45 protein-coding genes, 2 tRNA genes and 1 riboswitch (1 of these 48 running past the window's edge) are annotated in these 57,671 nt (G+C 41.0%); of the genes, 27 read left to right on the top strand and 20 right to left on the bottom strand.

Features of this window, described 5'->3' with window-relative positions; translation table 11 throughout:
* The 14 genes from QZ735_RS16980 to QZ735_RS16915 all read right to left on the bottom strand — a co-directional run.
* On the bottom strand, nucleotides 1-463 hold the 5' portion of the coding sequence (locus QZ735_RS16980; RefSeq protein ID WP_294250954.1) for a glycosyltransferase. The gene continues 443 nt to the left of window position 1, outside the view; 463 of the gene's 906 nt are visible here — the first part of the coding sequence; its start codon is at nucleotides 461-463; the stop codon falls past the left edge of the window.
* A 231-nt stretch (nucleotides 464-694) separates the two neighbouring features.
* Nucleotides 695-1,891 carry a glycosyltransferase family 4 protein gene (locus QZ735_RS16975; protein ID WP_294250953.1) on the bottom strand — a complete coding sequence of 399 codons (1,197 nt, stop codon included), beginning with the start codon at nucleotides 1,889-1,891 and terminating at the stop codon, nucleotides 695-697.
* Nucleotides 1,884-2,483, bottom strand: coding sequence for an acyltransferase (locus QZ735_RS16970; protein ID WP_294250952.1), 600 nt, complete (start codon nucleotides 2,481-2,483; stop codon nucleotides 1,884-1,886). Before QZ735_RS16970 ends, QZ735_RS16975 begins: the two co-directional genes overlap by 8 nt.
* A gap of 15 nt (nucleotides 2,484-2,498) precedes the next feature.
* Nucleotides 2,499-3,431: a glycosyltransferase gene (locus QZ735_RS16965; protein ID WP_294250950.1), complete on the bottom strand. Its 933-nt coding sequence runs from the start codon at nucleotides 3,429-3,431 to the stop codon at nucleotides 2,499-2,501.
* A gap of 149 nt (nucleotides 3,432-3,580) precedes the next feature.
* Nucleotides 3,581-4,489: a glycosyltransferase gene (locus QZ735_RS16960; protein WP_294250948.1), complete on the bottom strand. Its 909-nt coding sequence runs from the start codon at nucleotides 4,487-4,489 to the stop codon at nucleotides 3,581-3,583.
* Nucleotides 4,480-5,406 (bottom strand): hypothetical protein, encoded by a 927-nt coding sequence (locus QZ735_RS16955; RefSeq protein ID WP_294250946.1) that lies wholly within the window; start codon nucleotides 5,404-5,406, stop codon nucleotides 4,480-4,482. The genes QZ735_RS16960 and QZ735_RS16955 overlap by 10 nt, the downstream gene beginning before the upstream one ends.
* A 2-nt stretch (nucleotides 5,407-5,408) precedes the next feature.
* Nucleotides 5,409-6,089 (bottom strand): acetyltransferase, encoded by a 681-nt coding sequence (locus tag QZ735_RS16950; protein WP_294250944.1) that lies wholly within the window; start codon nucleotides 6,087-6,089, stop codon nucleotides 5,409-5,411.
* A gap of 5 nt (nucleotides 6,090-6,094) precedes the next feature.
* A complete protein-coding gene (locus tag QZ735_RS16945; RefSeq protein WP_294250942.1) occupies nucleotides 6,095-6,802 on the bottom strand; it encodes a WbqC family protein in 708 nt (235 codons plus the stop codon).
* 3 nt (nucleotides 6,803-6,805) lie between these two features.
* Nucleotides 6,806-7,891 (bottom strand): DegT/DnrJ/EryC1/StrS aminotransferase family protein, encoded by a 1,086-nt coding sequence (locus QZ735_RS16940; protein ID WP_294250939.1) that lies wholly within the window; start codon nucleotides 7,889-7,891, stop codon nucleotides 6,806-6,808.
* Between the two features lie 6 nt (nucleotides 7,892-7,897).
* Nucleotides 7,898-9,097 (bottom strand): ABC transporter ATP-binding protein, encoded by a 1,200-nt coding sequence (locus tag QZ735_RS16935; RefSeq protein WP_294250937.1) that lies wholly within the window; start codon nucleotides 9,095-9,097, stop codon nucleotides 7,898-7,900.
* A 1-nt stretch (nucleotide 9,098) separates the two neighbouring features.
* Nucleotides 9,099-9,938, bottom strand: a complete 840-nt coding sequence (locus tag QZ735_RS16930; protein WP_294250933.1) for an ABC transporter permease — start codon at nucleotides 9,936-9,938, stop codon at nucleotides 9,099-9,101.
* Nucleotides 9,939-10,100: 162 nt separating this feature from the next.
* Nucleotides 10,101-10,961: a glucose-1-phosphate thymidylyltransferase RfbA gene (gene rfbA, locus QZ735_RS16925; protein ID WP_294250931.1), complete on the bottom strand. Its 861-nt coding sequence runs from the start codon at nucleotides 10,959-10,961 to the stop codon at nucleotides 10,101-10,103.
* 13 nt (nucleotides 10,962-10,974) lie between these two features.
* A complete protein-coding gene (rfbB, locus tag QZ735_RS16920) occupies nucleotides 10,975-12,054 on the bottom strand; it encodes a dTDP-glucose 4,6-dehydratase (RefSeq protein ID WP_294250930.1) in 1,080 nt (359 codons plus the stop codon).
* Nucleotides 12,055-12,059: 5 nt separating this feature from the next.
* Complete coding sequence (locus QZ735_RS16915) at nucleotides 12,060-13,373, bottom strand: UDP-glucose/GDP-mannose dehydrogenase family protein (RefSeq protein WP_294250927.1); 1,314 nt, start codon at nucleotides 13,371-13,373, stop codon at nucleotides 12,060-12,062.
* Between the two features lie 220 nt (nucleotides 13,374-13,593).
* Between QZ735_RS16915 and rimP the strand changes: the two genes are divergently transcribed.
* The 3 genes from rimP to infB all read left to right on the top strand — a co-directional run bounded on the left by rimP (nucleotide 13,594) and on the right by infB (nucleotide 18,388).
* Nucleotides 13,594-14,061 carry a ribosome assembly cofactor RimP gene (gene rimP, locus QZ735_RS16910; protein ID WP_294250924.1) on the top strand — a complete coding sequence of 156 codons (468 nt, stop codon included), beginning with the start codon at nucleotides 13,594-13,596 and terminating at the stop codon, nucleotides 14,059-14,061.
* 14 nt (nucleotides 14,062-14,075) lie between these two features.
* Entirely contained in the window at nucleotides 14,076-15,311 is a 1,236-nt protein-coding gene (gene nusA / locus QZ735_RS16905; protein WP_294250921.1) for a transcription termination factor NusA, read from the top strand.
* 80 nt (nucleotides 15,312-15,391) lie between these two features.
* Complete coding sequence (gene infB, locus QZ735_RS16900) at nucleotides 15,392-18,388, top strand: translation initiation factor IF-2 (protein ID WP_294250918.1); 2,997 nt, start codon at nucleotides 15,392-15,394, stop codon at nucleotides 18,386-18,388.
* A 116-nt stretch (nucleotides 18,389-18,504) separates the two neighbouring features.
* On the opposite strand, the gene QZ735_RS16895 is transcribed toward infB, so the two are convergent.
* Complete coding sequence (locus QZ735_RS16895) at nucleotides 18,505-19,188, bottom strand: hypothetical protein (RefSeq protein ID WP_294250916.1); 684 nt, start codon at nucleotides 19,186-19,188, stop codon at nucleotides 18,505-18,507.
* 1,211 nt (nucleotides 19,189-20,399) lie between these two features.
* Between QZ735_RS16895 and QZ735_RS16890 the strand changes: the two genes are divergently transcribed.
* The 8 genes from QZ735_RS16890 (at nucleotide 20,400) to pckA (ending at nucleotide 34,169) form a co-directional block, all read left to right on the top strand.
* Nucleotides 20,400-23,264 (top strand): SusC/RagA family TonB-linked outer membrane protein, encoded by a 2,865-nt coding sequence (locus QZ735_RS16890; RefSeq protein WP_294250913.1) that lies wholly within the window; start codon nucleotides 20,400-20,402, stop codon nucleotides 23,262-23,264.
* Nucleotides 23,265-23,274: 10 nt separating this feature from the next.
* A complete protein-coding gene (locus tag QZ735_RS16885) occupies nucleotides 23,275-24,897 on the top strand; it encodes a RagB/SusD family nutrient uptake outer membrane protein (protein WP_294250910.1) in 1,623 nt (540 codons plus the stop codon).
* Nucleotides 24,898-25,036: 139 nt separating this feature from the next.
* Nucleotides 25,037-26,965 carry a putative porin gene (locus QZ735_RS16880; RefSeq protein WP_294250907.1) on the top strand — a complete coding sequence of 643 codons (1,929 nt, stop codon included), beginning with the start codon at nucleotides 25,037-25,039 and terminating at the stop codon, nucleotides 26,963-26,965.
* 12 nt (nucleotides 26,966-26,977) lie between these two features.
* Nucleotides 26,978-28,564 (top strand): bacillithiol biosynthesis cysteine-adding enzyme BshC, encoded by a 1,587-nt coding sequence (gene bshC / locus QZ735_RS16875; RefSeq protein WP_294250905.1) that lies wholly within the window; start codon nucleotides 26,978-26,980, stop codon nucleotides 28,562-28,564.
* 37 nt (nucleotides 28,565-28,601) lie between these two features.
* Nucleotides 28,602-30,551: a LysM peptidoglycan-binding domain-containing protein gene (locus QZ735_RS16870; protein WP_294250902.1), complete on the top strand. Its 1,950-nt coding sequence runs from the start codon at nucleotides 28,602-28,604 to the stop codon at nucleotides 30,549-30,551.
* Between the two features lie 70 nt (nucleotides 30,552-30,621).
* The gene (gene fabD / locus QZ735_RS16865) at nucleotides 30,622-31,497 is read left to right on the top strand and encodes an ACP S-malonyltransferase (protein ID WP_294250900.1); all 876 of its coding nucleotides are present in this window, start codon (nucleotides 30,622-30,624) and stop codon (nucleotides 31,495-31,497) included.
* 19 nt (nucleotides 31,498-31,516) lie between these two features.
* Nucleotides 31,517-32,419 carry a GYDIA family GHMP kinase gene (locus QZ735_RS16860; protein WP_294250898.1) on the top strand — a complete coding sequence of 301 codons (903 nt, stop codon included), beginning with the start codon at nucleotides 31,517-31,519 and terminating at the stop codon, nucleotides 32,417-32,419.
* Between the two features lie 130 nt (nucleotides 32,420-32,549).
* A complete protein-coding gene (gene pckA, locus QZ735_RS16855; RefSeq protein ID WP_294250894.1) occupies nucleotides 32,550-34,169 on the top strand; it encodes a phosphoenolpyruvate carboxykinase (ATP) in 1,620 nt (539 codons plus the stop codon).
* Nucleotides 34,170-34,414: 245 nt separating this feature from the next.
* Here the strand turns inward: pckA and QZ735_RS16850 are convergent, their stop codons facing one another.
* The gene (locus tag QZ735_RS16850; protein WP_294250891.1) at nucleotides 34,415-34,822 is read right to left on the bottom strand and encodes a type II 3-dehydroquinate dehydratase; all 408 of its coding nucleotides are present in this window, start codon (nucleotides 34,820-34,822) and stop codon (nucleotides 34,415-34,417) included.
* Nucleotides 34,823-35,051: 229 nt separating this feature from the next.
* A riboswitch (SAM riboswitch) is annotated at nucleotides 35,052-35,150 on the top strand.
* An 82-nt stretch (nucleotides 35,151-35,232) separates the two neighbouring features.
* On the opposite strand from QZ735_RS16850, the gene QZ735_RS16845 reads away from it, so the two are divergent.
* The 6 genes from QZ735_RS16845 to QZ735_RS16820 all read left to right on the top strand — a co-directional run bounded on the left by QZ735_RS16845 (nucleotide 35,233) and on the right by QZ735_RS16820 (nucleotide 46,482).
* Nucleotides 35,233-38,142, top strand: a complete 2,910-nt coding sequence (locus QZ735_RS16845) for a TonB-dependent receptor (protein WP_294250888.1) — start codon at nucleotides 35,233-35,235, stop codon at nucleotides 38,140-38,142.
* Between the two features lie 17 nt (nucleotides 38,143-38,159).
* Nucleotides 38,160-39,653 (top strand): RagB/SusD family nutrient uptake outer membrane protein, encoded by a 1,494-nt coding sequence (locus QZ735_RS16840; protein ID WP_294250885.1) that lies wholly within the window; start codon nucleotides 38,160-38,162, stop codon nucleotides 39,651-39,653.
* Between the two features lie 247 nt (nucleotides 39,654-39,900).
* Entirely contained in the window at nucleotides 39,901-40,224 is a 324-nt protein-coding gene (locus QZ735_RS16835) for a DUF6660 family protein (protein WP_294250882.1), read from the top strand.
* Between the two features lie 226 nt (nucleotides 40,225-40,450).
* The gene (locus tag QZ735_RS16830; RefSeq protein ID WP_294250881.1) at nucleotides 40,451-44,809 is read left to right on the top strand and encodes a CusA/CzcA family heavy metal efflux RND transporter; all 4,359 of its coding nucleotides are present in this window, start codon (nucleotides 40,451-40,453) and stop codon (nucleotides 44,807-44,809) included.
* Between the two features lies 1 nt (nucleotide 44,810).
* On the top strand, nucleotides 44,811-46,052 hold the full coding sequence (locus QZ735_RS16825; RefSeq protein WP_294250879.1) for an efflux RND transporter periplasmic adaptor subunit: 1,242 nt from the start codon (nucleotides 44,811-44,813) through the stop codon (nucleotides 46,050-46,052).
* Between the two features lie 10 nt (nucleotides 46,053-46,062).
* Nucleotides 46,063-46,482, top strand: a complete 420-nt coding sequence (locus QZ735_RS16820) for a Fur family transcriptional regulator (RefSeq protein ID WP_294250876.1) — start codon at nucleotides 46,063-46,065, stop codon at nucleotides 46,480-46,482.
* 142 nt (nucleotides 46,483-46,624) lie between these two features.
* On the opposite strand, the gene QZ735_RS16815 is transcribed toward QZ735_RS16820, so the two are convergent.
* Nucleotides 46,625-47,017, bottom strand: a complete 393-nt coding sequence (locus QZ735_RS16815) for a hypothetical protein (protein ID WP_294250874.1) — start codon at nucleotides 47,015-47,017, stop codon at nucleotides 46,625-46,627.
* Nucleotides 47,018-47,206: 189 nt separating this feature from the next.
* Nucleotides 47,207-47,416: a hypothetical protein gene (locus tag QZ735_RS16810; RefSeq protein ID WP_294250873.1), complete on the bottom strand. Its 210-nt coding sequence runs from the start codon at nucleotides 47,414-47,416 to the stop codon at nucleotides 47,207-47,209.
* 144 nt (nucleotides 47,417-47,560) lie between these two features.
* Between QZ735_RS16810 and QZ735_RS16805 the strand changes: the two genes are divergently transcribed.
* The 10 genes from QZ735_RS16805 to QZ735_RS16760 all read left to right on the top strand — a co-directional run bounded on the left by QZ735_RS16805 (nucleotide 47,561) and on the right by QZ735_RS16760 (nucleotide 56,989).
* Nucleotides 47,561-47,806 carry a hypothetical protein gene (locus QZ735_RS16805; protein WP_294250869.1) on the top strand — a complete coding sequence of 82 codons (246 nt, stop codon included), beginning with the start codon at nucleotides 47,561-47,563 and terminating at the stop codon, nucleotides 47,804-47,806.
* Nucleotides 47,807-48,689: 883 nt separating this feature from the next.
* Nucleotides 48,690-50,651 (top strand): heavy metal translocating P-type ATPase, encoded by a 1,962-nt coding sequence (locus tag QZ735_RS16800; protein WP_294250867.1) that lies wholly within the window; start codon nucleotides 48,690-48,692, stop codon nucleotides 50,649-50,651.
* Nucleotides 50,652-51,270: 619 nt separating this feature from the next.
* Entirely contained in the window at nucleotides 51,271-51,633 is a 363-nt protein-coding gene (locus tag QZ735_RS16795) for a hypothetical protein (RefSeq protein ID WP_294250863.1), read from the top strand.
* A gap of 192 nt (nucleotides 51,634-51,825) precedes the next feature.
* Nucleotides 51,826-52,101, top strand: coding sequence for a YHS domain-containing protein (locus QZ735_RS16790; RefSeq protein ID WP_294250860.1), 276 nt, complete (start codon nucleotides 51,826-51,828; stop codon nucleotides 52,099-52,101).
* Nucleotides 52,088-52,765, top strand: a complete 678-nt coding sequence (locus QZ735_RS16785) for an SCO family protein (RefSeq protein ID WP_294250855.1) — start codon at nucleotides 52,088-52,090, stop codon at nucleotides 52,763-52,765. Before QZ735_RS16790 ends, QZ735_RS16785 begins: the two co-directional genes overlap by 14 nt.
* A 118-nt stretch (nucleotides 52,766-52,883) precedes the next feature.
* Nucleotides 52,884-53,558: a superoxide dismutase gene (locus tag QZ735_RS16780; RefSeq protein WP_294250851.1), complete on the top strand. Its 675-nt coding sequence runs from the start codon at nucleotides 52,884-52,886 to the stop codon at nucleotides 53,556-53,558.
* 6 nt (nucleotides 53,559-53,564) lie between these two features.
* A complete protein-coding gene (locus tag QZ735_RS16775) occupies nucleotides 53,565-53,933 on the top strand; it encodes a hypothetical protein (RefSeq protein ID WP_294250848.1) in 369 nt (122 codons plus the stop codon).
* A 240-nt stretch (nucleotides 53,934-54,173) separates the two neighbouring features.
* Nucleotides 54,174-55,001, top strand: a complete 828-nt coding sequence (locus QZ735_RS16770; RefSeq protein WP_294250845.1) for an MbnP family protein — start codon at nucleotides 54,174-54,176, stop codon at nucleotides 54,999-55,001.
* The gene (locus QZ735_RS16765) at nucleotides 54,994-56,037 is read left to right on the top strand and encodes a cytochrome c peroxidase (protein ID WP_294250840.1); all 1,044 of its coding nucleotides are present in this window, start codon (nucleotides 54,994-54,996) and stop codon (nucleotides 56,035-56,037) included. Before QZ735_RS16770 ends, QZ735_RS16765 begins: the two co-directional genes overlap by 8 nt.
* 10 nt (nucleotides 56,038-56,047) lie before the next feature.
* Nucleotides 56,048-56,989 (top strand): transporter, encoded by a 942-nt coding sequence (locus tag QZ735_RS16760; RefSeq protein WP_294250838.1) that lies wholly within the window; start codon nucleotides 56,048-56,050, stop codon nucleotides 56,987-56,989.
* Between the two features lie 393 nt (nucleotides 56,990-57,382).
* Here the strand turns inward: QZ735_RS16760 and QZ735_RS16755 are convergent.
* Both QZ735_RS16755 and QZ735_RS16750 read right to left on the bottom strand, forming a co-directional pair.
* Nucleotides 57,383-57,454, bottom strand: a tRNA-Glu gene (locus QZ735_RS16755).
* 95 nt (nucleotides 57,455-57,549) lie between these two features.
* Nucleotides 57,550-57,621: transfer RNA gene (locus QZ735_RS16750), tRNA-Glu, on the bottom strand.
* Nucleotides 57,622-57,671 lie beyond the last annotated feature (50 nt).

Here is a 57,671-nt window from a genome sequence, read left to right as displayed (position 1 = left end):
GCTCATAGTGCTCTTTTCTAACCGCCATAAAAACTCCATCTACCGCAAATACGGGTGTTTTGTTTTTTACAGTTGTCCTTATAGCAGTATAGTCTTTATTGTTTTTATTCCCCTGAAGGATATTTACCGCATTATATTTTTCTGAAACCGTCCAGCTCGATGGAGCACAAGGAACATAGGATGAGCCGGCCAAACCAATAATTCCCGTATCTTTTTCTTTCAGATGAGAAACAAGCAAATCTCCCCAGTTCGGGGTTTTGAAAAGAATGTCTTCATGAACAAAAAGGAGAAAAGGATAGTTTGCTTTCTTTGCTCCGGTATTATAAGCCTTTGCAACACCCATAATTCCAGGATTGCATACCTGTATCACTTCATAAGCGCAATTGCCGATACTTTCCTTGATATTGGCAACAAGCTGATCATAGTAATGATTTTGATAAGATGAAATTATAATAGAAATCATATATGGAATTGCATTTTTCTTTTCGGCTTTTAATAGAACAGCGTTGAATTTTTTATGTATCGGTCAGTGACCATCATCTTGTTTTTATTTTGAAAATAATCATTTGCCCGATTTGATTTTTTAAAACTTCTATTATCCTGATCTATAGCATATGGCTTAGATCAAGAGGGTATTTATAAATAGTATATTCCTTTTTATATGCCTAACGTATGTAATCAATTCTGTTTAAGCTTAATGTCTCGTTATTAGCAAATCGTCTATAACAGAAAAGATCTTCTGGGTAAGTTTTTTTTCAGAGTAATCATTCTCCAGCCTGGTATTGATCTTTCTGCCATATTCTTCCCTGATCTTTTGGTCTTCCATCAATGATATCACCTGTGTTGCCATAGTATCAAGATCCAGATAAGGGCTGAGAATTCCATGATCATTCTCAAGAAACTCCACAGCACCACCACTTTGATCAAAGGCAACAATGGGTTTTTTCAATTTAGCTGCCGTCAGCATGACTAAAGGGAACGGATCTTCCCTGGATAGCAGGAGAAATACGTCAAAAATATTAATATAGTCATTCGGGAATTTATTATGCTCCACGTACACTATCCTGTTTTGTACCCCTAGCTTTTCAGCATCGATTTTGGAACATTTTACCGGCCCTGTGTTTGCAGATCCTCCCAAATTGATAAACCTAAAATCAATATCCGTGTGATCAGCAATCTTTTTTACCAAAAGCGGAACGAGATCGGTTCCTTTTCTTAATTCCTGAGAACTTGCAATACCCAGAATAACAGCAGACTCGGGAATCTCCAATTCCTTTTTCAATACTGCGGAACTCTTTTCTATTTTCAGTTTTTCTTCTACAAATGAGTGGATGGCAGTCACTTTTTTCGGATCTGCCCCATACCGGTTAATAAGGTTTTCTGCTACTGCATTTGATCCTGCAATAATCATGGAAACATTAGATATATTTTCCAGGATGAATTCTTTCGGATACGTACTTTCCATACCAAAAGTAAGTTCATGGATTGCCACTATTGTAGGAATATTTTTCCGGTAAAAAGGAATTGTCCATATCAATGATTCCGCAGTATTGGCATAAATGAGGTCATAGCTATTCTTCAACAGCCTGTCAGTTATTTTTTTTATCTGTTCTTCCCGATTTTCTTTTTTAGGAAACAGGGTATCCTGAATTTTTCTAAAATTTCTTTTTACAAAGGGCAGAGATTGGTTGTAATAGTTGGCAACTATTATTTTATTCTCAGAATTTCTGGCGAAATCTTCATATAACTGGCCGGGTCTTAACAGAAAAACATCTATTTTAAAATTTTTCTTTTCCTGTTTTAGCTTTTTCAGCAGATTTAATACAAGTATAGGCGCTCCTGATAAAGAAGCTTCATGGGAAATGACCAATATTTTTCTTGTTTCATTCATTGTTTAGTGATTCAAATAATAAGTTTTGGCTATTTTTCACAATTGTATTATTAGGAATAGATTTATGGATAATACATCCTGCTCCAATAATACAGTTGTCACCAATTTCAACACCTTTTAAAATCACGGTGTTACTTCCGATCCAACAATTTTTTCCAATTATAATTTGATTTTTTTTAAATTTCGTTTTATCAACAAAAAAGTCAGGATCAAATCCATATTCATGATTATGATCATATAATTTCACTCCTTCTCCAAATATTGTGTTATCTCCAATTGTAATTTTGTCCAGACAATTAATAGAAGAGTAATTATTGAAGAAAACGTCCTTCCCAATTGTTAGTATACTACCAGGAAGAGAAGAAATACTACAGTAATCTCTCACAAAAAATCTTTCATCAATATTTATTACTCCAAACTCGCCTTCATTTCCTTTGAAAATTTTCACATCTTTAGGTGCGAAAGTATGATGGATATTAATGTTTGGCGCCGAAGTGAAAATCCTCCATAGTTTCTTTTTTTCCTGAACCTGAATATCGATTAGCCAGTGAGCCGTCTTTCTATTGAAATAGTTTTTTATTTTTCGGAGCATAAGCAACTGTCGTATTTAATTCTTTAACTTGAGCTTTCTGAAAATTTTTATTTTCAACATTTTTAAAAGATATGTTAAACTGATATTCTTTTCCAGATATACATAATCCTTTATTTTTGATTCCAGTTCTTTTTTCTCTTCAAAAGGGTTTATCAAAACCATTTTAAATCTATCATATTGGTTTTTCAGATTATCATGAACAGTTTTATTTGATTTGAAATCTTCAATTAAAAAATTTAAACAAAATACAGTTCCTAAAATCTGATCTACTATGCTTTTGGTGTTCCAGACGCCACTTCCTACTCGATATACAGCCATTTCTTCTGGAAAATATTTAATTAAGCCTGAGGATGCATTTATCAAATGAAGAGGATAGTCTCCGATTGGAGAATAAATAAACCAAGAAGGCAAAGGATAGCCATTATTTCTGAATACAACTGAAGGCGTATCGATGAAATTTTCCAAGGAGAGATTTTCAATAGTATATGTTTTTTCAATTTCACCAGAACTTGGATTATTTTTGCTGATTATTTTTCCGTCACGATCTACATTTTGAACATTATGGAAGCAGATATTAAACTCTTTATTATTCTCCAGAAAATCCACCTGTTTCTGAAGTTTCAGAGGGTCTGTCCAGTAATCATCGCCATCGCAAAGCGATATGTATTCCCCGGTACACATTTCCAGGGTGGAGACGAAATTTTCTTTACCCGGAATACCCGTTCCTCTTTTTTGTCTTAAATTCAGTCTGATCAGGTCCGGATATTCCGCTGCATACCGCTCTACGATTTCCCGGGTACCGTCAGTAGATACATCATCACCGATAATAATTTCAAAACTGAAATTGGTTTTCTGCATAAGAATTCCGTCAAGACATTTCGAAATGTAATTGATATGGTTATAAGTGATGACATGGCAACTGACTTTTTTTCTCATTTCTGCGCTCATACGGTATATTTAATTCCGGTTTTAAAATCCTGTTTGTTTTTATCAGGTGGACTTTTTTTAACGGCTGCCTTTACTTATTCAAGAATCGGAACTATGTTAATATGGTTACATCTATTATAAGGCCTTTAAAACGAACAGGAATTTTAGGATTAATTTTTCAGGGAATATTTTAATTTTTTAAAAAAGATAATAAAAAGATCTTGGAAAGAAATATTTTTTGCAATTTTTTTCGGAGAGGTTTCTATAATGATTTCCTTCTCATCAGATAATGCATTCATCAGATTATCATGTTGCTGACTCAGCGCATTAACAATCCTGTCTTTGCCTGAGAAATGCGAAATCAGAAACTTCAGGGTAAACATAGTATTCACAAACTGGTATGTTCTGCTTTGAGCGCTCCAAAGGCCGCTTCCTGTTCTGTAGGCCGCCATTTCGTCCGGGAAATATTTAATTAGTCCATACTGCGCATTAAGCATATGCAAAGGATAATCACCTATGGGAGAATATACGAACCACAATGGGAGCTCCTGAAAATGATTTCTGAATACAATGGATGGCGTGTGGATAAAATTACCGGTTGCCAGATCTTCCAGACTGTATGTTTCTTCGGTTTGAGGACTGCTAAGTACCGGACCGGCAGTTATTCCGGCTGAATTAATTTCCTTAACCTTGTGAAAAACTACACTGTACTCCTTGTTCTTCTCCAGAAAGTCTATCTGTTTTTGAAGTTTCAAGGGGTCTGTCCAGTAATCATCGCCATCACAAAGGGAAATATATTCTCCGGTACACATTTCCAGGGTGGAAACGAAATTTTCTTTTCCCGGGATACCTGTTCCCCTCTTTTTTCTTAAATTCAGTCTGATCAGATCAGGATGTTCTTTAGCATAACGTTCCACGATTTCCCGGGTACCGTCGGTAGAGACATCATCACCGATAATAATTTCAAAATCGAAATTGGTTTCCTGCATAAGAATTCCGTCAATACATTTCGAAATATAATTGACATGATTATAGGTGATGACGTGACAACTGACTTTTTTTCTTGTTTCTATTCCCATACCGCATATCCGATCCCGGTCTTTCCGAAGCCGTTACCATTATAGAATAAAATTTTCCTGCCGTTTACTTCGATCACTGAAGGGTAGGTCTGCATGGAAGAATCCCATCCGGATTCTGAGAATTCAATACCGCTTGCCTCATCATTACGGGTCCAGCGAATTCCGTCTTCTGATTCTGCATATCCGATGCGGTAACTATCCTTTCCGTCCCTGTAATCAAATGATCCCCTGTAAGTGAACCACATTTTGTATTTTCCGGCCTCTGAAATTACTGTAGGTCTGGCTGTACATTGATATTTTTCGGCTGGCGGTATGCATGTAATATTAGGACGGCTCCAGTTGATGCCATCATCAGAAAAGGCATATTTAATCTCATATAAAGGTTCGGGCTTACCTTCATTTACTACAAATCCGGTGCTGGAAGCGTACCACATCATCCATTTGTTCTCCTGTTTGATAACATAGGGTGATGCTGTGAAAAAAGGTTCATCCCGGTTCCTTTCAACAATGGCTCCGGGAAAAGCTTTCTGAAAGGTATTACCATTATCATGGCTGATGGCCAGTCCTATGGCATTCCTGTAAGGAACCAGCACGCTGGCATTCCAGCCGACATAGTACATATAAATACAGGTATCGGATAAACGGACTAAAGAGCAGGGCATAATTCCACCGTCATCAAATGTTCCTAATTCTCCAAGTTCCATGATAGGTTTATCATGGATATATAATATTTTTTCAGGGTTTTCTGCAGACACATCAATATACGTAGGTATACTCCTGCCTTCCGGATTTCTGGGTGCATAATACACTCGTATGGTATCTTTGTCAATCAGCAGTGCCGTTGGAACACAGGCATGGGATACCATCCAGTCATTATAATGGTCAATATGATGTATTCTTCCTTTTTTATGCCACATCTTTACCCTTTTGTTTTATGTGAAATACTGTCTATATCAATGCTTTTTTCATCTCTCATTGTAGATTTTGCCCCTAACCATATGCTGAACTCCGGAGTGTCTTTTGTGATAATTGCCCCCATTCCGATTAAAGAAGCCTTACCGATATTCGTTTCATCCCGTACGGTCGCATTCACTCCGAAAAATGAATTTTCACCGATTTCGCAGCATCCTGAAATAACTACCTGAGAAGTCAGGAAAACATGATCATGAATATTGGTATGGTGCCCAATGTGGTTCCCACTCCATAAAACACAGTTATCACCGATAGTTACAAAAGGCTGTATCGTATTGTCTTCAAAAATAAAGCAGTTTTCGCCGATGGTAAGATCCGGCCATGTAGTGGCTTTACTGGAAACATAACTTACACATGTATATCCTTTTTTCTTTGCTTCTTCAAATTTAGCTTTTCTGAAAAAACTCATCTGTTTAAAGCTGATCGGTAAAAAGAGCTTATACTCGGAAGGCGGATAATGCTTTTCTATTTCATCAAAAGATACCACAGGCAATCCTCGGAATTCATTATCTGTAATATAATCTTTATCTAAAGTAAAGGCGACAACTTCATGTGGAGTATCGTGAATAAAATAAAAATGAGCTAAGCTCGCCAATTGACTTGTTCCAAAAATTACGATTTTTTCCATAAATGTTAATTTATAAATTCATATTGAGTGAGTAAACCGTTGACTTCATCCCGGTTATTGAACATCAGCAGATCAATAATGGAAAGATGAGGAACAAACGGATCTGTAAATTGTTTATATTCCAAAGGTAAAGATTTAATAAAGTCCAGATGTATCCCCTGTACCAGAAAATCTTCTTTTTTATAGAGTTCCTGTCCTCCTGAAGCATTGATGTAGTGAAAGCTGTTTTCCTGTTTGCATATATCAAATAACCGCTCCTGTCTTTCTAAATGTCTGTTCTGATAAGATTGTGAAGATATGATAAACTGGGTTTTCAGATTCATATACTGCGAAACAGCCAGGATGCTTTCTATAGCCAGTTCACTGATGCTTTTAGACGGTCCGTTTAAAATTTCTGAAATCAAGTTGTAGACAGGCTTAAAATAAGGTGCCCGTTTATAGCTTTGTGAAAGGGTCTGTAGAAATTTCATTTTCCATGATTCATATAAATTTTCGCTGATCAGGGTATCTTTAATCAAAGAAAACGAATTGGCCTTGGACAGAGGAACGGTAAACAAATGGCCTTGTCCGGATACCAGAATTCTGTTTCTGTTGATCCATCCCTGCTTGATAAAATTCACATCATCATAAAATACAAATTTATCAACGGCACTGATCATTTGAAAATAGCCGATGTACGGGAAAATATAAGGCTGCATGATGGCGATTTTCATACATCAGTTATTTTGGATTCTTAATATGACTCTGGAAATATACTCTATCTCCTCTATTGTCAGATCATAATAGAGGGGGAGGCATAAAATTCTTTTAGAAATATTTTCTGTAATCGGCAGCTCTAGTTTTGGCAGGTAGGGCAGGGCCGAAGCCAGGCTCGGATAAAAGTAACGTCTTGTAAAAATTTGTTGTTTATCCAATTCTGTTTTAAGTTTCAACAGCAGCTCTTCACTTTCTACAATGATAGGATAATAGGCATGGTTTTCAGAGGATCCGGAATGCCAGGTAGGTCTTGTGGCTTTGAGGAAAGGCAACAGCCTTTTGCCATAAAGTTCTGCAAGAGATTTTCTTTTCTGATGAATATCATCTATATAAGAAAGATTTGCCAGTCCCATAGCAGCATGAAATTCAGAATTTTTTCCATTGATACCCAGATCAGAAAACGTATCAAAGCTGGCGATACCGAAATTTCTGATCGCTGCTATTTTCTTAAGAAGTTCCGGGTCTTTTGTGATGACCAATCCTCCTTCTATAGAATGATATAGTTTGGTAGCATGAAGGGAACAGGTAGAAATGTCTCCGTAGCTAAAAACCGATTTTCCATTAACTTCCACCCCGAAAGCATGTGCTGCATCATAGATTACTTTAAGATTATGCTTTTTGGCAATGCGGTCTATCGCTTCAACATCACATGGATTTCCATATACATGAGTAGCCAGAATAGCCTGCGTATGTTCAGTAATGGCATCTTCTATTTTAGCAGGATCAATATTCAGGGATTCAGGATCAATATCTACAAATACAGGTTTACAGCCTTCCCATACAATGGAGCTGGTCGTAGCAACAAATGAAAAGGGAGTTGTTATTACTTCCCCTGTAATCTCTAAAGCTTTCAATGCGATCTGGATGGCAATCGTACCATTAGTAACAAACAGCAGATGGCTTACTTTCAAATGATCTTTAAGTTCCATTTCCAGCTGGCTGGCTAAAGGTCCCATATTGGTGAGCCAGTTTCTCTTCCAGATGCCATCCAGATATTTTTGGTATTCTTCCTGTGGAGGAAGGAAAGGTTGTGTTACCGAAATCATGTGTTTTTAATTTAATGTTATTATATTTTCCGATTCCAGTTCAAATGGAACCCATTGCTCTTCCACACCGCTTACGATAAACTCAAAGATATTGTTCACCCTTAGGAATACAGTAGAGTCATCCGGGTCAGAAAAACTGATGTCTGTAATATATTTGCCCAATGTAAACAGAGGGTTTTTTATCTTTACATCATATACGATGCTGTCTTTTTCTGATGATATTCGGATATGATTTCTTACATAAAGACTGGCTATCGGTCTTTGTTCTTTATCTTTGAATTCCAGATACAATATAGGTGTTTTTGGAATGTCTTTTTTCATCTTTACCGTAAATGTTAACCTGAAATCTGTATTCCGGTGAATGGTATTGGATATAAGGTCTGTTTCTTTTGATATTATTTCAAGTGTATTATTATCAAAAACAATATTTTCCCCATTGTTGGCAAATTTACTGTAATACAATTGTACCCCTTTCCCGATATCACTTCCGCAGTATTCTGCTTGTCCATGATCCATCAGAATAATTTCGTTGCAGATCCTGGATACCATCGGCATGCTGTGTGAAACGAAAATGAGAGCCGTATGAGGAAGCAGTTCATCAATTTTCTTGAAGCACTTTAAAATAAATCCCAGGTCGCCCACGGCGAGAACTTCATCGATAATCAGAATGTCAGGTTCAAGGTGGGCGGCTATTGCAAATCCCAGCCTCACTTTCATGCCGGAGGAGTAATTCTGCACCGGCATATCGATAAATTGTTCGATTTCAGAAAACTCGATGATGGAGGCCATTTTATCTTCTACTTCTTTTTTTGTAAATCCTAAAATTGAAGCATTGTTATAGATGTTTTCACGGCCCGTTAAAATGGGGTTGAATCCGGCTCCTAATTCGATCAGTGCACCGATTTTGCCTCTCATGACGATCTGTCCCTTGTCCGGTGCATACAGGCCGTTCAGAACTTTCAGAAGTGTGCTTTTACCGGCTCCGTTATGGCCGATCAGGCCTATACATTCTCCTCTCCGCAACTCAAAGCTTATATTCTTTACTGCCCAGAATTCTTTTGGCCTGAGATCTTTATTAATCTTAATACCTAAGGTACTTTTAATGATGTCCAAAGCACCATATTTTAGTGAAGACTTCATATCCATTGAAAACTTCTTGGATACATTCTGTACCGATACCAGCAGCTCTTTTTCCTGATTTTTCATATTATCCTATTTTTTCAATGATGATCGGCATGGACTTCCTGAAAACAACCAGGCTTATCAGCATGACCAGAAAACTGATGATCCCCGCAATTGCTATAAACCCGGTATATTCCTGAGGAAGATTGATAAGGCTGTTTCTTCCATCGTTAAACATATAAGTCAACGGGTTAATTGCAAAAAGTTTCTTAAACAGTCCCTGTCTGGGTATTGCATACACTACAGGTGTAATATACATAATAAATGATACAGCAGTCGTTAACAGTTTACTGATGTCAGTGTAAATCAGACCGATGGGAGTGAGAAGAAGACCTATGCTGAAAGAAAATAAAGTAATGACAAGTAATATAAGTGGGAACAACAGGACTCCGCTTCCCGGATTGATTCCATAAATAACCAGGATACCGGCAATCAGAATCAGTTTCAGAATGAGATTAAAAAGCATTTTATACAATCCTGATATCAGGAGTGCCTCTTTGGGAAAGTTGATTTTGGAAAGTATTGACTTCGCTCCGTTTACAGAAGTAAGAGGAATGAGAAGAGCCTCAGTAAAAATGCTCCACAGCGTAGTTCCTATAATTACAAATACAACGTAGGGAACACTGCTTTCTGCATTTACATTTACCGTACCCGAGCTATTCAGAAATAGCCACACTGCAGAATTGGTGATGATAGGTGCAAATGCCCAGAAAAAACCCAGAAGCGATTGACGGTACTGAGATTGTAAGTCTCTTTTTGCCATTTGATACGCCAGAAAACTGGATGACCTTGTATCCCGGTAAATAGCTTTCAGTTCCTGAAAAAAGTGGGTCTTTTTATCAGACGTATATACAGTGGTTTTCAAAATAAATTTTTTAGCAAATTTAGAACAATGATTGATAAATTGATTACAGCAAAATAAAATGTTCTTTATATTTACGAAATATAAAGGTATGCATTTTACAGTGTGACAATAAAAATAAATTGCTGCCGGCTGCCGTTTCCAGACATAATATAGAAGCTGTGTTTATCTCACCAGCTGCTTCAGGTATTCTCCGTAACCGCTCTTGCCATATTTGGCAGCAGTTTCCAGCAGTTTTTCTTCGTTGATGAATTTATTATGGAAAGCAATCTCTTCGATACAGCCGATCTTAAAGCCTTGTCTCTTTTCGATCACTCGTACAAACTCCGAAGCATCGTTCAGGGAATCAAAGGTACCGGTATCCAGCCAGGCAGTTCCTCTGTCCAGGACACCCACTTCCAGTTTTCCTTTTTGCAGATACACGTTATTGACATCGGTAATTTCCAGCTCTCCGCGCGGTGACGGGCTGATGTTCTTTGCAATTTCCACTACTTCGTTATCGTAGAAATAGAGACCGGGAACCGCATAGTTCGATTTCGGTTTCAGTGGCTTCTCCTCAATGGAAACAGCCTTGAAATCATCGTCGAACTCCACAACGCCGTAGCGCTCAGGATCCGAAACGTGATAGGCAAAAACCACTCCGCCTTCCGGGTTTGTTTTGTTTTTAAGCAGTGTCCCCATTTCGGAACCGTAAAAAATGTTGTCACCTAAAACCAGGGCTGCCGCATCATTCCCGATGAACTGTTCTCCCAGGATAAAAGCCTGTGCCAGTCCGTCCGGACTCGGCTGGACCACATATTCGATATTACAGCCGATCTGCGAGCCGTCACCCAGCAGTTTGACAAACCCGGGCTGGTCATGGGGCGTGGTGATGATCAGTATATCTTTAATGCCTGCCAGCAATAAGGTAGACAGCGGGTAGTAGATCATCGGCTTATCGTAAACCGGCATCAGCTGCTTGCTTACGGCAATGGTGAGGGGATAAAGTCTTGTACCGGAACCTCCGGCTAATATAATTCCTTTCATATATTGTGTTATCTTAATTGTATTGTTTTTCGTAATAGTGCTGATAGTCACCGCTGGTTACATGCTCAAGCCATTCTTTGTTCTCAAGGTACCAGTCGATGGTTTTTCCCAGTCCTTCTTCAAAGGTAACGGAAGGTTTCCATCCCAGGTCTTTGTTCAGTTTGGTAGCGTCGATGGCATAACGCTTATCATGGCCCGGTCTGTCTTTTACGTAGGTGATCAGCTTTTCAGAATGGCCGGCCGGATTTCCGAGCTTTTCATCCATCTGTCTGATCAGTTCTTTTACAAGATCGATATTCTGCCATTCGTTGAAGCCTCCGATATTGTAGGTTTCTCCTGTCCGGGCTTCGTTAAAGATCTGGTGGATGGCCCTGGCATGGTCAATCACAAACAGCCAGTCCCGGGTATATTTTCCATCACCGTAGATTGGCAGAGATCTTTCATTGATGATATTGGAGATGCAAAGCGGAATCAGCTTTTCAGGAAAGTGGTTAGGACCATAGTTGTTTGAGCAGTTGGATACAATGAACGGCATTCCGTAGGTGTTTCCGTAAGCCCTTACCAGATGATCGGAAGCAGCTTTCGATGCGGAATACGGTGACTGCGGGTCATATGAGGTGGTTTCCAGGAAAAAACCTGTTTCACCAAGGCTTCCGTATACTTCGTCCGTAGAGACATGGTAGAAAAGACAGTTCCTTTTTTCATCCGGGAATCTCCCGTGCGTATGATCGGGATTCAGGGTCCAGAATTCTTTACAGAGATTCAGGAGGTTGGCTGTTCCGTTGACATTGGTGTTGATGAACGCCATCGGATCCGTAATGCTCCGGTCTACATGACTCTCAGCAGCCAGGTGTACAACGGCATCAGGATGGTATTTTTCAAATACCTTTCTTAATTCTTCCGGTTTTGTGATGTCTGCTTTTTCGAAAACATAATTGGGTTCGTTTTCGATATCCGTCAGGTTTTCAAGATTTCCTGCATAGGTAAGCGCATCCAGGTTGATAATGGTCTTGTCCGGGTTGTTTTTTACAAATTCTCTTACGACATGGGAGCCGATAAATCCGGCACCGCCGGTAATAATTATATTTTTCATCTTTCTTAATTAATAATAGTTTTACGTCCGATACTCTTATAATAAAATCCGTTTTGCTGGGGAAGTTCCAGCGGAAACATATTCCTGCCGTCAAAAATAGCTTTGTTATTCATGCGCTGTGCCATCAGTTCAAAATTCGGATTTTTGAATTCGGGCCATTCCGTGGCAATAAACAGGGCATCCGCATTTTCCAGGGCTTCATACATATTCTTGGAGTACCGGATTTTATCTCCCAGCACTTTGCGTACGTTTTCTTCCGCAATGGTATCGTATGCCGTAATATGGGCCCCTTTTTCAAGCAGCAGCCTGATGTTGTCCAGTGAAGATGCTTCACGGATATCATCTGTATTGGCCTTAAAGGCAAGGCCCCAAAGGGCAATGTTTTTTCCTTCAATATGGCCGCCGAAATATTTTTCTATTTCTGAAACCAGGATTACTTTCTGCTCAATATTCACTTCCTCGGTTGCTTCCAGAATCCGGAAGCTGAAATCTTCCTGTTTTCCTGACCGTATCAGCGCTTTGACATCTTTAGGGAAACAGCTGCCTCCATACCCGATACCCGGGAATAAAAACCGCTGGCCGATCCTGTCATCGCTTCCCATACCCAACCTTACCTTATCCACATCGGCCCCCACCTTTTCACAGTAGTTGGCAATTTCATTCATGAAAGTGATTTTTACGGCAAGGAATGAATTGGCCGCATACTTTGTCAGTTCAGAGGATTTCTCATCCATGAAGATGATAGGGATTCCGGTATTGGTAAAGGGCTGGTAGATTTTAGCCATAATATCCTGGGCCTTTTCAGAGCTGGCTCCTACCACCACCCTTGCCGGGTTCATGGAATCTTCTACGGCAAATCCCTCCCGCAGGAACTCGGGATTGGAAACCACATCAAAAGGAATATCGGTTTTTGAAGAAATCACTTCCCGTACCTTGTCGGCAGTACCTACCGGAACGGTACTTTTATTTACGATTACCTTGTATTCCGTCATCATTTCGCCGATATCGTTGGCTACTTTCAGGACATAGGAAAGATCGGCGGCTCCGTCTCCGCCCGGCGGTGTAGGAAGTGCCAGGTAGATCACTTCGCTTTTATCTAATGCTTCTTTTAAATCGGTGGTAAAAAACAGGCGTTCCGACTGTATGTTTCGCAGGAACATTTCTTCAAGATTCGGCTCATAGATGGGAACTACGCCGTTTTTCATGCCTTCAACTTTTTTTTCATCAATATCTACACAGTATACTGAATTGCCAAGCTCTGCCAGGGTGGTGCCTGTAACCAATCCGACATATCCTGTTCCTACAATAGTAATGTTCAAAATATATGTTTTTAAAAATTAAGACACAAAAGTAATAAAAATACCCTCATGTAGAACGCTTATTTCATGTAAATAAAATTTAACTACCGTCCTGATCCTAAGATATTTTGATTTTTTAATAAAAAACCGTATATTTGCAATGGATTTACGGAAAAACATGCGAAGGCCTTCGGAAGAAAGCCTTTTTTCGTACAGGTAAATCAGGATTTTTAAAAAACATATGGAGTTTAAAAAGAGAATTGAAGAACTATTACACGAATTCCTGGAAACCAGAAAAGATCTGTTTCTGATTGATCTGAAGATTTCTGCCGGGGATGATATCACGGTTATTCTGGACGGTGACCAGGGCGTTTCCTTACAGGATTGCCTGGACGCCAGCCGCGCCATAGAATTTAATATGGACCGTGAAGAGCATGACTTCAGCCTGCAGGTGATGTCTGCCGGACTAAGCGAGCCGTTGGTTACCCCAAGGCAGTTTGCCAAGAATATCGGAAGGGAAATTGAAATCCTTCTGAACGACAGCACCAAAACCGAGGGCGAACTGGCAAAAGTGGATGAAGACAAGGTGACCCTGATTCTGCGGTACCGCAAGCCGAAAGACATTGGCAAAGGAAAAGTGGATGTGGAGGAGGAAAAGGAAATTCCTTACTCTGAGATTAAAAAAGCATTAGTAACAATTAAATTTTAAAAGAAAAAAAGTAAATGGACAATATAGCGTTGATTGAATCCTTCGGTGATTTTAAAGACGAAAAAGGGATCAGCAAGATTGACCTTATGGCAATTATTGAAGATTCTCTGAAGACCCTCCTCAGAAAAAGATATGATTCCGATGATCATTTCGATGTCATTGTAAATCCTGATAAAGGAGATTTCCAGATCTTCCTGAACAAAACCATTGTTGAAGACGACATGTCTGAAGATGATGACCTGGAAATTGAGATCTCCGAGGCCAAAAAGATCGACCCGACTTTCGAAGTAGGTGAAGATTTTACCATGGAAATCCCTGTGGCTCAATTGGGCAGAAGAAATATCCTGACGCTGAAACAGATTTTGGCTACGAAATTGCAGGAACACAATAATGCCATGTTGTACGAGCAGTTCAAAGATAAAATCGGGGAAATTGTTGTAGGGGAAATCCATCACATCCGTCATAAGCATGTGATTCTTCTGGATGATGAAGAAAATGAATTTATCCTTCCGAAAGAAAACCAGATTCCTTCCGATTTCTTTAAAAAAGGTGAAAACATCAGAGCTATTGTTGAAACGGTAGATTTCAAAGGTTCAAAGCCGCAGATTATTATTTCCAGAACTGCACCTAAATTCTTAGAAAAATTATTAGAGCTGGAAATTCCTGAAATCCAGGATGGAACCATTATCCTGAAAAAGGCAGTGCGGATTCCCGGAGAAAAAGCGAAGATTGCAGTAGATGCTTACGACGACAGGATCGATCCTGTAGGAGCCTGTGTAGGGGTGAAAGGGTCAAGGATCCATGGCGTGGTAAGAGAGTTGAGAAATGAAAACATCGATGTGATCCAGTGGTCTAAAAACCCTGAGATCCTGGTGAAGAGAGCATTGGGAAATGTTACCATCAATAAAATTGATATCAACGAGGGAAGTACGTATGCATTGGTGTATACTCCGGTTGAAGAGATTTCCAAAGTAATCGGTAAACAGGGTCAGAATATCAGACTTGCTTCTTGGTTGACAGGTTATGAGATTGATGTGCACAGAGAGTCCAGCGAAGATGATGATGTTGAATTAAGAGAATTCAACGATGATATCGAACAGTGGATATTGGATGAGTTTAGAAAAGTAGGTCTTACCACTGCCAAGTCGGTACTGGATAAAGAAACCGAAAGCCTTCTGAATATGGTGGATCTTGAAGAAGAAACCATTGAGGATGTAAAACGTATTCTCAGAGAAGAATTTGAAGATTAAGATTTACAATAAATTTTAATAAACGGTAAAAAAGAAATACTTTAATTTTAAGAATTAAAAAAAAATAGTAAATAATATAGATGCCAAAAATTAGATTAAATAAAGCGGTTAAGGAATTCAATATTTCGATGTCCAGATTAGTAGAATTTTTACAGTCAAAAGGCATTGAGGTTGAAAGCAATCCTAACGCTCAATTAGAAGAAGCGGCATATTCTGCATTGGAGGCTGAGTTTGCCAAGGACGGCGAACAGCGTAAAGCATCCCATGAGGTGGTGATTACCAAAGTTCCGGAAGAAAAACTGGAAATTGAGGAAAAGAAAACCCCTGAAGTAATAAGAGCTAAAGCAAACAAACCGGAAACTAAAATTTTAGGTAAAATAGACCTCGAGCCTAAGAAACCTGAAGTGGAAGAAACCCCGGCTCCGAAGCCACAGCCTGTGGCGGAAGAAAAAAAGGAAGAGCCAGCCCCTGCTCCTGAAGTAAAGGCTGCTCCTGAAAAGCAGGAATTTAAAGTCCTGGACAAAATAGATTTATCTCAGATCGAATCCAGAAACAGGCCTGTGAGAAAAGATAAACCCAGAACAGAGGAAAAAAGAGAGGAGGTGAAACCTGCAGAGCCGGTAAAGGAAGCCCCTAAACCTGTGGCAGAACAACAACCGGAACCTGCTAAGCCTGCAGAGCCTGTGAAAGCAGAGGAAGAATCTCAGGAACCTCAGAAAATAGAAACCGTTTATCAAAAACTGGACGGACCTAAAATCGTCGGTGAAAAGATTGATTTGACTCAATTTGCCCCTAAGCAGGGTGCAGGAGCCAAAAAGAAAAGAAAAAGGATTGAAAAACCGGGAGGTCCCAACCAGCAAGGCGGGAACAACCAGCAAGGCGGTGCCAACCAGGGTGGGCAAAACCGTCCGCAGGGCCAGGGTGGACAAAACCGTCCGCAGGGTCAGGGCGGACAAGGCCAGGGCGGCAACCGTTTCGGAAACAACCAGGGCGGACAGAACCGTCCGCAGGGCCAGGGCGGACAAGGCCAGGGGGGCAACCGTTTCGGAAACAACCAGGGTGGACAGAACCGTCCTCAAGGACAGGGGAACCGTCCGCCGGGACAAGGCGGCCAGGGTGGAAACCGCTTTGGAAACAACAGACCCGGTCAAAGAACCATGCCTGTTGAACTGACGGATGAGCAGGTAAAAAACCAGATAAAGGAAACCCTTGAGAAATTAACAAATAAAGGAGGTAAGTCCAAATCTGCCAAACACAGAAAAGATAAAAGAAATTACCGTCGGGAGCAGGATTACCTTCAGCAGGAGGCAGATGCCAGAGATACGACACTGAAAGTTACTGAATTCATCACAGTAGGTGAATTGGCAAGTTTAATGGATGTAAGTGCAACTGAAGTTATTTCTGCATGTTTCTCTCTCGGTGTAATGGTTACAATGAACCAGAGATTGGAAGCCGATACCTTATTACTTGTTGCAGACGAATTCGGATATAAAATCGAATTCTCTGATGCGGATCTTGAAGAAGCCGATACGGAAGAGGATCTGGATACGGAAGACAGCCTGCTGTCAAGAGCGCCGATCGTAACGGTTATGGGTCACGTAGACCACGGTAAGACTTCCTTACTGGATTATGTACGTAAGACCAACGTTATCGCCGGGGAATCCGGAGGGATTACCCAGCATATCGGTGCGTATAACGTGAAACTGGAAAACGGCCAGAGGATTACCTTCCTGGATACACCGGGTCACGAAGCCTTTACGGCGATGAGGGCAAGAGGTGCTCAGGTTACGGATATCGCGATTATCGTAATTGCTGCCGATGACGATGTAATGCCTCAGACAAAAGAGGCGATCTCCCATGCTCAGGCGGCCGGAGTTCCGATGATCATCGCGATCAACAAAGTGGATAAGCCGAATGCGAACCCGGACAATATCCGTCAGCAGCTTTCCGGAATGAATATTCTGGTAGAAGAGTGGGGTGGAAATGTACAGGCTCAGGAAATCTCCGCAAAATTCGGTAATAATGTAGATGTCCTGCTGGAAAAAGTATTGCTTCAGGCAGAATTACTTGAACTGAAAGCCAATCCGGACCGTTCCGCGCAAGGGGTAGTTATCGAAGCTTCCCTGGATAAAGGAAGAGGATACGTGGCAACCATGCTGGTACAGACCGGAACTCTAAGAGTAGGGGATTATGTAGTAGCAGGGAAAAACCACGGTAAGGTAAAAGCATTGCTTGATGAAAGAGGGAAGAATCTTAAAGAAGCAGGCCCTTCTATTCCTGCAACGATCTTAGGTCTTGACGGGGCACCTACAGCAGGTGATAAATTCCGTGTGTATGCCGATGAAAGTGAAGGAAAAGCTATTGCCAATAAGAGGGAGCAGCTTCAGAGGGAACTTTCTATCAGAACCAAGAAACATACAACGCTTGAAGAACTTGGAAGACGTATCGCATTAGGTGAATTCAAAGAACTGAACATCATCCTTAAAGGTGACGTGGACGGTTCCGTTGAAGCGCTTTCCGATCAGCTGCAAAGATTATCGACAGAGGAAATCAGCGTAAACATTCTGCACTCAGGCGTAGGACAGATTACCGAGTCTGATATCAACCTGGCGGCTGCATCAGATGCCATCATCATTGGATTCAACGTAAGAGCAGGTGCCAATGCCAAAGATCTTGCCGACAGAGAAGAAATCGAGATCCGTACATACTCGGTGATCTATAAAGCGATCGACGAAGTGAAAGAAGCGATGGAGGGAATGCTTTCTCCGGAAATTCAGGAGCAGGTGATCGGTAACGTAGAGATCAGGGAAGTGTTCAAGATTTCCAAAGTCGGAACCATTGCCGGATGTATGGTGCTTTCAGGAAAAGTAACCAGAAATTCGAAAGTGCGTCTGCTACGCGATGGCATCGTGAAGTTCGACGGCGAACTGGAAAGCTTGAAACGTTTCAAAGATGACGTAAAAGAAGTCACCAAAGGCTATGAATGCGGTCTGAACCTGAAAGGCTACAACGACATTGAACAGAATGACATCCTTGAAGTATATGAGGAAGTTGCTGTGAAGAAGAAGTTGAAGTAGTTAAAAGACTTGACTTTATAAATAAAGAAGCCGTTTTACAATTTGTAAAACGGCTTCTTTATTTAACTTAAAAACATTCCAAATAAAAGCTTGATGATTTACATAAATTTATGTTATTAATCCTGATTCAGAAAATTCACAAGTTTGATCAGATCTTCTTCTTTGTCAAATTTTATCTTATTTGATTTGAAAAAAGAAGTTAGACTTTCTTTCTTATCCGGAAACTGTTCAATGATTTCCTTTTGGTTTTTAGGTTTTATAAATTTATTCTTTATGTTTATGTAATATTCCGGATCCATTGTTTTGAAAGATGCTGGCTTATCGCTAGTATAGCCATTTGAAGCAGGAACAAAATCTATAAATTTAGTTTTACTCTTTTTATATAATGAATTATTGCCTTTTACTAGTTCATAAAAATAGCCATTAGTTTCATCAGATATGTTCAATAGTACGATTATTTGTCTAGTGGATATTACTTCTATTCTTGAATATTCTGCTTTTTTTGGTAAGGAAAAAATCTCATCATTTTTTTTAAATTCAATTTCATCTTTATAGTTATTATATCTTACTGAGACATTTTCATTTGGACTACCAGAGATTTTTGCTGGTAAAAAACTTTTATTTTGGTATGGTGAACCCATTATGTCATCATAATTTAACGTTTTTCCAGAAGATGACTGTAAAGTGTAAAAGATGGGCTGAGCACCACCGACGTTATAGTTTTGCGATACTATTTGCTGCTGCGCTGAACAAATAGTAATATTTAATAATATTAATGATTGCAAAAGTATTTTTTTCATATATTTATTGTTATAGGTTTTTAAAAATTATTAGATTTTTGTAAATTCTTTTAGTAATAATATTATGATAACATAATTTAACCATACTCTCAGCGTATTCAATCAGCAATTCGTTATTTTTGAAAAATTCATATTATTATTTAGTCATAGAATGTTCGTATAATCAATCTACCGGAATAGGTTTAGATTTTTTCATATATTACTGTAAATAAATACTGTACAATATAATTGAGATTAGTTTTTTTTGTGTATAACATTCTTTCTATATCCATTATATGCAAAAATTATCTGTAGTGAAATAATTAAATGCTAAAGTGCCTAACTAAAGGAATAGCTGCTTCATCGTCATGTATATTTGCTACAATAAAATTATAATCATCAAAGCCACTTTTATCAATAAATACCTTTCTTTTGATAATGTTCGCTTTTTTATATGTATCCCATTTATTTAAAAACCCGGTTGTTTATTTTTATAAATACTATCCATCACTCCGATAGACACATATGTATTATATCACCTTTTATTCTGACATTCTGCTTTAGTTCAGCTAAGAGAAAATAGAATATTTTAAGATCAGATCACTTTTGAATAGTAGTAATAAATCGTCTGACACTTAATATACCAAAGGATAATGATTTTCATTAGCAGTCTACTTTTAAAGGTAACTTTAATTGTATTTTAGATGATAGTAGAATTATGTTCGCACGTCCAGCTTTTATATTGTTATGTGCTTTTATAAATTGCCATTAAGTTTGCATTAAATCACTTGAATACATTGTTGTTTTGTTTTGCAAACTTCAAATAGTAATTTTTCTCTTTTAATAATTACTCTTTTCTATTTTTAACATGTTTTCAATATTTAAACAAATATATATAAAAAAACATTTTGATTTGTTAAGAATATAATTCATTTTTATTTTTTTCCTAAAATAAAAAGTTCCGATTGACAACTTTATTTATAGATTATTTAAAAAGTAAATAATTTAGATTGATTATAAATAAATGTAAAGTATTTATGGTTTCGAAGTTAAATCTCACCTTTTTAATAATTAAAAATCTGTATTTTCAATATAATGAATTAATATTTTAATAATGGATATAATATTATGTATTTTAGTGAGGATTGACAAGTTAATAATACCCGAAGTATTAAAAAATATTTGTAAATGTTAATATTTATTAACATATTTGTCGCTTAAAATTTGTTAATATGAATGTTAAACTTCGTGTATTGAGTGCTGGCGTACTGTTTTTTCTAGGACAGGCTGTTCTTGCACAAAAAGCAAAGAGAGATACTCTTCCTAAAGAAAGGCAAATTGAAGAGGTTGTAGTATTAGGATATGGAAAGACAGCTACTAGAGCAAAGTCTACGGCAGCATCAACTACCATATCAGATAAGGTTTTAGAAGATCGACCAAATGCATCATTTTTAAATTCCTTACAAGGTGCAGCTCCTGGTATCACTGTTAATTCAAGTTCCGGATCTCCTGGTTCCGGTAGGATAGATGTTAGAGTAAGAGGTGTAGGATCTCTTAATTCTTCTATGGATCCTTTATATGTAATTGACGGTATGAGTACAAATGGTACACAATTCAGAAATTTAAATCCAGAAGATATTGCTTCCATATCGGTGCTTAGAGATGCAGCTGCAACTTCTATTTATGGTAATAGAGCAGCAAATGGAGTAGTTGTAATTACCACTAAAAATGGTACTTTCAACAGTGGAATGAAACTTTCATTTGGTTCAACCATAGGTTTTTCAACATATCCAAATCATAATTATAATTTAGTAAATGGAAGTCAGTACAGAAGTTTACAAAATGAATTTGTCTTCAGTCCTACTGATCAATATTCTGCAGAAGAAGTTCAAAATGCACCCAATACTGATTGGAGAAAACAATACTTCCAGACGGGTATGGTTCAACAGCATAATCTTGGATTGACTTTTGGTGGTAAAAATGTGTCGGTTTATTCATCATTAGGATATTATGATATGACAGGTATAGTTAAGTCGACCGATTTTCAGAGATTTACATTCAGAAATAATATTTCAGGTAAATCAAATGATGGAAGATTTACCTATGGAAGCCAATTGGCTGTTGGTTATTCTAAAAGGCACCAATTAGATCAGGAAAATAATGTGTCAAATTTATTAGCAAATCCACTTCAGAATCCTTTATTCAGTTCTATCTTGGCAAGGCCTGATCTTGAACCAAGTCCATATATGAGAGGTTCAGATATGTTCAAAGCTATAGGTGGAGCTTATAGTGACAGAATTCCATGGGTAACTCAGGATATTATAAATGGAGGTGTTCAGAATTTATTTACTGAAACAAGCGTGCTTGCAAATGTTAACTTTGCATATAAATTAACAGATTATTTGACAGTAGGACATAAGTCTGGTGTTGATTTTAAAGAATCAGATAGGGCTTTTGCCCGTGCCCCATACGGCTATTTAGCTTTGATTGCAAAAGCAGGAAATGATCCTTATGGAGGTTTAGAAGTATTGAATAATATCAAAGATTTTAATATAAATAGTATTACTAACCTTACATTCAATAAAAGTTGGGGTGAACATACACTAGAAGTCGGAGCGTATTTAGATTATATTAAAGCTCATTATAGAAGTAAACAATACCAGCAAAATGGTCTTAATGCTTTAACTTGGGAATTAGGATCTGGTACTGGCTATGTTCCATATAGTACAACAACGCCGACATTATATGTACCAAATGTTAGTGCCTTGGCTGTAAATGCTGGTGCACTTGCATATTTTGCTACTGCTGACTATGATTATTCTGGTAAATATGGTTTCACTGGATTAATAAGAAGAGATGGTGCCTATAGATTTTCTAAAGAAAACAGATGGAATACATTTTGGGCCGTTTCTGGTAGATGGAATATCGATAAGGAATCATTTATGGAAGGGTCGGGGTTTGATATGTTAAAGCTAAGATCTTCATATGGTACCCAGGGAAATCAGAACCTAGGAGTTACTTCCAATAATGTAAATCCTCTTGTTAATTCAGCAACAACCACTCTATTTAGAAATGTTTATCAAACTTCAACAGCATACCTGAATCAACAAGGATTAACATTAAATATTTTGGGTAATCCAGATGTTCGTTGGGAGACACAAAAAATGTTTAATGTAGGATTAGATTTTGTTGTCTTTAATCGTAAATTAGAAGGTAATTTTGATTATTATATTAAGACAACTGATAACTTATTTAATAAATTAAATTTATCAGCAGCCTCTACCGGGCAATTTACCATTGATGGGAATAATGGTACAATGAGAAATAATGGTATTGAGGGTAATCTTAGATATAATATGTTTAATCAAGGTGATTTCAGACTATCTATTTTTGCAAACGCATCCTATAATAAAAATAAAATTATTGAATTACCATATGGATATTCACCAACTGATAATGTAAATGCTGCTGGATCACTTGCTTTCCAATGGAATCTTGTACGGTATGCGGGTGTTAACAGAGAAACAGGAGAAATGCAGTTTTTAGATAAAAATGGAAATATTACAGAGACTCCTAATGATAGTGACAGAGTACTGACAGGAAAATCATTTTATCCTAAGTATCAAGGTGGCTTTGGTCTTAATGGATCTTTTAAAGGTGTTTTCGCGGATGTATTGTTTTCTTGGCAAGCCGGAGGCTGGCAATATGATAATCTGTATGCGTGGTTAATGGATCCTAATGCATTAGGCACTGGAAATAATGTAAGTGCTGATTTACTTGAATCTTGGACACCAAATAATAAAGATGCTACTCTTCCTTCAATATCTGCAAATAATACTGGAGCAGACGGCAGTTCTGACAGGTACTTATATAAAACAGATTTTATCAGATTAAAAACAATATCAATTGGCTATTCCTTTCCTAAAGCCAGTTTAGAAAAGTTACCTATAAAGGGACTGAAACTATTTGTTCAGGGAGAAAATCTGGTTACTTGGAGTAATTGGAAAGGTTTAGATCCTGAGCCTGTTACAAATTATTCATTAAGTGTTTATCCTAATCCCAGAACATTTTCTTTAGGCTTTAATGTAGAATTTTAAAAATTAAGAAATGAAAAGAAATATAGTAAAATTATTATTTGCAATAGGAACATTAACGGCTATGCCTTTATTGAATAGCTGTAGTGACGCAATAGATGCTATCCAGCCTGGACAGCTTGATGATTCACAGGCATTAACTTCATTAGACGGAATGCAATCTTTTTTGATTGGAAGTGTTTATGGAACTTTAGAAACAGCTAATGAAATCTATTTGACTTCTGTAATTACTGATGAGGTAAAACCTGGTGATGGTAGTGGAGGACAGGAATTTCAGTTGCATCGCTTTATAGTGAGCGGTGGTGTTGAAACATATCCGGAATTTATATGGAGATCTCACTACAGAACTATCAATAGAGTTAACAGATTATTAGAAGGAGCTGGTAAATATACTCCCAATGGAACAACGGAAACAGCTAACTACAATAAAATTATAGCGCAAGCAAGAGCTATAAGGGCTTTCTGTTATTTAGAATTGGAAACTTATTTTTCACCTGATATGGCTAATGAAAATGCCTTAGGAGTTATCTTAAGTAACAGTATCACTGACAATTTTGTTCAGAAACCGAGATCCGCAAATAAAGAAATATATAATCTTATAGTAAGTGATCTTCAATTTGCAAGAGATGCATTTACACAGCTTGATGCAGGAGGAGTAGTAGCAAAATCTGATGCCAATAAATATTATGTGGGTAGAAGTTTTGTAAACGCTGTAAGTGCAAGATTCAATCTTTATAGAGGTAATTATAATCAAGCAAAGATCGATGCACAAGCTGTAATTGATGCTACTGTAGGAGTGAACGGAGCAGCATTTACCTTAACTTCGGGTTCACCTATTACTACAACATCTGCACCTACTATTGGCAGCTCAGCTTGGAATAGCTCATTTTATTCAACATCAAACTCATTCAATCCATATCGGAATTTATGGGATGATAAAGATGGATTCAGAGGGGAAATTATATTTGCTCTAGGTAGACAAGCTACTGGTGCTAATGGTATTGCTATTGGTTCACGTTATAACTTAAATAGTTCAAGTGTTACAGGTACTCCTTGGTGGTTTATGGGACGTAATTTATATAATATATTAAATGGATTACAAAATGATGTTAGGAAGTATGCTTTTGTAGATCCTACAAGTATACCAAATCCAAATTACCAGAGCTCGGGAGTTAATACAAGACTGGATAGACTAATTGTCGATAAGTATCCTGGTAAGACAGGATCTAATACTAGAAACGATATCAAAACATTCCGTCTGTCTGAAATGTACTTTATTTTGAGTGAGGTGGCTGCGCAAAATGGTGATCTAATGACAGCAGCTAATAATATCAAGAAAATTAGAGATGCAAGAAATACCCTAAGTGCTTCAGTAACAACGCCTTCTTATTCAAGTGTTACAGATGCTTTTAAAGATATATTAACAGAGAGAAGAATTGAACTTTGTTTTGAAGGACATAGATATATTGATTTAAAAAGGCTAGCTGTTAAAGCGGGGGTATCAATGGACAGACACCCTACAGATGATATTGTAAGCGTATCTAATCTTACAAACGGAGACTATAGATATACTTTGCCAATTCCTAGTAGTGAAGTTGCAGGAAATGCTTCCGTTCAGCAAAACACAGGCTATTAGTAAACAATTTCAATTGAATATTTTTTATACAACCCCGCATCCACATGCGGGGTTTTTTATTCCTTATTATTTCTTATTTTTGCGGTACAAAATCAGAAGTTTAATTTTATACAGTAAGATTTTGTGTAATACGAATACAATGAAGTACTTCCTTCCCCTCATATTCTTTTTCAGCCTTGCCGTACAGGCCCAGGTTGTCAATAAAACGGATTCTAACCAGCTGCCCAAGCAGGATACGCTGGTGATCGATTCCGGGAAAAAAGATTCCCTGCAGATCTTTAAGCCTACCATTAACGATTACCTGTACCAGACACAGTTCTCAGAAAAAAAAGTGTTTGATACGGTGATGACCTTCAACAAAACCTATATTTTCTCACAGTACAACAACCGCGATAATTTCGGGCGTGTACAGATGGCCAATATCGGTGCCGGATTCAATCCGCTGACGTATGAAATGAATCCTGAGCAAAACCTGGCTGTATTGCCTACCCATAAATCCTACGGGATCCTTGGCATCAATGACATTAGATACTATGATGTAAAAACACCCACCGCAACATTCATCTATCATAATGCAATGAAAAACGGAGCTGCCCTGAATTCCACGTATACCCAGAACATCGGAAAAAGATTTAATTTTGCTTTGGAATATACCGGACTGCGTTCCCAGGGAATGTACAGAAATGCACTGGCGTCCAATAACAATACCTTATTTTCGGGGCACTATACCTCAAAAAACGGGAAGTATGAACTCTTTGCCCATTATCTCCATCAGAATGTCAACAATCAGGAAAACGGAGGAATTACCCTCAATAACCTTTTTGAAGAAGGAGACAGCAATTCCCGGAACCGGCAGAATATGCAGGTCAACCTGGCTTCCTCAAGCTCGCAATTCTCTTATAGAAGATATTATCTCACGCATCAGTTTGCACCATTTGATCCTGAAAGATATCCTTTTAAAATCCGGCATACCCTACTGCATCAGGGCAATAAATACTACTATACCCAGGCAGGCCCGGAAGCGTACTGGTATGGTACGGCAGACGAACTGGTTGCCGGCCCAGCCACATCCAGGAAATATTCGGATAACCTCAGCAATACGGTAAGCCTGGTCTGGGATAATGAAAAATTCAAGCTTGATGCCGGCGTCCGCTATCAGATGATCCGTTTCGGAACTACGGAGATCAGCGTACCGGCTTTCAGCCTTTCGGGAGAATCAAAAGAATCCAGAATAGGAGCGGTAGGAAACCTGCAGATCCGGCTGCTGGATAAAATACAGGTCAATTCATTCCTGGAATTTTCAAACGGAACGCGTTTCGGAACCTATCTGAAGACAACGAACAACCTGAAGTTTGAGCCCGTAAAGGACTATTTTGTCAATGCCAAAGTTAATTTTCAGAGTGCTTATCCTTCGTTTAATTATCTGGCCAACAGTTCAATCTACAGGAAGTTCAATTATTATCTGGCTGATGCAAAAAACCAGTCGGTAACCGAGATCGGCGGTAACCTCAACCTGAAATGGTTCAATACAGAACTTTTTGCCAATTATTTCAGGGTGGATAACTACACTTACTTCGATGCTGACGCCATGCCCAGACAGAGCGAAAGCCCGGTTAACATCTCCCAGATCGGGGGCGATGCTACTTTCACATACGGTAAATTCCATCTGAATACCAGGCTGCAGTTCCAGAACGTATTGACTAACAAAGATCTTTTGCCATTGCCTGGATTTATCGGAAGGGCCAATTTCTTCTTCCAGTCCAAAGCCTTTAAAAAAGCAGCAGAAATACAGGCCGGGCTCAAAGTGTATTACTTTACGAAATTTGCCTCAAGAGAATATTTCCCGATTCTTAACGAATATATTTTACCTGATGCCAATGCATTTTCCATCGGCGGACAGCCGATTGCAGATGTTTACTTCAATATGAAGGTGAAAAAAATGTTCTTCTTCATCGAAGGACAGCAGATCGGTACGGTTATCTCACATAATAAAGCCTATGCATTTCCAAGCTACCCGGTCTATGACTTCAGGCTGAATCTTGGAATCGTATGGTATTTATTCAACTAAAATAAAATAAAGTTGAAAACAATCCAAAAATTACCCTTTCAGAAAATAGAAAGCATTCCTCAGCTGATCAGGGATTTCCTGGATCACAAAATCGAAGGATTCCGGGAAGATACATTTTCTTCAGACCATATCAGCCGTCAGATCCGCCTGAAACAGGAAAGTTTTACGCAGAACAGCAGGGATATTCTTGCCGAAGCACTTAAGGATCAGCTTAAGGAACTCACCCTTTCCTCTGCACAAAAGGAAAATGCAGAGCTGCTGAGGCTTCCCAATACTTTTACGGTGACCACGGGACATCAGCTGAATCTTTTTTCAGGCCCTGCTTTTTTCGTGTACAAAATCCTGCAGACCATCAAGACGTGCTCTTATCTCAAAGAGAAGTTTCCGGATTTCAATTTCGTTCCCATCTACTGGATGGCTTCCGAAGATCATGATTTTGCAGAAATCAATCATTTCAGAACTGAGGCAGGTTACTATGAAATCAATGAAAAATCAGGTGGTCCGGTAGGTAAAATCACCATTCACGATACCTTTTTCATTTCTGAATTTGAGAAGGAATTCAAAGATTGTGTTTTCGGGACCGAACTTATTCTCATGCTGAAAGAAGCATATAAAACAGGGAATACCTTAACCCAGGCCATCCGGGTTCTTGTTAACCGTCTGTTCTCGGACACCGGCCTGCTTATGATAGACGGGGATTCAACGCTCCTGAAAAGCCAGATGATAGATACTTTCAGGGATGAGCTCCTTCATTTCAGCCTGCATAAAGCTTCTGAAGCAAAAGTGAAATTCCTGACAGAGAAATATGGGAAAGTTCAGGTGAATCCAAGGGAAATCAATCTCTTTTACCTTTCCGAGACCAGGGACCGGATCGATTTCAACGGCCGGAACTATGTTGTTCTGGATAAAGGCATTCAGTTTACCGAAAAAGAAATCCTGGATGAACTGGAACAGTTTCCCGAAAAATTCAGCCCCAATGCACTGATGCGCCCCGTTTATCAGGAAACCGTTCTTCCCAATCTGGCCTATATCGGAGGGAATGCGGAGATCATGTACTGGCTGGAGCTGAAAGATTACTTCCGGGATACAGGAATCCCTTTTCCTGTGTTGGTTCCAAGAAATTCGATGCTGTTCGTAAAAGAAAAAACAATAGGAAAAATAAAGAATCTCAACCTCCGGATTGACGATTTTTTCGGGAATTTTACGGATATCACCCATAATAAAATCTTACAGGACAGTGCTGTTCTTGATCTGCTGAATGAGAAAGAAGGACAGCTGATCCGCCAGTTCAGCGATCTGAAGGAAGCTGCGGAAACCACAGACCGCTCATTTGGCAATATGGTAAAAGCAGAAGAAGTGCGGCAGCTGAAATCGTTCAAACGTATGAAAAAACGGCTTCTGCATGCAGAAAAAATCAAACAGATTGAGCTGATGGAAAGGCTGGAAACTCTTTTTATGGAAGTCCATCCTTCCAAAAACTGGCAGGAACGGGTCTATAATTTCAGTGTATTTTTTGCAGATCACGGATATGAATGGATGGAAGCCTGTCTTGAAGAAATCCAAATAGGAGCGCCGGAACTAATAATTGTTGCCATTTAATTTTAAAGAAGTATTTTTGTATCTATAATATTCCAATATGATAAAGAGGTTTTTAATTTTGTCCGGTTTATGTATGGTTCTGGGAGCATCTGCCCAGAAATCGCACACTGTTGTAAAAGGCGATACTCCTTATAATATTGCTAAAAAATACGGGCTTACCGTACCTGAACTGTTGAAGCTCAACCCATCGGTAAAGGACGGCAAACTGGCTATTGGCGATGTGCTGACGATAAAAAATGAAAGGAATGTTGCATCACCTGTGAAAACTTCCATTGCTGCAAAACCTGCAGTCAGCAGTAAAACAGGTACAATCGTCCTTCAGCCTAAACAGACCATTTACGGACTGACCAAGCAGTACAGAATTTCAGAAACCGATCTGCGGAAACTGAATCCCGATCTTGAATCCCACATGAAAATCGGGGACGAGATTATCCTGCCGCTGGAAAGCATTAAAAAATATGGCGGTAACCGGCAGGCCGTAACGGAAACTCCGGCTGTTTCCGCAACAACTGTTGAAAATGCCGGCCCTGCAACGGCAGTAACAGCCTCTGAAGGATCGTACATTGTTCAGGCAAAAGATAATTATTACAGGATTTCAAAGCAGTTCAATATTACCAGAGAACAGCTTTTCGCCTTAAATCCGGGCCTGGAAGAAAAAGGCCTGAAACCCGGTGAAGCCATTAAAGTAACCGGATCAGTGAAAACGGCTGCGTCAGGAGCGGATGTATTTGCTGAAACTTCCGGCTCCAGAGAAAAAATGGATTCCGGAAATGAAAGGTCCGTTGCAGCCGGTACTATGGAAGCCGCTGACGATTATGTTACCTACACGGTGCTGCAGGGAGATACGGTATTCTCCATTGTGAATAAGTTCGGAATTACCGTGGATGAACTGATTGCCCTGAATCCGGAACTGTCCCGCGGACTGAAAGCCGGCATGGTTTTAAAAATCAAAAGGCTGGATCCTGCCTACGTAAAGAAAAACGGTGAGGCGCTGAGTGTTGTACTGATGCTTCCGTTTGGATACAGCACCGGTGAAACCCAGTACAGAACGATGGCACTGGACTTCCTGACGGGAGCCAAACTTGCCATTGAACGCAATGCCTCGAAAGGGCAGAAGCTGGATGTGAAAGTGGTGGATTCCGGAAATGAAGCTTCTTTCAGAAATTCACTGACGCAGATCAATCCGGATAACACCGACCTGATTATCGGGCCATTCTTCAAGTCCAATGTGGTTGATGTCCTGGATTTTACAAAAAGCCAGAAAATTCCTGTTGTCGCCCCATTCGCCAACTCCCCGGAACTCTATAACTACAGCAACCTGATCATCATTGAAACCAATGATCAGACGTATGCCGATAAAATTGTGGAAGAAGTACAAGGCGCCTTCTCCGACCAGAAAATCTATATTGTTTCCGGGCCTAAAAAAGAAAATGCCAACTACATCAGGGCAGGTCTTGAAAAGGCCCTGAAAAATCCTAATATCATGGTGGTAAACAGCCCGGCGGATATCCAGCTGGATCAGAATATGATGACCGGTCAGTCTGCTCCGGTAATTGCCGTCCTTGCCAGTGATAATGATGATGTAGGAGAAGCATTTGCCAGCAAAGTAATTGCCTTGTCCAAAGAAGTTCAGGGTATGAAAGCATTCAGCATGAATTATTTCCCGGTTTTTAAAAAGAAAATGAATGATCTCAGCCAGGCCCAGCTGGTTTATCTGATGGATAGGGAAATCAATACCGAAGGAAGCTTTGAAAAAGAAATCCTGGCCGATTACCGCAGTAAATTCTGTAAGACGCCTCCGAAATATGCCATCATCGGTTTCGACGTGGTAAATGACATGCTGACCCGTGAAAACAGGAAAGGGGAGATCTTCAGGCAGATCAATAAAGTACAGACGCAGCTGGCAACAAAATTTGAATTCGTCAAATCAAAAGCGAACGGGGCCTATGTAAATACAGGTTTTCGTGTAATCCGATTGGTACCATAAATCAAAAAGCTGTTTTTAAAGAATATTATTAACATTATATCTATATTTACAAAATATTTTAAATTAATACATGAAAGCACTTGTATTTCCCGGACAGGGGTCTCAGTTTGTAGGGATGGGAAAAGAATTGTATGATTCCAGAAAAGATATCAAGGATCTGATGGAATCCGCCAACGAAATATTGGGTTTCAACATTCTTTCCCTGATGTTCAGCGGGACAGATGAAGACCTGAAAAAAACCGAAGTTACCCAGCCTTCCATTTTCATTCATTCGGTAGCTGCCCTGAAAGCCGTAAATGGCTTGGGTGCAGAGATGGTGGCCGGACATTCGTTAGGTGAGTTTTCAGCATTGGTTGCCAACGGCGTGCTTTCTTTTGCAGACGGCCTGAAGCTGGTTTCAGAAAGAGCAAAAGCCATGCAGGCAGCCTGTGATGCCCATCCAAGTTCCATGGCCGCCATTTTAGGCCTGGAAGATGCTAAGGTAGAGGAAGTCTGTGCATCCGTCGGTGGAATCGTTGTACCTGCCAATTACAACTGCCCGGGGCAGCTGGTGATTTCAGGGGAAACCGCAGCCGTTGAAGAAGCCTGTGTAAAAATGAAGGAGGCAGGAGCAAAAAGAGCATTGCTGTTACCGGTAAATGGTGCCTTCCACTCGCCGCTGATGCAGCCTGCGCAGGAAAGACTGGCCGCAGCTATCGAGCAGACCAAATTCAGAAAGGCAATGATCCCGGTTTATCAGAACATCACCACAACAGCTGTTTCCGATCCGGATGAAATCAAGAAAAACCTGATTGCCCAGTTGACGGGACCCGTAAAATGGACACAGTCTGTACAGAATATGATCAAAGACGGTGCTACTAAATTCGTAGAAGTAGGACCGGGAAAAACATTACAGGGACTCATCAAAAAAATTGATGCTACCATTGATATGGCTTCTGCCATCTAAAAAATAATAAAAAAAGACCATGGGCGGCATATTTTCACCGGGAAAGCTGATGCTTACTTCAGAATATTTCGCAATGGACGGAGCTCTTGTCTTAGCTGTACCTACACGGCTGGGACAAGAGTTTTCTTTTAAAGAAGTCCGGGATACGCAGTCCCTTATTGTATGGGAGGCCTTTCATCAGGGAAAAATATGGCTGAAAGCAGTGATCGACTACCAGAGCTGGCAGGTTCTGAAGACCAATATTTCCTCAAGCGCGGAGTTCATTGTAAAGACCCTGAAAAACGTTCAGGCTCTTTCTTCAGTCAGGTTCAAAGCTGATGTTACCTATCATGTAACAACCAATCTTCAGTTTCCGGCAGACTACGGCCTCGGAAGCAGTTCTACCTTAATGAACAACCTTGCTGAGTGGGCGGAAATCGATCCTTTCCAATTAAATACGATAAGCCTGGGAGGCAGCGGATATGATATTGCGGTAGCCAAAGAAAAATCGGCCGTTCTCTATCAGAGCGTTCCTGAAATTAAATATGAAAAGGTAAATTTTGATCCTCCCTTTAAAAATGACCTGATATTTATCCACCTAAATCAAAAGCAGGATAGCCGGGAAGGAATCCGGTTTTACAGGTCCAAAAAGAAGTCTGAGAGTCTCATCGAAGAATTTTCGGATCTTACAAGGAAAATTTTACTATGTAGCGAATTGGAAAATTTTTCCGGACTTCTGTTGGATCATGAACAGAAAATATCGGATTTCCTTGAAATTCCTACAGTTAAAGACCTGTATTTCAAAGACTGCCCGGTTTTTGTAAAAAGTCTGGGTGCCTGGGGCGGAGATTTTGTCATGAGCTCAAAATTTGACGGCTTTAAGGACTATTTTTGGGGAAAAGGATTTTCAACAATTTTCGACTATTCCGATTTAATTTACTGATATTCAGTTTTTTACAAAATTGTTTTTTTATTTGTCATTCTGACTTATATCATTATATTTAAACCACTTTTAACAATTAATTAATATTAATTTTGTTAGACTCCAAAAAAGAAATAGAAATATAAGTACAATGAAAAACGCTAAAATCATCCGGGATTTAGAAAAATTAGGGATTAAGGGAAATTTTGAAGTCGTCTGCAATCCTTCTTATGAGGAATTGTATCAGGCTGAAATTTCTCCTGAAAATCAAGGCTTTGAAAAAGCTGAGCTTACGGAATCAGGCGCCGTATCAGTAAAAACAGGAATTTTCACAGGTCGTTCACCTAAGGACAGGTACATAGTTCAGGATGATGTTACAAGAGAAACGATTTTCTGGGACGGTAAGGTGAATCTGCCTACCACTCCGGAAATTTTCAGCTCCTGTAAAGAATTAGTGCTGAACCAGCTTTCTGATGCTAAAAAAATCTATGTGGTAGATTCATTCTGCGGAACCAATGCAGATACAAGGTTAAAAGTACGGTTTATTGTTGAAGTGGCATGGCAGGCGCATTTTGTTACCAATATGTTCATCCGCCCTTCTCACTATGAGCTGGAAAACTTCGGTGAGCCGGATTTTACGGTAATCAACGGATCCAAAACCACCAATCCGGACTGGAAAGAGCAGGAGTTGAATTCCGAAAATTTCGTGATGTTCAATCTGACAGAAAAACTGCAGATCATCGGCGGTACCTGGTATGGCGGGGAAATGAAGAAAGGAATGTTTGCGATGATGAACTATTATCTTCCGTTAAAAGGCATGGCTTCCATGCACTGTTCGGCCAACGTAGGTGAAGAGGGAGACGTTGCCCTTTTCTTCGGTCTTTCCGGAACCGGTAAGACTACCTTATCTGCTGATCCGAAAAGATACCTGATCGGTGATGATGAGCATGGCTGGGACGATAACGGCGTTTTCAATTATGAAGGCGGATGCTACGCCAAAGTAATCGACCTTTCTGCAGAAAAGGAGCCGGATATCTTCAGAGCGATCAAAAGGGATGCATTGCTTGAAAATGTGGTAGTGAATAACGGAGTTTCCGACTATACGGACGGGTCCATTACTGAAAATACAAGGGTTTCTTATCCGATTTACCATATCAATAAAATCGTATTGCCTTCAAAAGCAGGGCATGCGAAAAAAATCGTTTACCTTTCAGCAGATGCTTTCGGTGTACTGCCTCCGGTTTCGGTACTGGATGAAAACCAGGCGCAATATCATTTCCTTTGCGGATACACTTCAAAATTAGCAGGAACGGAAAGAGGGATCACAGAACCCCAGCCGTCTTTTTCACCGGCGTTCGGAGAAGCCTTCTTAACGCTGCACCCAACCATGTATTCCAAAACCCTGATCGGGAAAATGAAAGAGCATGGCGCAAAGGCCTATCTGGTGAATACCGGCTGGAACGGTACCGGAAAAAGAATTTCCCTGAAAGATACAAGAGCGATCATTGATTCCATCATCGACGGTTCAATAGAAAACGCACCGAAAACAAGAATCCCGATCATGAATCTGGAAGTGCCTACCGGATTGCCGAATGTTTCCGAAGGCATCCTGGATCCAAGGGATACCTACAGCAATGCCGGTGAATGGGAAGAAAAAGCAAGAGACCTTGCCGCAAAGTATATTAAGAATTTTGAACAGTACTGCAATACGGAAGAAGGCAAGAAACTGATTTCTTCAGGACCTCAGTTACAAACGCAGACCACCAACTAAAATACAGAATCCTCAGCAAATCAATGCTGAGGATTTTTTTTGCAATTCTAATAGACCACTATCCGGTAGCTAAGTACCTGAAGATACATCATCATCTTTTATTTAGATTGTATTGTGAAAAATTTTACCACAAACCGAAGGTTCGACTAAGCAAAAATTAAAAAAGGCCATAACATTGCACAACAAAGCTTAGTACCGGATGTTGAACAGCAGACAATACCCTTTAAAAATTTTGGTTAGGAGAATTACATCAGGCTCAACACTGCCAGCCGGTATCCTTCCATTCCAAACCCTGACAGGACGGCATCCGTATGGGCTGCAGTCACCGATTTCTGCCGGAATTCTTCTCTTTTATAGATATTGCTGATATGAACCTCAACTTTCGGCTTTTGAATATTCTTTAAACAATCCGCAATCGCATAAGAGTAATGGGTATAAGCGCCGGGATTAATGACCAGTCCATCGAAATCACCGGCCTGCAGCCTGTTGATCAGCTCTCCTTCAATATTGGACTGATAATACTCCAGCTCCATAACAGGGAATTCCGACCGCAATGCATCCAGATAGTCTTCCATGGAGACCGTTCCGTATATTTCGGGTTCTCTCGTCCCCAGCAGATTAAGGTTGGGACCGTTAATGATTAAAATTTTCATCCTGTAAAATTAAAAAGTTTTTTATATCCGAAGATAAAAATTAAGATACCGTTATAAATCATAATTATGTAATTTTTAATGATATTTCTCATATTTATAAATTTGATATTTTTTATAACTGGCTATTTGTGTTGTGTTTAGAATAAAATTATGTTAATTTTTATAAAATTTATATTGTAAATTTTAAAGTCTACTTGTTTTGTAGACTTTTTGTTTTTAGATTTGCAACGGCTTATAAAGAAAGATGGAGGGGGCTGACCCTGTGAAATCTTAACAACCTGCATTATGTAAGGTGTTCCATTCAGCCTTGAAAAAGGAAAGATGAGCAGATGTTAATCATGGTAAATGATGTCTTTTGCTGTCTTTTTTATAAAAGTCAAAAATTAAATTAACAGTAAAAGAAATAGATTATGTTTAACAAAAATTTAATCGGTCTTAAAGCTTTCATTCCATCTGCAGCTGCTTTCTTCTTTGGAATTTCGCATGTTCAGGCACAGGAGGTCAGAAAAGACACCCTTCATGAGAAGGAAATTGATGAAGTGGTAGTGGTGGCTTACGGAAAAGCAAAGAAGAACAGTTATACAGGTTCAGTTGCCACCATCTCCAGCGAAAAAATCAACAGCAGGCCTGTTACCAATATTACGAAAGCTCTGGAAGGACAGGTTCCGGGACTTCAGGCGGTAAGTGCTTCAGGGCAGCCGGGTTCTACAGCCTCTATCAGGATCCGGGGAATCGGTTCGGTAAGTGCATCGAGCAATCCGTTGTTTGTAGTGGACGGAATTCCTTTCGACGGCAACATCAATTCCATCAGCCCGAATGATATTGAATCCATCAGCGTCTTAAAAGATGCGACGGCAAGTTCATTATACGGTTCCAGAGGAGCAAACGGAGTGATCATTGTTACCACAAAATCCGGTAAAAAAGGCGAAGCCAGAATAAACTTTAATATAAGCCAGGGGTTTTCAGGCAGAGCGGTAAAGGATTATGAACAGGTAACCACGGATCAGTACTTCCAGCTGTATTGGGAAGCGCTGAGGAACGGCTATCAGTCCGGGACAATTTCCGGACAGCAGGCTGCGCAGATGGCAACGGACAATCTGGTGAATGCTTTAGGAATCAATCCGTACGGGACACAGTATGAGAAACCTGTAGGAACAGACGGAAGGCTCCTGCCGGGTGCTACCGCTTTATGGAATGACAACTGGAAGGATATCCTGCAAAGGGTAGCTTCAAGAAATCAGGCCGACCTGGACTTCAGCGGCGGAAATGAAAAGAGCAATTACTTTTTCTCACTGGGATACCTGGATGATAAAGGAATTGCCATTGAATCCGGTTTCAGGAGATACAGTACAAGGCTGAAACTCAATTCTGAAGTAAAGAAATGGCTGAATGTCGGGGCCAACCTGGCCTATACCAATAGCCTCCAGCAGGCACCGCCGTCTTCGGATTCCAGAACCGATAATGTCATCAATGCTGCCAGAATTATTCCTTCTTTCTACCCTTATTACGAAAGGAATGCAGACGGAAGTTACAGATTGGATGCTAACGGGAATTACCTTTATGACTTCGGAAAATACAGGCCTACCAGTGCGCTGCAGAATGAGAATGCTGCTGCAACACTTCCCCTGGATAAAAATGAAAACCGGGAAGACAACTTCTCGGGAAAAGGATTTGCCGAATTCATATTTCTGCCTGAGCTCAGGCTGAGATCCAATTTCTCCATCGACCTGGTGAATTACAACGGCCATTATTACACTAATCCGTTGCTGGGCGAAGGTTCGGAAATCGGCGGTTCGGTAACCAAAACCAACTCCCGGACACTGTCTTACACCACCAGCAATATTCTTACCTATGATAAAAAATTCGGGCAGCATCACATCAATATTCTGGGCGGTCAGGAATTTTACCATTACGAATACCAGACCATTTCAGGAAGCAGGAGCCAGTTTTCGCTGCCTTACTATTATGAGCCGGATGCTGCTGCCCTGCTGGGCGGTTTTACGGGAAACAGCGATCAGCTCGGACTGCTGAGTTTCCTGGGAAAGGCAGAGTATGATTTTAAAAATAAATATTTCATTTCAGGATCCGTAAGGTCGGATGGCTCCTCAAGGTTCGCTCCGGAAAACAGATGGGGAACGTTCTGGTCTGCCGGTGCTTCCTGGAAGGCTTCCAATGAAGATTTCATCAAAAACCTTGATGTCTTCAACCAGCTTACCCTCCGCGCGAGCTATGGCGGCCAGGGAAATGACAAGCTGAATACCTATTATGCTTACCAGAGCCTCTATACTTTTTATAATAATCTGGGCGAAGGCGGAACCGTGGCCGGCAAATTGCCGACTCCCGACCTGAAATGGGAAACTAACCTTAACTTTAATGCAGGACTTGAATTTGCTGTTTTGAACAACAGGGTAAGGGGAAACATCGAATATTTTCAACGGAAAAGCAGGGACCTCCTCTTTGGGATGCCGCTCGCACCGTCATTGGGATTCAGTGAATACCAGGCTAATATAGGAGAGCTTAAAAATACGGGTTTTGAATTTTCCTTATTCACCACACCGGTTAAGACAAAGGATTTCGAGTGGAATGTCGATGTAAACCTGAGTACCCTGAAAAATGAAATTACCAGGCTTCCCAAAGGATCTATTGTTACCGGAACAAAATTACTGCAGGTCGGCGGTTCTGTTTACGATTTCTTTATTCCCGAATGGATAGGCGTAGACCCTTCAAACGGAAAACCTCTCTGGAAAACGGTGACGACGGATGCCAGCGGGAATACTGTAGAAGGCACTACTTCGGAATACGCAAAAGCGACAAAAACCCTGCAGGGTTCATCGCTTCCTGAGCTGATCGGTGGATTCACCACAAGCCTGGCGTATAAAAACTTTGATTTTTCCACCCTCATATCATTTGCAGTCGGCGGCAAGATCCTGGATACCGATTATACCATGATGATGCACAACGGAAGCTCTGCAGGAAGAGCATGGAGCGCAGAAATGCTCAACCGGTGGACGCCTGAAAACCCTTATACCGACGTTCCCGCCTTAAGCACCACCACCAATAACTGGACCTCGGCTTCTTCCAGGTTTTTGTATTCGGGAACCTATGCCAGAGTGAAGAACGTAAGCCTCGGATATACTCTTCCATCCGATTATTTTGAAAAGATCGGACTGAAAAAGTTCAGGATCTATCTCCAGGCTGAAAACCTCCTGACTTTCTATAAGCACAAAGGAATGGACCCCGAACAGACCCTGGACGGAACTACCTATTACCGGTATCCGGCCATGAGAACGGTAACTTTCGGCCTGCAGGCAACCCTTTAACATTTAAAATTGAAATAATGAAAAAACTGAAATATCTGTCTTTACTGATCATCGCAGCTTTGACTTTTACAGGCTGTGAAAGCGAACTGGAAACAGCACCCACCAACCAGGCTAATGAAGAAGAAGTCTTCAGGACAGCGGAAAGCGCGGAGACGGTTATCAACGGAACCTGGGCGAAATTCAATGATGACGGGACCACCTATGCCAACATCGGGTATTCAACGGTACTCAGGACGAGCGATGCTATGGGGAGTGATGCCGCGGTACTCACCAACAAATACGGTTTCCCGGGAGCCTATGCCTTTACCGATCTGGTAAACAATACCGGAAGCCGGCCGCTTTTCATCTGGAGCCTGCTGTATTCCACCATCAATAACATGAATAATGTACTCGCCAAAATTGACGCCGCGGAAGGGAGCACGGAAAAGAAGAACCAGGTGAAAGGCCAGGCCAAGGCCTTACGGGCTTTCTGTTACCTGAACCTGGCAAGCTTTTACCAGTTTAGCTACCTGAAAGATAAAACAGCCCTTACCGCTCCGTTATATACTGAGCCCACCACTACTGCTTCGGTGGGAAAGAAAAGAGCCAGTCTGGAAGAGATCTATACGCTGATCAAAAGTGATTTAACCGATGCTGATCAGCTACTTCAGCAATATTCCCGGAATAACAAGGACAAAATAGACCGGTCGGTAGTCAATGGTCTGCTGGCAAGGGCTTACCTCAATACCGGTGACTGGACAAAGGCGGCAGCCTCGGCAAGACTGGCAAGAAACGGATATGCGCTGATGACCGCTGAAAAATACAAGGAAGGATTCAATGATATCAGCAACGGAGAATGGATCTGGGGACACGGACAAACCCAGGAACAGTCGGGCGAAAGCTATGCTTTCCATTTTCTGGATGTTTCCTCATCAGGAAGTTATTACTACAGTTTTATGGCTGATCCTTATTTTAAAGACCTTTTTGATACCAATGATATCCGCTACTCCTTATTTTCATGGGACGGAAATCCGGGCAGGGAAGGGCTCCTGAGATATGCCAAATTTAAATTCAAAGCCAATCTGATTGCCGATATCGTCTATATGAGGGCTGCGGAAATGTACCTGATTGAAGCGGAAGCAGAAGCCAGGAACGGAAATGTTGCCAATGCTGTCACCGTGCTGAACCAGCTGAAAGCAGCCAGAAACGCGAATGCCTATAATGGATCTCTGGTTCAGAATGAGGTCATCAAAGAAGTTCTGATCGAAAGAAGAAAAGAACTGTTCGGGGAAGGATTTTCTCTGTCCGACATCATCAGGACCCAGGGAACCGTGGTAAGAAAACCTTATACCGATGCCACCGGCCAGGCCATTAAAGTACAGGTTACTACGCCTGACGGAACGGTGAAAACGGTAAACGGAAGAGGGCATACCATTTTTGCCTTTCCTGACCAAACGGCTTTTGTTCCCAACAGCAGATATTATCTGTTCTCAATCCCACAGAAGGAAACAGAGAACAATCCGAATCTATAACCTGATAAAACTGAAAAAGCCGCTGCATATTGCAGCGGCTTTCTCATTGCTGTTCATTCAGTCCTATTTCATTTTATCTGAGTTTAGGAGATAAAAGACCCATTTGACACTTACAGTCCCGCGTTGCCCTACTGAAAAGAAATTCCCGCCTTGCTGCTTTCTGCCTCCTGGTATGATGTATCGTTTGAGTCCGGTTATTTGCGGAGGAATATGAGACGATGTAATAAAAATACCTACCTTTGTGGGAATGAACGTCTTTCGATTCCTGTTGGCATTTTATTTCATGGCATTGTCACTGATGCCGTGTGAAGACGTGCACAAGGAATCCGGTTCTTCACAGGCGCCGCTTTCCTATACTGCTGACGATTCCCATTCAAAAGACAAAGGCGATATCTGCTCCCCTTTATGTACCTGCAACTGCTGCCAGATTACGGTAACTGCTTTTAAAATGAATGCTCTACTGGAAGCTCCGGCAAAAATGCCTTCATACTTTTCAAAAAAAATCTTTTTCCGTAAAAACGATTTCGTATATCAGGTCTACGACCATATCTGGCAACCGCCTAAGATTTAATTTCTGATTTTTTAAAAGATGCCTCAAACTTTGCCATTCCGTTGCAGAGGATCACGGGCTATTTTTGCATCTGCCATTTACTGAGGGCAGTCTATAAATATTTTTCAAAATCCACGATGGCCTTTCTTGATATGGCGCTGTAATAAGGGCAGTTTAGTTTTAAATACCTGCCGTTATGAGTTTTTAGTGTAAGAAGAAAGGCCGTCACGAATTAAAATCTTAGTTTGTGTTAGATACCATTATACAATTCAGCATCAGAAATAAAACCGTCATCGGACTGATGACTCTGTTTCTGATCATCTGGGGTGTCTGGAGTGCTTCCAGGCTGCCCATTGATGCGGTACCGGATATTACCAACAATCAGGTACAGATCATCACTGCTTGTCCCACTTTGGCAGGGCAGGAAGTCGAACAGCTCGTTACTTTTCCCATTGAGCAAAGCATAGCCAATATTCCGGATATTGAAGAAACCAGAAGCATTTCGAGGTTCGGATTATCGGTCGTGACGGTTGTCTTTAAAGAAAATGCAGACCTCTACTTTGCCCGGCAACTGATTAATGAAAAGCTGAAGGAAGCAGCGGAACAGATTCCTAAGGGGATCGGAACACCTGAACTCGCACCGGTAAGCACCGGCCTGGGAGAAGTTTACCAATACATTCTCCATCCTAAAAAAGGAAGCGAAAAGAAGTATGATCCCAAAGAACTCCGTGCGATGCAGGACTGGATCGTGAGAAGACAGCTGAACGGAACACCGGGAATAGCGGAAATCAACAGTTTCGGAGGACAGCTGAAACAGTACGAAGTCGCCATAGATCCTAACCGCCTGAGAGCAATGGGAGTGAGCATCACCGATATTTTTACGGCACTGGAAAAAAACAACCGGAATACCGGCGGTGCGTATATCGATAAAAAACCGAATGCCTATTTCATCCGTGGCATCGGGATCGTGAAATCGCTGGAGGATATCAGGAATATTTCCGTTAAAAATAAAACGGGAAGCGTTCCTGTCTTTATAAAAGACGTGGCAGAAGTCCGTTTCGGAAGTGCGGTACGGTACGGAGCCATGACCTACAACGGTAAAGTAGATGCGGTAGGCGGGGTTGTGATGATGCTGAAAGGAGCCAACAGCCATGAAGTCGTAAACAACATCAAGGCCAGAATCCCGGTCATCCAGAAGTCGCTACCGGAAGATGTGGTCATCGAACCGTTCCTGGACAGGACCGATCTGGTGGGAAGGGCTATGAAGACTGTTGAGAAAAATCTCATAGAAGGAGCACTGATCGTCATTTTTGTCCTGGTCGTTTTCCTTGGAAACCTGAGAGCAGGGCTCATTGTGGCATCTGCCATCCCGCTTTCTCTACTATTTGCATTGGGAATGATGAATGTCTTCGGGGTAAGTGCCAATCTGATGAGCCTTGGCGCTATCGATTTCGGACTGATTGTGGACGGCGCCGTAATTATCGTTGAAGCCACCCTGCATCATCTTGGGCTGAGAAGATCCGCACAGAAACTTACGCAGGCGGAAATGGATGAGGAAGTTTTTCGCTCTGTATCAAAAATCAGGAAAAGCGCGGCTTTTGGTGAAATCATTATCCTGATCGTGTATATTCCTATTCTTACCCTGGTGGGAGTGGAAGGGAAGATGTTCACACCCATGGCCAAGACAGTAGGATTTGCCATTCTGGGAGCGTTAATCTTATCACTCACCTACATTCCGGTGATGAGCGCCTTGTTCTTATCTAAAAAGCCAATACATAAAGAAACTTTTTCAGATAAACTGATGAACAGGCTTCAGCACATCTACCAGCCTTTGTTAAGGAAAGCGGTAAAATGTAAATACATCATTGTCTCTGCAACAGTGGCCGTTTTTATCATGACTCTTTTTATATTTAAAAATATGGGCGGGGAGTTTATCCCTCAGCTGCAGGAAGGCGATTATGCATTTCACTGCATTCTTCCGCAGGGAAGCTCATTAAGCCAGAGCATCGAAACGTCCATGCAGGCTTCAAGGATTATAAAAAAGTTTGATGAGGTAAAAATGGTGATCGGGAAAACGGGTTCCGCAGAAGTTCCGACCGATCCGATGCCTCCCGAAGCTTCTGATCTGATTATTGTTTTAAAACCACAGGATGAATGGAAATCCAAAAAATCATACGAAGAATTATCCGATGAAATCATGGAAAAGCTGGAAGTGATTCCCGGCGTCTTTTTTGAAAAGAACCAGCCGATCCAGATGCGGTTCAATGAGCTGATGACCGGGATCCGCCAGGATGTGGCTGTCAAGATTTTCGGCGAGAACCTGGATTCCTTATCCATGTATGCGGATAAAGTCGCAAAAACGATTCAGACCGTAAAAGGAACGACGGTTCCGCAGATCGAGCGCATCAGCGGGCTTCCACAGATCAATGTAGAATACGACCGGACACGGATGGCCAATTACGGGCTGAATATTGAAGAAGTCAACGATGTCTTAAGCACGGCCTTTGCAGGGAAGAGTGCCGGTCAGGTGTTTGAAAACGAAAGGCATTTCGATCTGGTGGTGCGCCTCGACAGCCTTCACCGGACGCATATTGATGATGTCCGCAATCTGATGATCTCTACGCCTGCAGGAACTCAGATCCCGCTGTCCCAGGTGGCTGACATCGGGTATAAATTAGGCCCGGCGCAGATCAGCCGTGAGGAAGGGAAGCGGAGAATCGTCATCGGGTTTAATGTGAAAGACCGGGATGTGGAAAGTGTAGTGAAAGACATTCAGGCCAAACTGGATCATATGAAATTGCCTTCAGGTTACTATTTCACCTACGGCGGGCAGTTTGAAAACTTACAGGCGGCCGGCAAAAGGCTGACGATTGCAGTTCCGGTTTCCCTGTTGCTGATTTTCATGCTGCTGTATTTTACCTTCCGTTCATTCAGGCAAGCCATCTTGATCTTTACCGCTATTCCGATGAGTGCCATCGGAGGCGTTTTTGCCCTGATCATCAGGGATATGCCCTTCAGCATCAGCGCGGGAATCGGCTTTATTGCATTGTTCGGGGTTGCCGTACTTAACGGGATTGTGCTGATCGGAACTTTTAATGAACTGAAAAGAGAAGGTGAAAAGAGTGCATTGAAGAGAGTATTTGAAGGAACAAAGATCAGGCTGAGGCCGGTCCTGATGACCGCTACCGTTGCTTCATTAGGATTTTTACCGATGGCTGTTTCTACCGGAGCCGGAGCCGAAGTGCAGAAACCGTTGGCCACTGTAGTCATCGGAGGCCTGCTGACGGCAACTTTCCTCACCCTTTTTGTACTGCCGATGCTGTATCTCATCTTTAATGATGGGATTTCAGGGAAGAAAATAAAAACAAAACCCGTAACGGCAGTTGTAATATTGATGTTCCTGTTCTCCGGGCCGTTCTGGAATGCACAGGCCAGGCCAATCTCTGTGGAGCAGGCCATGGAAATGGCAGCCGGTAATAATTTAAGTATACAATCAAAAAATGTGAGCATACAATCGGTGGAAGCATTGAGAGGAACGGCGAAAGAACTTCCGAAACTTAATTTCGACGCCCAGCTGGGCCAATACAATAGTCCGAAATTCGACCAGTCGTTTTCCGTATCACAGAGCATCCCTTTTCCAACTCTGTTTAAAGCAAGAAAAGAATTGATCAGCGAAAATATCAGGAGCCGTCAGATCGACAGAGAAATTACTTTGAACGAGCTGATGAAGCAGGTCCGGACCTATTATTACCAGATTGAATATTTGCAGTACAATCAATTAAAACTGCAAAGCCTTGACAGCCTGTACCAGGATTTCATAAGAATTGCTACGGTTAGGTTCAAAGCAGGAGATATTAAAAAAATCGAAATCAACACTGCGGAAACCCAGAAAGGGGAGATTGGTCTTCTGCTAAATCAGAATAAAGTCTATCTGAACAACGCTTACAGCAGTCTGAAAACCCTTCTGAATACTGTTGAAAACATTGAAGTTCCGCTTAACAAGAATTATGAACCTCTAAAAGCGGAAAATTTGTTAGACAGCACGGCAGTTGAAAGGAACCCCATCCTAAGATCCTTTTATCAGGAAATAGAAGTTGCGGAAAAGAATAAACAGGTTGAAAAATCCCAGGGTCTCCCGGAATTCAGTATCGGTTATACAAACCAGTCGCTTACAGGATTCCATACCAGAAACGGGCAGGAACAGTTCTACAATTCGGTAGACCGGTTTCATTCCGTAACCTTAGGTATAGCGATCCCGCTTACTTTCGGAGCTACAAAAGCGCGGGTGCAGTCCCTGGAATATCAGAAGCAGGCAGCGGAAACCCAGGCAAAACTTCAGGAAAAGCAGCTGCTGACCCAGTTGAAAAATGCTTGGAGCCAATACGGACAGGATGTCCTGCAGTACGATTACTATGTGAAACAGGCTATCCCGAATGCTGAAAAAATGGTAAAAGCAGCACAATTGGGTTACAAAACAGGCGAAATTTCCTATGTGGAATACCTGTTTGCCTTACGGACTGCCACAGACATCCAGCTAAAGTACCTGGAATCCATTCAGCAGGTCAATCAGTCGGTGATCACCATTAATTCAATCCTCAATAAATAACATGAACCTACACTATAACATTAAATTACTTTTATTTTCAGCTGTTTTTATTTTCAGTTGTGGTAAAAAAGAAGCAGCAGAAAATGCAGAACACGAAACGGAAAAGCCGGAAGAAAAACATCAGGAAGTTCCGCAGACCACCGCTTCATTAACGCAGGAACAGATCAGGACCGTAGGAATTACGCTGGGGCATGTCGAAATGAAGGAACTTACCTCAACCATAAAAGCCAACGGCCTGCTGAGGGTGCCGAACAACAACAAAGCAACGGTAACTTCCCTGTACGGCGGAATCATCAAAACCCTGAATATTCAGGTCGGAAGTTCCGTGAAGAAAGGACAGGTGATCGCTACGATTGCCAATCCGGAATTCATCAGGCTTCAGGAAGATTATTTAACCGTAAACAGCAGGATCGCTTATGCTGAACAGGAGTACCGCAGGCAGCGGGAGCTTTTCGATCATGATGCCGGAGCCCGGAAAAACCTGCAGAGTGCCGATGCAGAACTGAAAATCCTTCGTACAAGAAAGTCATCGCTTGTACAGCAGCTCAGGATGATGGGAATCAGTCCTGGAAAAATAAACAATGGGAATATGAGATCCGGTCTTGTCATCATGGCACCGATCAGCGGAACGGTCAGCAGCATTGCGTCACAAATCGGGAGTTATGTGGATATTTCGTCGCCGGTAGCGGAAATCATCGATAACAATTCCATCCACCTCGATCTCCAGGTGTTTGAAAAAGACCTGCCGAGGATGAGAGTAGGGCAGGTAGTCCATTTTAAACTGACCAATAATCCCGAAACCGAATATGATGCGGAGATCTACAGCATTGGTTCTTCGTTTGAAAATGACAGCAAAACGATTTCTATTCATGCCAATGTTACCGGAAATAAAACCGGGCTGATCGACGGAATGAACATCACCGGAATCGTAAGCCTTGACAAAACGGTAACCCCTGCCATTCCCGATGAAGCCATTGTAGAAGCCGACGGTAAATTCTATGTATTCGTAAAAACGGATAAAAGTCATGATGCTGAAGAAAGCCATAAAACAGGAGAAAACCAAGGTAATACAAAAATGAAAACCACTAACTTTGAGAAAGTGGAAGTCATTAAAGGCGCATCCGATATGGGGTACACAGCCGTCACTCCGGTGAAAGAAATTCCTGCTGATGCGGAAATTGCCGTGAAAGGTGCTTATTTCATCAATGCAAAACTGACCAATTCGGGCGGGCATGACCATTAAATCCAGAAATATGAAGAAAGATATTGAAAGCAAATTAATTGACAAGAATACCAAGCCCACCAGCATGCGGATCCTGGTGTATGATTTCCTGAGTTCGCAGGAAGCAGCCCTGTCTTTATCCGAGATCGAAAGCCATTTCGACAACGCAGACCGCACCACGATTTACCGTACCTTAAAAACATTTGAGGAAAAAGGAATCGTCCACGGCATTCAGGAAAATTCAACCACAAAATATATGCTTTGCCACGACGGCTGCAACGAAAATACGCATAAAGACCGGCATCTGCATTTCTACTGTAAAATCTGTAAACAAACTACGTGTAAAGAAGAAATCTCTTTTCCGGAAAACATGCAGACCGGTTTCAGGATCGATGAGATCAGGCTTTTTGCCAAAGGAATCTGCGAGCACTGTCTGGAGGGTCTGGCCTGACTTTATTTTTCCTGATACGGTATGTTGTAGCGGAAACAAAGCGTAATCCGGATGTGCAGGCTATTTCAAATAACAGCCCACTGTCATGGACAATGGGCTGTTTTATTTACATTAAAATAGGTTCTTTTATTACAAATATAAATTACTCTATGTTTATATAATAAAGACCCTTTTCTTTTTTAATGATCTTCTGCATCAGATTACTTTTATCAATTTTCAGCGTATCTGAATCCCTTATTATTTTCACGCTTTTGTATGGGAAATAATTTTGGGACAGAAATCCTACATTACTAAATAATCTAATTTCCTGATTTTTAGTTAATTTATATAAATTATTTGCATTTGATGAGTAAACTTTTTTCGAAAGAACAGAGTCATTGTCCGGATTGCTATTACTAAAAAATGTTCTGCTACTAATTGCAGGATCTGTTTCAATGAGAATATTACTTTTTGATCTGTTCGCAATATATATGTTATAACCAGGATCGCAGCTTGAAAGCAAACCTAAGAATAGTATCATTATTATTTTTTTCATATTTTAAATTTATTATTTAAATCCTGAATAAATTTTGCCTAATAGAGATGCATTTCTTTCTGTATAAAAATTATCATATTTTTTTGGTGTAATCATACTTGTTGTTTCCTGGGATTAACAAATGGTAAAATGTAGGATAAGAAAAAAGGATATAAAAAAATTTCATAATTTATAAACACAGTCTTCAAATCAATACTGTTTACGGACGTCTTCCCATTTCAACACAAACGGATGCATGGCTCTTAATTCCGGTTTTTCATATAGAGAATCTGTCTGGTATCTTTCCAGAAAGAGGCTTAGATCCGGGGTATTGTGCAAAGAAGGGAAAAACATATAATCAACCCCTCCTTTGAAGCCTTTTTCCTTTTCAATATTTTTTCCGACAGATGTCTTTCCCATAATTTTAGCTGTAGAAAAGTACAGTAAGGGCAACAGGAGAGGCAGCAATATGTTTATTTTAGGGAATTGATCAATGCCTTTGCCTATATATACCATAAGAAAGAGGTAAGGTACAAGATGAAAAACATAGGAATCTGAAACATCATGTTTTACACAGAAAGCTACAAATGGAGTGATAAAAATGATGGTATAATCAAAATTTGCTTTGTCTTTAACTCCCCAAAAGATAAAGATCAGGAAAAAAAGGAAATTATACAGCAGAAAGCCGGAGTTTCTGATGATGCTTTTCAGAACAACATTAAAATTAATAGAAAATACCTCATTTTCGCTGCCGCTCATTACGAAGAGATTAACGAAAGGATGATGTCCAAGCACAACGGGAATCAGTAAAACCGAAAAAAATGATACAACAATGATGCACCCGTAAAAGCTGTTTCTTTTCAGTATCCTGAAATTTTTAACAATCAGATAAACGTAAGCGGGAAAAAAAAGAATCGATTGAATATGGATTAAGAGAAGCAGTCCAAGTAAAAGAGAAGTGAAGAAGAAATATTTTTTATTTTTCTCCTTTAAATAAAGAAAAAAATTAATTAAAAACAGGATAACAAACAGTAGGTAAAAGGTATATACTTCCGTGATGACCGACACCCGCCAGAATGTGAAAGAAAAACCTAAAATCATGATACACATGAAGATGGATTTTTGCGAAACATTAAATACGTTCAATAATTTCTGTAAAAAGAATAAACACAGTACACCGGAAATGACACTTATACTTACACATAGAAAATGTATATTTATAAAAGGGAATATCTGGTGAAGCAATGCCAGCAGGTTGGAATAGAGAATATGGTTGGTTGCATTGGAATTGAAATCAAATCCGCTGTTTGCCATCAGGGTAAAGACAAGGCTGTCACCCAATACGGGATCTTTTGAAACTGAGAATGCATATATCAGCCCGATAAGTAGAATAAGCAGACGGGAATAAATAGGATATTTGTTATGAATCTGTTCCATTTCAGTATTTTTTGAAAGAGCAAAACTATACATTTTAGCGACCTGAATACGATTATAAAATGTTTTTCTTACCGATAATTTTCAGGAAGCGGGAAAAATGCTGTCTGCAAAGACAATTGACCACGAAAAGATTCGGAGATCGCTCATAGCACCGGTAAAAAGAGGTCTTCTGCCGGATTATCCCTGAATACCGTTTCAGAAGTTTGCAATAGCATTGCATTTGCTTTACCCCTACCTTTGATTAAAAATTACCGTCATGGAAGAATGCTGCAGTACAAAACCGCAAAAGGAACATAACCACCACGAAGGCCATGATCATGACCATGATCACGGTCATTCTCACGATACGGAAGGTCAATCCGTATTTAAGATGTTTCTTCCGGCCATCCTGTCTTTTGCAATGCTGTCAGCCGGGATCATCCTGGATCATTCCGTAAAGCCTGACTGGTTTGCCGGCTGGATCCGCCTGGCTTGGTATCTTATTGCTTATATTCCCGTAGGAATGCCCGTGTTGAAAGAAGCTTTTGAAAGCATAAAAAACGGTGATGTTTTTTCCGAATTTTTCCTGATGGGAATTGCCACGGTGGGTGCTTTTGCGATCGGTGAGTATCCGGAAGGGGTAGCGGTAATGCTGTTCTATTCGGTTGGCGAAGTCTTCCAGGCGATGGCCGTTACAAGAGCAAAAACCAATATCAAGGCTTTGCTAGACCAGCGGCCCGATGAGGTAACGGTGCTCCGCGACGGAAAGCCGCAGACCGTTAAAGCGGAAAATGTAAATATTGGCGATATTATTCAGTTAAAATCCGGAGAAAAGCTGGGCCTTGACGGTGAACTTTTATCGGAAACAGCATCATTTAATACCGCTGCACTGACCGGTGAAAGTAAACCCGATACCAAAACGAAAGGAGCCGCGGTTTTGGCGGGAATGATCAACCTGAATACCGTCAGCCAGGTAAAAGTTACCGCCGCTTATAAAGACAGCAAACTGAGCCGCATCCTGGAAATGGTGCAGAATGCTACCTCCCAGAAAGCTCCCACCGAACTGTTTATCCGGAAGTTTGCCAAAATCTACACACCGATCGTGGTGTTTCTGGCCATCGGAATTACCTTGTTGCCGTATTTCTTTGTCGGGAATTATGAATTCCGTGACTGGCTGTACCGGGCATTGGTATTCCTGGTGATTTCCTGCCCATGCGCGTTGGTGATTTCTATTCCACTGGGATATTTCGGGGGAATCGGAGCAGGAAGCCGGAACGGGATTCTGTTCAAAGGAAGCAATTTCCTGGATGTACTGGCCACAGTTCAGCATGTGGTAATGGATAAGACCGGAACGATGACGGCAGGTGTTTTTAAAGTGCAGGAAGTAAAATTCAGTGATGCTGTCAATAAAGATGAAATCCTGAAATTCGTCAATGTACTGGAAAGTAACAGTTCACATCCGGTTGCCACTGCCATCCACGAATACGTCGGAGAGATTGATCATACCGTAAAGCTGGAAAATATAGAGGAAATTGCAGGACAGGGCCTGAAAGCAACCGTTAACGGAAAGGAACTATTGGTCGGGAATTTCAGGCTGATGGAGGCTTCCGGTATCCGTTATGACTTTAATCCGGAAAGTATTGTCTATACGGTTATTGCAGTCGCATACGATAAGAATTTTGCCGGTTATTTCACAATTGCAGATGTTATAAAGCCTGATGCCAGGTTCACCATTGATACCTTGAAATCATTAGGCGTCAGGACCACCATGCTGAGCGGTGACAAATCTTCTGTTGTAAAGCACGTAGCTGATACATTAGGTATTCAGGAGGCGTACGGTGACCTGCTTCCGGAAGATAAAGTGAATAAGGTAAAGGAGATTAAATCTAAAAAACAGACCGTAGCCTTTATCGGAGACGGGGTAAATGATGCCCCGGTGGTTGCACTAAGCGATGTCGGAATTGCCATGGGCGGACTTGGCAGCGATGCAACCATCGAAACGGCAGATGTGGTGATCCAGGATGACCGGCCGGGCAAAATTCCTATGGCCATCAACATCGCAAAGCAGACCAAAAGAATTGTATGGCAGAATATCGTTCTGGCATTTGTAGTGAAAGCGGTCGTTCTCATTCTCGGAACCGGAGGGCTGGCTACCATGTGGGAAGCGGTCTTTGCCGATGTCGGAGTTGCCTTGCTGGCCATTCTGAATGCGGTAAGAATCCAGCGGATGAAATTTTAGAAAGCCGGGTGCCCGGGTTCATTTGATTTCCTACAGAGTGCACAGATTTTCACGGATCTTTATGTGTGAGTTTTATGCAGCTGCATAGTATACTCAATAGAAACAGGCTTTAGCCCGTTTAAAAAGAGGATGTCTTCCATCCGGCTTTAGCCCAAATTTATTTAGCCGCAGATTGCACGGATTTCCACAGATGATTGCGCACAGTTTAACACATGAGTCGCAGAAAGTTTGAATAGCTTGAAAATATTTTAGGTCACATGAGATTAAAAATCAAAGATTTTTAGAACTTTAGTGAACTTTTCAGCATCCAACATGATAACTTTATGATTCGTTTGATAGTCTTTTGTGACTTTTGTGGTTTAAATTTCCACAGATTTCATTGATTTCTACCGATGATTATGTAGCTTCAGGTACCTTCGCCACCATCAGGATAAACCCATTGAAAATCTCTGATTTTCGCTCTGATGTGCTCTAAAATATTCTCAAAATTTTAATCTTAACTTATAACTTCTTATGTGTAAAATAATCTGCTTTTGCTTTTCGTTCTAAAAATGACTTTCATCATAATTGCCCATAAAACAAATTTCAGTGGTATATTTGTAAAAACAAAAATCATCGGTTGAAGTTTTTCATTTCCATATTCATTATTTTTACCATTGCAGTTCGTCCGGTATTGCCGCTGATCAGCTATGCTGTACATTATGAGTATATCGTGAAAAATCTTTGCGAAAACAGAAACGTCCCACAGTCTACCTGTAAAGGGAAATGCTATCTGGAAAAAGAACTCTCTAAAACGGAAAAGCAGTCGAACAACGGCCAGAACATAAAGCTTACCGGGCTGGATGTATTCCTTTCCCATGAAATCCTTTCTTTTTCAGACGGTACCCCATTTGATATCAGCAATACAAAGATTAAATCCGGGTACACTGATTTTCATACTTCGGAATATTTCTCCAGGATATTCCATCCTCCTTTAGCTTAATTTATTTTCACTGAATGTAATACGTACGGTCATTCAAACATAGCCTCATTGCTGAGGTTTATTTGGTGGTGAATACGAAGATCCTCTATCCAGGAGGTTATCGCCTTGGTATTGAGCTGACCGGCAGGATTAAATTTAGTTTACATTCAATTGTTTTTCCTTTTATATTATTAATTTCAATTTCAATTAAAAATGAAATCAAAACTTATTTTAACGGCACTGATGTCGGTTTCCCTGATGGCGTGTGCCCAGGAAACGCCTAAAGTAAAACATAAAAAAGCTGCTCCTGTAGCAAAATCAAATGCAAAGGCAGTAAAATTTGCCAATGCGGTAGACCCGATCTGTCATATGCCGACCGAACCGGATATGAAAGATACGGCGGTATATAAAAATAAAACGTACAGTTTTTGCAGTGTGTACTGCAAAGATGAATTTAAAAAGAATCCGGAGAAATATGTCCAGAAATAAGAAACCGCAATCTAAAAGCAGGATTATTGTTCCGCTGGCGGTAATGGCACTGCTTTTTCTGGGAATCGGGATCGGAATGGGGTATTTTAAAAAGAACTTGTATACAGTCAAGAAAGTTCCGGATTTTCAGCTTACAGATCAAAATAATAAGAAAATTACCAATAAAGAGATGCTGGGGAAAGTATATCTCGTAGAGTTTTTCTTCAGCAGATGCCCGACGATCTGCCCGGTCATGAATACCAATATGAGAGCTATTGAAGATGAAATCAATGATCCTGAATTTGGAATTGTTTCCATCAGCATTGATCCGGAAAATGATACACCGGCATTGCTGAAAGAGCATGCCCAGAGAATCGGGGTGAAATCTTCCAACTGGCATTTTCTCACCGGCGACAGGGATTATATCGGGAAACTGGCAGACCAGTTCAATATTTATGTTGGGGATAAGGAAGACGAAAGCGAAAGCCTCAACCACAGCGGAATGATCGCATTGGTTGACAAAGAGGGGAATATCCGGTGCCGGTACAATAAAGACAACATGCCAATCCTGTATTATTCTGGACTGAATTATGAAGATCCGGAAGGAAAAACGCCGAAACTGACCGGGAAATACCATCCCGACCGGGAAATGCTGATCGAAGATATCAGGAAGCTGTTGAAATAAAAGGTGAAACAGGAAAGTAGAGCTGTGGAACCGGGATTTTATATTAGGAAAAGTCCCCCGGTTTTCGTCTCCTCTCTTTGCCATCAAAAATAGATATAAACCACAAAAACGGAACGTTATGAAGATTATGAAAGTAGCTGCTTTAAGTGCAGTTTTCGCGGCGCAGTTTGCGTTTGCCCAGTTCAAACAGTCGCCTTTACCGTACGCTTATGATGCGTTGGAAGGAAACATCGATGCCAAAACCATGGAGGTCCACTATTCCAAGCATGCGGCAGCGTACGTAGCCAATCTCAATAAGGCCATTGCCGGGACACCGCAGGAAAAGCAGACCTTGTTTGAAATCATGTCAAATGCATCGAAACTGCCGATGGCGGTAAGAAACAATGCAGGCGGACATTATAACCACGAACTGTTCTGGACGGTTCTTACACCGGTAAAAAATACCCAGCCTTCTGCAAAACTGGCAAAAGCCATCAATGATGCTTTCGGAAGTATGGATGCTTTTAAAGAAAAAATGGCAAAGGCAGGAGCCGACCGTTTCGGTTCGGGGTGGGCCTGGCTGTCCGTGGATAGAAACGGAAAACTCTTTGTTTCTTCAACCCCTAATCAGGACAATCCTTTAATGGATGTCGTAGAGGAAAAAGGAACGCCGATCTTCGGGATTGATGTATGGGAACATGCCTACTACCTGAAATACCAGAACAAAAGAGCTGATTATCTGACAGCCATCTGGAATGTGACCAACTGGAAAGAAATCAGCAGAAGGTACGAAGAAGCGGTTAGCAAGAAATAATAATCGATGAACCTTATTTGCAGCATATTCCTCACTTTTTTCGTGGTGTTCAGGCCTCTGATCCCATTGGTGGAATATGCTGTAAATTATGATTATATCTCCAAGGTCCTGTGTATCAACAAAAACAGGCCCGAACTTCATTGCAACGGAATGTGTTACCTCAGTAAAGAAATGGCAAAAACTACCGATACCGGTTCACTTCCTTTCAGCAAATTAAAAAATCCGGGACAGAAATTACTGGATTTCTATGTTCTTCCTGAAATTGCCGGCATCAACAATACCCGGAAACCGGTCTCTTCAGATTCCGGCTTCCTTTACGAAACGGCGTATTCTTTTCTGTTCTCACAACCGGTTTTCAGACCGCCGGTTTTTTAGTTGTCTTTTTTAAACACTGTATTTTGTATTCACTGTATCAGCGCAAATCATCAAATAAATATGATTACCGCTAAAACCAGTGTCGGTGCGCAATACCGGTGTCCTTTGCTCAGTTGTTTTATACTGAGCCCGCCCAACTGTTGTACCAGGTGAAAAAAATAAAACTTTTCTGCCTGCAGGATGACCGTTGAGCAAACAAAGGAAACCCTCATCAAAAAAATTCAACTTAAAAAATCAACAATGAAAATTTATAAATTTTTATCACTCTTTCTTATAGCTGTTACTTTTTCCACTTTTATTTCCTGCCGGAACAACGGTGAGGAGGAGAATTCACCCGAAACCAAAGGAAGCCTCCAGTTAAAATTTGAAAACGGCTTTAATAATCTGGGCGATATTGTGCTGAACCAGACCGTACAGACTTCATCAGCCGGGCAGAAGCATCAATTTTCCAATCTTAAATACGTCATCAGCAATATTGCTTTAATCGATGAAGCCGGAAATGAGTTCAGGTTTAATGAAAACAATCCCGACAAAGGTGCTTTCATCATCGACCAGGCGGATGCCGTGGCAGGGATTGTCTACGTGAATCTTACTGAAGTTCCTACAGGCCGTTATAAAAAGATAAAATTCGGATTGGGGATCAGCCAGAAGGCTTACCTGCTGGGGCAGGACGGACAGGCGGAGTTCTGGAATAAAGCCAAACAGAAAGGCATGACCTGGTCCTGGGCGGCCGGCTATATCTTTGTAAAGCTGGAAGGGAAGTATGGCGCGGGCTCTCCTGATACGGAATTCATGAACCATACCGGCAATATGGGCAATACCGAAGCCAACGGCACCCCCGATCTCTACCGCGAAATTACCCTGGATCTTCCTGCCACCGCAAGGGTGACCGGACAAATCAGGCCTTCAGTCCATATTCTGGCAGATTTCAATCAATATCTAAGCGGAACAAACCCGCTTATTCTGGATGCGGCGAACAATATGATGATGGGATCCGGACCGTACCTGGTCAAGATCACCGATAACCTGACGAAAATGTTTAAAGCAGACCATGTTCACAATGATTAGAGTAATCAAAACCCTGCTCGCTGTTCCTCTGTTTATGATTTTTGTTTCGTGTTCCGGTGAAGTGATCGAGCCACTGGAAAAAGATGAGGCTTACAACGTTTCATTTCCTTCGTATTTTCCTGCAGTGACTTTTGATACCTCCGGAAACCCGGTTACGAAAAATGGAGTGGAGCTGGGAAGAAAATTGTTTTACGAAGGCAGGCTTTCCCGGAACAATACCATTTCCTGCGGCTTCTGCCATATCCAGGAAAATGCTTTTACGCATCACGGCCATCCGGTGAGCCACGGCGTAGACGACAGGACCGGAATCAGGAATGCGCCGCCGATCCAGAATATGGCTTTCCTGAAACGGTATATGTGGGACGGCGTGATCCATAATTTAAATGAACAGCCCATTATCCCGATCACCAATGAAGATGAAATGGACAGCTCAATGCCGGAAGCCGTTTCCAAGCTGAATGCCGATCCGAAATATAAAAAGTTGTTCAAAGCTGCTTACGGCGATGAACATATTACGGGTGAAAGAGTGCTGAAGGCGCTTTCTCAATTCATGGTTACGCTGGTTTCTGCCGATTCAAAATACGACCGGATGAAGCAGGGAAAAGAAAGTTTCTCAGCAGAGGAAACCCAGGGGATGCATCTTTTTCAGCAGAAGTGTGCTTCCTGCCACAGCGGGGAATTGTTTACCGACGAAAGTTTCAGGAATACCGGAATGTACTATAATGCCCAGTTTAAGGATGAGGGCCGCTACCGTGTAACGCTCGATCCTGCCGACCGGATGAAATTCAGGGTTCCGAGCCTGCGCAATGTAGAATATACGGCACCTTATATGCATGACGGAAGATTTTACTCACTGGACGCGGTCCTCAACTTCTATTCGGAAGGGGTTACGGATAACCCGAACCTTGATCCTGAACTGAAGCAGAACGGACATACCGGAATTGCGATGAATGCTCAGGAAAAACAATGGATTATATCTTTCCTGAAAACCCTGTCCGATAAAAAATTCATCACCAATCCGGCATTTTCGGAATAAAGCAGTCGATATGAAGAAGATCATTGTATTGATGGCGTTGATGATGATCCAGGCCATGTATGCCGGGACGGTCAGCGACAGTATTTCCATTCCGCGCGATGGGTATATTGTTGTTCCGGAAGACTGCGATGCCTGCGGATGTGCAGCAGGAAACGGTTCTTCCGGATTTGAATCGCTGCTGAATCCCCAGTTTATCGGGATTAAATATTTTGCCCAGCATTATAAGGCGAAAGAAAATTTATTTGTTGATGATGTGACGCAGGACCAGTATTTCAATACCCTCCAGCTGTGGGCAAAGGTTCCGGTTACTGAAAAGCTGAGCATCTACGCAAGCCTTCTGTTTCATTTCCATGAGAAGCAGACATTGCAGGGCACTATCCGTATCAGCGGCATCGGCGATGCAAGCCTGATGGGAATTTACCGGCTGCTGACTTCAGAAAACAGGATCCATCAGCTTAACGGCGGTATCGGAATAAAAATCCCATTAGGGAAATTTGACGAAAAGGGCCTTTCGGGAATCAATCCGAGCTTTCAGCTGGGCACCGGAAGCTGGGATTATCAGCTGGCTTTGAATTATCAGTTCCGGAAAAACAGGACCGCATTTCTCCTGAATACGGATTACACGGTAAAAACACAGAACCGGAAATATTACCGCTTCGGAAACCAGTGGAATTATGCAGCCACAGGATTCTATCAGATTTCCGGTGCAGGAAACATCATCCTTTCCACAAAGGCAGGGCTGCAGGGAGAAGTGTATGGCCGGAACCGGCAGTTTGACGAAGCTTTGCCGGATACAGCCGGAAATGCCCTGTACGGAAAGGTCGGATTCGAGACTGCTTATAAAAGGTTCAGCCTGGGAAGTGAAGTAATGCTTCCTATGTATTCTCATCTGGCCGGAGGGGATATTGAGGCAAAATCCCGCTTCAGCATTTTCCTGAATATCGGAATTTAGCAGAATTTCGTTTCATATTGCCAAACCTTCAGGTTTTAAAAGCCTGAAGGTTTTTTTAAGGATAAACAGAAGAGTTGTTTTGGAGGGTTTTAACCCTATAGAATTTGTTATGGTGTCACCGGTTTATCAAAAGTCTGATGCCCTAGCCCGGATCGCAGCGGTTACCCCACAGCGGGATTGGCGCGTCGGGAAGCGGATGGGTTTAGCGATGGAGTGAACGGATTAGAGGTGCCGGCGCGAGGAGTAGTAGCGAAGAGCCGGATAAAGCTCCTGAAAAATCGGTACCTCTTAGTCTTTATGAAGGAATCTAAACCTCATATGTTTTTAAAACCTATGAGGTTTCTTTTCAGGATAAAACAAAAAAAAGAGATCCAAATTGAATCTCTTTTTAAGTAGCCCGTAGGGGAATCGAACCCCTCTTACCAGAATGAAAATCTGAGGTCCTAACCGATAGACGAACGGGCCAGCTATCTTCCACCTTAATGGTGTGTTAGTTATTTTTTTGTTTTTATAAGTGTCAACTCTTACAACAATCACCGGTTAGCAAGTGATTTGTTTTGTAGCCCGTAGGGGAATCGAACCCCTCTTACCAGAATGAAAATCTGAGGTCCTAACCGATAGACGAACGGGCCAACTATACTTATTAAGCCAGTTTATTAACGTGCTTAGTTAATTTGCTTTT

It is taken from the genome of uncultured Chryseobacterium sp. (genome assembly GCF_913776365.1).
Lineage (GTDB): Bacteria > Bacteroidota > Bacteroidia > Flavobacteriales > Weeksellaceae > Chryseobacterium.
This window is presented reverse-complemented; position numbering and strand designations above follow the sequence as displayed.

Excerpts from the sequence above, each read along its gene's own strand:
- QZ735_RS16810 (WP_294250873.1), bottom strand. The coding sequence starts at position 47,416 with ATGGGAAAGACATCTGTCGGAAAAAATATTGAAAAGGAAAAAGGCTTC.
- QZ735_RS16960 (WP_294250948.1), bottom strand. The coding sequence starts at position 4,489 with ATGGGAATAGAAACAAGAAAAAAAGTCAGTTGTCACGTCATCACCTAT.
- QZ735_RS16805 (WP_294250869.1), top strand. The coding sequence starts at position 47,561 with ATGTTTTACACAGAAAGCTACAAATGGAGTGATAAAAATGATGGTATA.
- infB (WP_294250918.1), top strand. The coding sequence starts at position 15,392 with ATGCCAAAAATTAGATTAAATAAAGCGGTTAAGGAATTCAATATTTCG.
- QZ735_RS16895 (WP_294250916.1), bottom strand. The coding sequence starts at position 19,188 with ATGAAAAAAATACTTTTGCAATCATTAATATTATTAAATATTACTATT.
- QZ735_RS16880 (WP_294250907.1), top strand. The coding sequence starts at position 25,037 with ATGAAGTACTTCCTTCCCCTCATATTCTTTTTCAGCCTTGCCGTACAG.
- QZ735_RS16760 (WP_294250838.1), top strand. The coding sequence starts at position 56,048 with ATGAAGAAGATCATTGTATTGATGGCGTTGATGATGATCCAGGCCATG.
- QZ735_RS16835 (WP_294250882.1), top strand. The coding sequence starts at position 39,901 with ATGAACGTCTTTCGATTCCTGTTGGCATTTTATTTCATGGCATTGTCA.
- QZ735_RS16950 (WP_294250944.1), bottom strand. The coding sequence starts at position 6,089 with ATGGAAAAAATCGTAATTTTTGGAACAAGTCAATTGGCGAGCTTAGCT.
- QZ735_RS16765 (WP_294250840.1), top strand. The coding sequence starts at position 54,994 with ATGATTAGAGTAATCAAAACCCTGCTCGCTGTTCCTCTGTTTATGATT.
- QZ735_RS16815 (WP_294250874.1), bottom strand. The coding sequence starts at position 47,017 with ATGAAAAAAATAATAATGATACTATTCTTAGGTTTGCTTTCAAGCTGC.
- QZ735_RS16820 (WP_294250876.1), top strand. The coding sequence starts at position 46,063 with ATGAAGAAAGATATTGAAAGCAAATTAATTGACAAGAATACCAAGCCC.
- QZ735_RS16890 (WP_294250913.1), top strand. The coding sequence starts at position 20,400 with ATGAATGTTAAACTTCGTGTATTGAGTGCTGGCGTACTGTTTTTTCTA.
- QZ735_RS16940 (WP_294250939.1), bottom strand. The coding sequence starts at position 7,891 with ATGATTTCGGTAACACAACCTTTCCTTCCTCCACAGGAAGAATACCAA.
- QZ735_RS16845 (WP_294250888.1), top strand. The coding sequence starts at position 35,233 with ATGTTTAACAAAAATTTAATCGGTCTTAAAGCTTTCATTCCATCTGCA.
- rfbB (WP_294250930.1), bottom strand. The coding sequence starts at position 12,054 with ATGAAAAATATAATTATTACCGGCGGTGCCGGATTTATCGGCTCCCAT.
- QZ735_RS16860 (WP_294250898.1), top strand. The coding sequence starts at position 31,517 with ATGGGCGGCATATTTTCACCGGGAAAGCTGATGCTTACTTCAGAATAT.
- QZ735_RS16885 (WP_294250910.1), top strand. The coding sequence starts at position 23,275 with ATGAAAAGAAATATAGTAAAATTATTATTTGCAATAGGAACATTAACG.
- QZ735_RS16850 (WP_294250891.1), bottom strand. The coding sequence starts at position 34,822 with ATGAAAATTTTAATCATTAACGGTCCCAACCTTAATCTGCTGGGGACG.
- QZ735_RS16775 (WP_294250848.1), top strand. The coding sequence starts at position 53,565 with ATGAACCTTATTTGCAGCATATTCCTCACTTTTTTCGTGGTGTTCAGG.
- QZ735_RS16825 (WP_294250879.1), top strand. The coding sequence starts at position 44,811 with ATGAACCTACACTATAACATTAAATTACTTTTATTTTCAGCTGTTTTT.
- QZ735_RS16840 (WP_294250885.1), top strand. The coding sequence starts at position 38,160 with ATGAAAAAACTGAAATATCTGTCTTTACTGATCATCGCAGCTTTGACT.
- QZ735_RS16945 (WP_294250942.1), bottom strand. The coding sequence starts at position 6,802 with ATGAAAATCGCCATCATGCAGCCTTATATTTTCCCGTACATCGGCTAT.
- QZ735_RS16790 (WP_294250860.1), top strand. The coding sequence starts at position 51,826 with ATGAAATCAAAACTTATTTTAACGGCACTGATGTCGGTTTCCCTGATG.
- QZ735_RS16800 (WP_294250867.1), top strand. The coding sequence starts at position 48,690 with ATGGAAGAATGCTGCAGTACAAAACCGCAAAAGGAACATAACCACCAC.
- QZ735_RS16785 (WP_294250855.1), top strand. The coding sequence starts at position 52,088 with ATGTCCAGAAATAAGAAACCGCAATCTAAAAGCAGGATTATTGTTCCG.
- QZ735_RS16780 (WP_294250851.1), top strand. The coding sequence starts at position 52,884 with ATGAAGATTATGAAAGTAGCTGCTTTAAGTGCAGTTTTCGCGGCGCAG.
- QZ735_RS16770 (WP_294250845.1), top strand. The coding sequence starts at position 54,174 with ATGAAAATTTATAAATTTTTATCACTCTTTCTTATAGCTGTTACTTTT.
- pckA (WP_294250894.1), top strand. The coding sequence starts at position 32,550 with ATGAAAAACGCTAAAATCATCCGGGATTTAGAAAAATTAGGGATTAAG.
- QZ735_RS16965 (WP_294250950.1), bottom strand. The coding sequence starts at position 3,431 with ATGAGCGCAGAAATGAGAAAAAAAGTCAGTTGCCATGTCATCACTTAT.
- nusA (WP_294250921.1), top strand. The coding sequence starts at position 14,076 with ATGGACAATATAGCGTTGATTGAATCCTTCGGTGATTTTAAAGACGAA.
- rimP (WP_294250924.1), top strand. The coding sequence starts at position 13,594 with ATGGAGTTTAAAAAGAGAATTGAAGAACTATTACACGAATTCCTGGAA.
- fabD (WP_294250900.1), top strand. The coding sequence starts at position 30,622 with ATGAAAGCACTTGTATTTCCCGGACAGGGGTCTCAGTTTGTAGGGATG.
- QZ735_RS16935 (WP_294250937.1), bottom strand. The coding sequence starts at position 9,097 with ATGAAAAATCAGGAAAAAGAGCTGCTGGTATCGGTACAGAATGTATCC.
- QZ735_RS16955 (WP_294250946.1), bottom strand. The coding sequence starts at position 5,406 with ATGTGGCATAAAAAAGGAAGAATACATCATATTGACCATTATAATGAC.
- QZ735_RS16870 (WP_294250902.1), top strand. The coding sequence starts at position 28,602 with ATGATAAAGAGGTTTTTAATTTTGTCCGGTTTATGTATGGTTCTGGGA.
- QZ735_RS16970 (WP_294250952.1), bottom strand. The coding sequence starts at position 2,483 with ATGCTCCGAAAAATAAAAAACTATTTCAATAGAAAGACGGCTCACTGG.
- rfbA (WP_294250931.1), bottom strand. The coding sequence starts at position 10,961 with ATGAAAGGAATTATATTAGCCGGAGGTTCCGGTACAAGACTTTATCCC.
- QZ735_RS16975 (WP_294250953.1), bottom strand. The coding sequence starts at position 1,891 with ATGAATGAAACAAGAAAAATATTGGTCATTTCCCATGAAGCTTCTTTA.